Source organism: Pseudomonas monteilii NBRC 103158 = DSM 14164 (assembly GCF_000730605.1).
In the GTDB taxonomy this organism is placed as follows: domain Bacteria; phylum Pseudomonadota; class Gammaproteobacteria; order Pseudomonadales; family Pseudomonadaceae; genus Aquipseudomonas; species Aquipseudomonas monteilii.
Map to the genome: position 1 here is coordinate 1 of NZ_BBIS01000037.1, position 55,548 is coordinate 55,548.

The following is a 55,548-nucleotide window of genomic DNA, read 5'->3' on the forward strand; positions in this document are numbered from 1 at the left end:
TGCACCTTGAGGGTTTGGCAAAGGCGCCGCACCGGGTAATCCGTCGAGTGCTTCTTGATGAAGGCGTACTTCAGCCGCACTCCTTGGCAAAGTACGCGGCGGCCTTCTTTAAGATGTCTCGCTCTTCCGTCACGCGTTTGAGTTCAGCGCGTAGCTTACGCAGTTCAGCCTGCTGATCATCGTCTTGCTGGCGCAGCTCTTGGGGCTTGCTGTAGACCTTGATCCACGCGTAAAGGCTGTGCACGGACATGCCCAAGCGCTGGGCGACCTCAGCGACAGGCTTGCCTTTCTCGGTCACTTGCTTGACCGCTTCGATCTTGAATTCTTCAGGGTAACGCTGACGACTCATGGCACCTCCTATTTGGGCCTCATTATGAGGCTTGGAGGTGTCTACGAAACCAGGGGCGATTCAATGCTGACCATCTCCAACAACGTGCATCTGCCGGATGCCGAAATCGAGCTGACCTACATCCGTGCGCAAGGCGCGGGTGGGCAGAATGTCAACAAGGTGTCCAGCGCCGTGCACCTGCGCTTCGACATCCCGGCCTCATCGTTGCCCGAGTTTTACAAAGAGCGGCTGCTGGCGCTGCGGGACAGTCGCATCACCGGTGACGGCGTGTTGATCATCAAGGCCCAGCAATACCGCACGCAGGAGCAGAACCGTGCTGACGCATTGGCGCGTCTTGCCGAGTTGGTAATCGCTGCCGGCAAGACCGAGAAGAAACGCCGCCCCACCAAGCCGACCCTCGGCTCGAAGACCCGCCGCCTTGAAGGCAAAGCCAGGCGGAGCACCGTCAAGGCGGGGCGGGGCAAGGTGGAGTTTTAGTGCGGGTGGTGGAACGTTGCTGACAAGTGTCGGTATCGCCTGAGTGAACAATGACAGTGGCTGTTGGTTGGGGCCATGGGGCTGCTAGGCAGCCCATCGCAGGCAAGCCACCGAGATTGCGTCTTGCCAGAAGGTTTCGCCGATCACTTGATCAGCGGCACACCACTCAACGTCTGCAACTCGTCAAAGTCGATATCCGCACAGATCTCGACCACTTTCAGCCCTTCTGGCGTCACTTCCAGCACAGCCAAATCGGTGTAGATGCGGCTCACGCAACCAATACCCGTCAGCGGATAAGTGCACTCAGGTACCAGCTTGCTTTCGCCGGTCTTGGTCAGGTGGTCCATCATCACGAATACCTGGCGGGCGCCGGTGGCCAGGTCCATTGCGCCGCCTACGGCCGGGATCGAACCTTCGGCACCGGTGTGCCAGTTGGCCAGGTCGCCCTTCACCGACACCTGGAAGGCGCCCAGTACGGCGATGTCCAGGTGGCCGCCGCGCATCATCGAGAACGAGTCGGCATGGTGGAAGAAGGCACCGCCAGTCAGCAGGGTCACGTGCTGCTTGCCGGCGTTGATCAGGTCATCGTCTTCCTCGCCCGGCGCCGGGCTTGGGCCCATGCCCAGCAGGCCGTTTTCACTGTGCAGGAACACTTCCTTGTCGCCCAGGTAGTTGGCCACCAGGGTGGGTGCGCCAATGCCCAAGTTGACGTAGGCACCTTCCTGAATGTCTGCGGCCACGCGTTGGGCCATCTCGGTGCGGGAGAGCTTTTTGGTGATGGTCATGGCAGGCCTCAGACAGCGTTGGCGATCGAAGAAGCGGCAGCACCGGTAACGGCGACCACGCGCTGGACGAAGATACCCGGAGTGATGATGTGTTCCGGGTCCAGTTCACCGAGTTCGACAACCTGGTCGACCTGGGCGATGGCGGTCTTGGCGGCCATGGCCATGATCGGGCCGAAGTTGCGGGCGGCCTTGCGGTAGGTCAGGTTGCCCCAGCGGTCGCCCTTGTGCGCCTTGATCAGCGCAAAGTCGGCGTGCAGCGGCATTTCCAGCACGTACATGCGGCCGTCGATTTCACGGGTTTCCTTGCCTTCGGCCAGCAGGGTGCCGTAGCCGGTCGGCGAGAAGAACGCACCAATGCCCGAGCCTGCGGCGCGGATGCGCTCGGCCAGGTTGCCTTGCGGCACCACTTCCAGCTCGATCTTGCCGGCGCGGTACAGTTCGTCGAACACGTAAGAGTCGGACTGGCGCGGGAACGAGCAGACCACCTTGCGCACGCTGCCTGCCATGAGCAGCGCGGCCAGGCCGATCTCGCCGTTACCGGCGTTGTTGCTGATGATGGTCAGGTCGCGGGCACCGGTGGCGATCAGGCCGTCGATCAGCTCGGACGGCATGCCCGCCGTGCCAAAGCCACCGACCATGATGGTGGAACCGTCGGTAATCCCTTCCACCGCGCTGGCGATGGACTCGTACGTTTTATTGATCAAGGCGAGCTCCTGGTTGTTCCTGGAGTTGTGGTTGTCGGGCTGGCCGGAGCGCGTGACGCGATGGGGCCTGTCAGCGCTTGAAATTACTTGCTGACTTTCGCTATAGCGTGCCGCAAGATTGGGTAACAGTAGAGGGGGTTTGGCTGAATTTGTGCGATTATCGAACTGTTGTGCGATGTGCGAGCAGTTTCGGAAACTATTTGCCCCACTAAAATTGAACGTGTTATCCCTTTGTTGTTGCCCCTCGCTGGTGCGCTCTGCGCTTCTCTGCCACGGTTCTGCACTGATCAAGTGCAAACAGCTCGCGAAATCACCGAATAATCACCCCAGCCGCGTTGGCGTGCGACTTGCTATCAAATTGCCATTCGATGTCGCGTATGGTGAAGATAATGTCGCTTTCCAGTGGTTCGATGCAGTTGTCGTCGCGTGAGAAGGGCTGGCTGCCGTGGTTTGGTAAAACCGGCAAATTCAGCATGGGCTGGTCCTGCCGCCTTAACCGGGCCAGTTACCCGCAGCTCGAGCAAACCTTCGAAGCCATCGCCCACACCCGTGTGCAGTTGCTGCATGAGTGGGCGTGCGAGCAGTGGGAGCATCTGGCCGAGCTGGCCGATCAACTGGCGCCCGGGCTCGCTCAAGTCGATAGCGCGATGTTGCGCAGCACGCTGGCCCAGGCCGAGGACTTTTCCGAACTGTTTGTCGTCGATGCCCACGGCACTGTCATCGCTTCGACCTGGCCCCAGCGTGGCACACCGCGTATCGAGCATATGTCAGCCCTGGCACAAGGGCTGAAAGCCCCCTTCCTGCACGGGCCCTACAGCGACCCGCTGACCTTGCAGATCGGCCCGTCATCCTCGCGCTTTCACGACGAAGTCACGCTGATGTTCTACCAGCCCCTCAGGTACGCGGGCAAAGTGCTCGGTTGCCTGTGCGGCCGGGTGCCCAACGACGTGCTGGGCGATCTGATCCAGCGCGAGGCCGGGCATATTTACCCCGAGTCGGGTGACAACTACCTGTTCATGGCGCAATCGCGCTTCGACCTTGCCATTCAGCCTGGCACCGCGCTGTCCCGCTCGCGGTTCGAAGACGCCACCTTCACCCATGGCGAAAACCTCAAAAGCGGCGTGCGCACGCCCTGGACCACGGTGCAGGTGCAGCGCCATACCGAACTGGAACTGCGCTTCACCGACCCCTCCACGCGGGAACTGCACCCTGGCGTAAGGGAGACGATAAGGCGTGGTGAAAACCTGTTCGTGACCTACCCCGGTTATTCGGATTATCGCCACGTGCCGGTGGTGGGCAAGGGCGTAACGTTCCAGTTGCCGGGCTCACTCGACCGCTGGGGCATGATGTGCGAGGCAGACCTGGAGGAGGTCTACCGCAGGCGCTCGCTGAGCTACGGTTTGATGAAGCCCTATGTGGCGATCATGGCGGGCCTGTTCGGCTGCAACTACCTGGTGCAGCACTGTGCAGGCCTGCCGCAAGGGCTGAACGACGCGATCGAGGCCGCGAGCATGCTCGGCGCCACGTTGCTGTTCGGTGTGCTCGGGCCCAAGCGCCTGGCGGCCAGGCTGAATGGCATGAGCGGCGTGCTGCGCACCATCGCCGAGGGAGAAGGCAACCTGCGCCAGCGCCTGGACACCAGCACTTTGGCCAACGACGAAAGCGGCGACATGGCGCGCTGGATCAACAGCTTCATCGACCGCCTGGACGCGGTGGTGGGGCAGGTGGTCAAGGCCAGCCGTACCGTCGGCAGCACCAACCAGATGATGCTCGGGCGCAGCCAGGAAGCCAGCGTGAGCTCCGCCGATGTGGCCGACGCCGTACACCAGATGATGATCATCATGGAAGAGCAGCTTGGCGAGTTGCAGCAGGCTTCGGTCAGTGCCGAGCAGATGAAGCAGGCCATGGACGAAGTGGTCAGCCGCGCGCGCGAGCAGTACCTGGCGGTGCAGGCGGGCGCGCAGTCGATCCGCGATGTGGTGGCGCGCTCGTCGTCCAGTGTGCAGCGGCTCGACAGCCGCATGGTCGAGATCGACAACATTACCGGGTTGATCAGCGAAATCACCAACCAGACCAACCTGCTGGCGCTCAATGCCGCCATCGAGGCGGCGCGCGCCGGGGAGCATGGCCGTGGCTTTGCAGTGGTGGCCGACGAAGTGCGTAGCCTGGCCGCGCGTACCTCGCGTGCCGCCGACGATATTCGCCATATGGTCGAAAGCCTGCAGGGCGAAACCCGTCAGGCCGTAAGCTTCATGGAGCAGGGCGTGCAGGACGTCGACAACAGTCTGCGCCTCGCCGAGGACGCCTCTTCGGAAAATGTGCAACTGCACCAGGCGGTGGAGGGCATGTTCGCCATCATCCAGCAGCTCAACCGGCGCAGTGTGGAATACGGCAAGACCATCGACCAGGTCAACCAGTCCTCCAGCGAGATGCGCCAGACAGCAGTGGTGCTGCAGAGCAGTGCGCAGAAGGTGAAAGTGGATGCCGGCAAGTTGCAGAAGCTGGTGGGGCAGTTCGAAGTCAGCGATGATGGCGCACGGGGCGCTGTCCCGATCTCTGCTTAGTACACCTGGAAGACTACATGAACAAACTGATCCTCCCTGTCGCCATCTTCGTAAGCGTAATTGCCGCTGGGAAGGCATCCGAGCACTTCGGCCTGGAAGGGGGCTGGAAAATAGGCGTGTTGTGTCTGGTGGCAGGTGCTGTTCAAATCGTGGTGACGCGTTTTCAACGCGCACCCCGCAAAAACGCTCAATCGTAAGCCCTGGACATCACTCGTGCGCACGCACAAAGCGCACCTCGCATCAGGGCAATGCCTAATGCACGCCTGCTTCAGGCATCATGCAGCAAGCCCCATTCCAAAAGCTGAACCCGCCAAATGTCAGAATCCACCAACCCCAATCGCGCCATCTACGACCTGGACATGCTCCGCACCGTGGTCATGGTGGCCGACTGCGGCAGTTTCACCACCGCCGCAGCCCGCCTGCATTCCACCCAGTCCACGGTCAGCCAGAAGGTGCGCCGGCTGGAGGAACTGGTCGGCCAGCAACTGCTAGACCGCAGCAACCGCGAAGTGCACCCGACCGACGCCGGTGAAACCCTGCTGCGTTACGCACGGCATTTGCTGGCGGTGAGTAATCAGCTGACCGAGGCCATGTCGGGTGGGGTGACGGTGACCGTGCGCATCGGCCTGCCGGACGATTTTGTCGCGGGCAAGACGATGCAGGCGTTGGCGGCGTTCAACCGGCGTAATCCGACGGTAAAGCTGGAAATTACCGGTGGCCTTAGCCGTGACCTGATGAGCACCTATGATCGGGGCGAACTGGACCTGGTGTTGATCAAGCAACGGCGGCACAGCCGTGAGGCCAATGCTTGCCAGCCAGAGCGTATCGAGTGGATCGACAGTGCGCAGTACCCGTGCTTTGCCCAGGACCCGATTCCGCTGGTGACCTTCCCGCCGCGTGGGCTGTACCGCGATGACATGATCAGTGCGGTCGAGGCCATGGGGCGCAGTTGGCGCATTGCATTCACCAGTTCGAGCCTGGCAGGGATTCAGGAGGCGGTGGCCAATGGGCTGGGGGTGAGCCTGTTGCCATCGCGGGTGGTTGCGGCGGGGCATCGGGTGCTGGGGGTGGAAGAAGGGTTCAAGCCGATCAAAGTGTTTGAGGCGGCGATTTTTCATCGGCCTACGGCGGATCCGATGGTTATGGCGTTGGCCGAAATTCTGATAGGTATTTTGCGGGCAGAGGGAGAGTAAATCTTGGTCTAGTGGCTGTCAGTCAGGGCCATGGGGCTGCATGGCAGCCCCAGGATTTTTGCCTGTCAGTGGCGGCGTAGTTCGGCAGCAAACTGCGCAGCCTTCAACTGCAACTGCGCAGGCCCGCCCCAGAACGCCCCGTGGCGCACGATCACCCGCTCATGAATGGCAGCCGCCACCGCCGCAGCGGCATTCGGTGCCTTGAACAGGATGAAGCTGGCTTCATTACCCACCTGCAAGCCGTAGTCCTGTTTACCCATCACGCCGGCACCCGCCTCGGTCGCCATGTGCAACGCTACCCGCAGTTCCTCGTCGGTGTTGAAGCCTGAGCGGTAGCTGACCAGCATAGCCCGTTGCAGCATGTCGCCGTTGCCGTAGGGCCACCAGGCATCCTGGATGTTGTCGTTGCCGGTAAACACCCGCACGCCGCCGTTACGCAGGCGCAGGACGGGGGGAAAAGCATGCTCGCCGGGGGCGTTGGTCATGATGGAAATGCCGGCGCCAGCCAGCACTTCGGCGGTGCGGTCGACCACGGCATCGGATACGTCGCCCAGCCCATAGGCGTGGCTGACCGCCACCAGGCCTTGCATGCCCAGTGCCTGGGTGCGGGCGGCGATGCGTTCGAGTTGGGCGATACAGATATCGCCAGGCTCATGCAGGTGGATGTCGACCTTCACGCCATGTCGGTCGGCGATGCCGAACACGATGTCGAGCTGGCCATCGGCATCGCCATCAAGGGTGGTCGGGTCGATGCCGCCGACCACCTGCACGCCTTCGCGGATGGCCGCTTCCATCACTTCAGCAGTGCCGGGGCAGGTCACCACGCCGGCCTGGGGGAAGGCCACCAGTTGGATGTCGAGCAGGTCTTTCCACATGTCCCGGGCTTCGAGCATGGCATGCAGGTTGGTAAGGCCGGTGGTGGCGTCCACGTCCACATGGCAACGCATGGCCAAGGTGCCAAACGAGGCAGCCTGGCGCATCAGCGCATCGGCGCGCTCGACGATGGGCGGGGCGCCGGCCAGTTCGCGTTTTTCCACGGCCAGGCGTTCGCGCAGGCTGGCCACGGGTTGGTGCGGGTGCCAGCGGTCACCGACGAAGCTTTTGTCCAGGTGGATGTGGCCATCGACAAAGCCCGGCAGCGCCAGCAGGCCTTCGAGGTCGATGGTTTCGCGGGCGGGCGTGCTGGCGCGTTGCGGGCCGATGTGGCTGATGCGGCCATTGCTTACGGCAATGTTCAGAGGCAAGCCATCGGCGTCGATGGCGTTGATGAACTCACGGTCGTTCATGGTTGGGCCTTTTTTACTAACGGCTTGGGTGACGTACCACGGTAGGGCGGATGCGGGCATGTCTCCAATTAATTATCAGGATCGACAGCAGTGCGTTTCTGGATACAGGCAGTGGAGGTTGGCCTGCATTAAAAAGCCCACTGAAGTGGATTCCGATAATTAACTTTCAAAGCCTTCGATCTGGGCACAGGATTGATCGCGTGACCCGTCCGACCGCTTGCTGCGGCGTGTTCCGGGCACGTCATCACACACAATAAAAACAAATGCCGTGTCGGAGTCCTTCCATGATCAATGATTCCAAGCTGCTGCGTGCCGCCTTGATTTTCATTGCCTGTACTTCATTCATCGTCTGTGGTGTGCAACCCATTTTCATGGGGTTGGTCACGGAACAACTGAGCCTGTCGCTCGATCAGCAGGGCTGGGTGCTGTCAGTGTCGTACTACATGGCGCTGATCACCACCAACGACCCGACCGGCAAGCTGACGCCGCTGGTCAGTATTACGTTGATGGGGGCGGCTGCCGCGACGCCGGCACTGATTGCCACGCTGGTGGAGGGCTCAAACCAGCAGTTGATATTCCTGTTGGGGACGGGGGCGCTGGTCATTGCCTTTGCTGTGACGTGCCTGGGGGCAGGGAGCAAGGTGGCTTGCTGAGCATCGCCCCTGATACAGCCACTGCCAGGCTTCAGCCCCTGGCAATGGGCTCCGGCAAGCCTTTCACGCCTGGGTTCAATGCGAACACGCCGCCGGCCAGTGGCTGGTCGCTCAGATCGATGCCTTGTGGGCAAATCGACGTCACGAACAGCGTATCCAGCTGCGGGCCGCCGAATGCGCACATGGTCGGTTTCTTCACCGGTAGCGGCAGAGCGCGGTCCAGTTTCCCTTCGGGGGTGAAGCGCAGTACCTGGCCGGCATCGATCGCGCAGATCCAATAGCAACCTTCGGCATCCACCGCGGCCCCGTCCGGTCGGCCGGCGTGCTGGTTCATGTCGACGAAGATTCGGCGGTTGTGCGGTGTGCCGCTGTCGATGTCGTAGTCGAAGGCCCAGATCAGCTGGACGCTTGGGTGTGAGTCGGAGATATACAGTGTTTTGCCGTCCGGGCTGAAGGCCATGCCGTTGGGCACGATCAGCTTGTCCAGTCGTGCTTGCAATGGGTTTACCGTTGCGTCTGCCGTCGCGTCATATCGGTAAAGTGCTCCCACCGGCTCGGCGCCCATGTTTGTTTGCATCGTACCGGCCCAAAAGCGCCCTTGGCGGTCACAGCGCCCGTCATTGAAGCGCATGCCGGGCCTGGCGTGTTCGACACTGGCACGTTTGTCGGCCAGCAGGCGGCCGTCTGCCTGAGGGGTGAGGTGGAAGATCCCGCTCTCCTGGGCTCCCAGCCAATGGCCTTGGTGGCTGCGGACAATGCAGCCCAGCATTTCGTCTGCGGTCCAGTGAGTTGTCTGGCCGTCTATCTGCCAGCGGTGCAGACGACCTGCCGGTATATCCACCCAGTACAAGGCATTTTCCTGCGGGTGCCAGACCGGGCTCTCGCCCGTGGCATTGCGTACGTCGATGATCAGTTCGGCTGTCATGGAAGCAGTCTGCGCTCTGTCAGGGTTCAGTCGCCAAAAGGGCCGGCAGCGGTGAAGGCGCCACCTTGCAGCTGGGCCGTCGGGTCATTTGCTGCGGGTTTTGGCTGCTGCTCCAGGGCCGGGCGGAAGCGTTCGGCGCTGTCCTTGGGGTTGAAACCCAGGTGTGCGGCGTGGCGGTTGTTCCACCACAGGTCGCGGTTGGCCGAGACGCCATACACCACGGTGTGGCCAACGTTCTCGGCCAGCAATGCGCGCTCCACCAGGTGTGCCAGGTCTCCGTAGCTCAGCCAGGTGGACAACATGCGCACATTGCGGGGTTCGGGGAATGAAGAGCCGATGCGCAGGCTGACCGTTTCGATGCCGTAGCGATGGAAGTAGAACGTCGCCAGGTCTTCGCCGTAGGCCTTCGACAGCCCGTAATAGCAGTCTGGCCGGCGCGGCGAATGCGCATCCACTTGTTCGTCCTGGGGGTAAAAGCCGGTGACATGGTTGGAGCTGGCAAACACCACGCGTTTTATGCCGTGCTTACGGGCGGCCTCGTAGATGTGGAAGGTGCCAACGATGTTGGCTTGCAGAATCTCTTCGAAGGCACGCTCGGTGGAGATGCCGCCCAGGTGCACGATGGCGTCTACATCCTTGGCCAGGGCCAGTACGCCGGCCTTGTCCGCCAGGTCGCAATTGATGGTTTCTTCATGCTCGCCCGTAGCTGTTGCCATGGGGCTGATGTCCGATGCGCGCACGAAGGTGGCGTGCGCTTGCAGTGCTTCGCGAAGCACTTGCCCGAGCCCGCCGGCGGCACCGGTGAGCAGCAGGCGGTTGAAGGGTTTGCGTGTAGTCGTGGTCATTGTATAGAGGCCTTTTACTGAAACGGCATCAAGGTGCCGTGCGGGAACGACACCGGCATGGGCGGGCGGTTGCCCTTACAGGAAGTTGTATTGGATACCCAGGCGCCAACGGGCCTGGCGATCGTCCGTGTAGCTGTTGACCTTGATGTCACCCACTTCCATGAACGGTGCCCACTGCTTGTTGAGCTTGTACTTGATGATCAGGTTCTGCTCGTAGTCGCGCTTCTTGTTGTCGTAGCGGATGTAGTCGGTGGTGAAGTGGATGTACTGGTACTCGAATGCCCACGGGCCGCTGGGGGTGTAGCCGAGCCAGCCTTCAAGGCGGGTGGTGTTCTGGTCGTCCTTGGCGCGGTCAGCCTTGCTGTGGTCGACCTGATCCCGGTCGAGGCTACGTGCGTCATGGCGCACGCGGGTGGCGACATACCAGGTGTCGCTGAGTTTGTAGCTGTACTTCAAGCCGAATTTGTAGGTAGTCGCATCCTTGGAACTGTCCATCTGGAAGGCGGGGGTCCAGGTCGACTTGGGGCTGGTCTTGTAGTTGTAGTCCACGGTGAACTCGTGGCCGTTGTTGACCATGTTGTCGTAGGCGACGTCTTCGCGGTCGCCGGCAGTTTTGTATTTGATTTCTGCGGCAAACCCCAGGCCGCTGTCCTTGCGGTAACTCAGCTTTATCCGGTCGGAGTGAATGCTGTCGTCTTCGGTGAAGCCGTGCCGGTAGTTGATGCTGGCGGAGTCCGCGCAGGCGTAGAACGACAAGCCGAGCGTACTGGCGGCGATGAGGCGGCGAAGTGTGATGTTCATGCGATCTCTTTTTTTGTTTTTGTTGAGGACGTGATGAGGCGTGTGAGCAAGGTGGGGTGAGGTGGTGAGCGCTCCGTGATTTTTCAAATAAGTTATCGTACGACTGTGAGGCTGTCTACGGATTATTGAAATGTTGTCTGATCACTTGTCTGGATGGCTCTATCCCGGTGTTTTTGGCAATTGAAAAGCCTTTGGTTGGGGGGCTAATGATTGTCATGAGCACCATGAATCGGGGTTTTTTGCGACTTTAAAGTCGTGCTTTTCAAATGTTGTATGATGACGTAGGATGGCCTCCAGAGCGTGACTCACCCGCCACAAATCCAATAAGAAGGCTCAGACGTCCATGATCATTACTGCTGTAAACGTCCAGGTGTTTTCCTACCCCACGCGCCGCGCCGTAGACAGCGCCGGCCATGCCCACCCAGGTGATGTGACCCAGGCCAGAATGGCCCTGCTGCGCATCAGGACCGAGTGCGGCAGCGAAGGCTATGCGCTGGGTGCGCCCGAACTCATTCGCCCTTATGTGCTGGATAACTTCGTGCGCAAGGTGCTGGTTGGCGCCAATGCCTTCGACCGTGAAAAAATCTGGCACGACCTGGCCCACTGGCAGCGCGGCAGCGCCAGCCAGCTGACTGACCGCGCCCTGGCGCTGGTCGAGCAGGCACTGTGGGACTGGGCCGGGCGCAAGCTGAACCTGCCGGTGCACAAGCTGATTGGTGGCTACCGCGACAAGGTGCCGGCCTATGGCTCGACCATGTGCGGTGATGAGTTGCCGGGCGGCCTGTCGACGCCGGAGGAGTACGGTCGCTTCGCCGAAACCCTGGTCAAGCGCGGCTACAAGGCCATCAAGCTGCACACCTGGATGCCACCGGTGTCGTTCGCGCCCAGCGTGAGCATGGACATCAAGGCATGCGCCGCCGTACGCGAGGCCGTGGGGCCGGACATCGCGCTGATGATCGATGGCTATCACTGGTACAGCCGTACCGAAGCCCTCACCATCGGCCGCGCCCTGGAAAAGCTCGACTTCGCCTGGTTCGAAGAGCCGATGATGGAAGATTCCGCCGAGTCCTACGCCTGGCTGGCCGGGCAGCTGGACATCCCGGTGCTTGGCCCGGAAAGCCTCGGTGGCAAGCATCTGAGCCGGGCCAGCTGGGTGAAGAACGATGTGTGCGACATCCTGCGAGCGGGGGTTGCCGGTGTGGGGGGCATTGCACCGTGCCTGAAGGTTGCGCACATGGCCGAATCATTCGGCATGGATTGCGAGATCCATGGCAACGGTGCCGCCAACCTGGCGGTCGTGGGGGCGATCAAGAACTGCACCTGGTACGAGCGCGGCCTGCTGCACCCGTACCTTGACTATGACGAGGTACCTGCCTACCTCAAACGCCTGGTCGACCCGATGGACGAAGACGGTTTCGTGCACCTGTCGAACTTGCCGGGCCTGGGTGAGGACATCGACTTCGACTACGTCGAAACCAATACGCTGCAGAGCTTCTGATTCGTCATGGCGGCACGCGTCGCTGCGTGCCGCCCGAGCGTCCAATAACTATAAAAAGGCGATCTCACATGAGCGTTATCCCCACACTCTGGGCGGGGGTCTTTGCTGCGTCTCTGGCGCTGACCTCGGTACCTGCTGCTTTCGCGAAAACCCCGGCAGATCAGTTGATCGTCGGCATGAGCATGATCAATCTACTGTCCCTCGACCCGGCGGCGGCCACCGGGCTGGATGTGTCCGAGGTCAATGCCAACCTCTACGACATGCTGCTGGTGCAGGACGTGCGTCAGCCGGACCGACTGCTGCCGGCGCTGGCTGAAAGCTGGCAGGTCAGCGATGACCGCAAGACCCTCACGTTCAACCTGCGCAAGGGTGTGACGTTCCAGTCCGGTAACCCGCTAAGTGCCGAGGATGTCGCCTGGTCGCTGCAGCGTGTACTCAAACTCAACCTGGCCTTGGCGTCGACCTGGAAGGCCTACGGGTTTTCGGCGGGCAATGTCGACCAGCACATGCGCGCTGTCGATGACGCTACTTTCGTCATCGAGCTGCCACGGCCGACTGACCCGTTGCTGGTGCTCAATACCCTGGCTACCTCGCCCAGCGCTTTCATCCTCGACCGCAAGGTGGTGCAGCAGCACCAGAAGGGCGATGACATGGGCGGTGCCTGGCTGACCACCCACGCGGCGGGCAGCGGGCCGTTCGCGCTCAAGGAGTGGCGCGCCAACGATGTCATCCTGATGAACCGTTTTGACGGGTACTGGGGCGGCCCGGCCAAGCTCAAGCGCATCGTCATGCGCAACATGACCGAGTCGCAGTCACTGCGCTTGATGGTGGAGCGGGGTGACCTGGACCTGGCCAAGGGCATGTCCGCGCCAGACATCGAGGCGCTGGAGAAGTCTGACAACGTTCGCACCCAGACCGTGCAGCGCGGGACCCTGTACTACGTGGCCCTCAGCGTGAAGAACAAGCCCTACGACGATGTGCGCGTACGCCGGGCAGTGCGTTCGCTGATCGACTATCAAGGCATCAACCAGACGGTGATGCCGCACTATGGCCAGCTCAATCAGCGCCCACTACCGCTTGGCCTGCCAGCACGGCTGGATGATCCGGGCTATGCCCTGAACGTGGCCGAAGCAAAAAAGCTGCTGGCCGAAGCCGGTTACCCCGAGGGTTTCAAGACCACCATCCGCGTGCTCACCGAGCCGCCCTTCATCAACATTGCGTCCAGCCTGCAGTCGACCCTGGCCCAGGCCGGTATCAAGGCCACCATCGTCACTGGTACCGGCAACCAGATCTACGGCGCCATGCGTGAGCGCAGCTTCGACATCCTGGTCGGGCGCGGTGGTGGTGGCGCTGAGCGGCACCCGCATTCAAGCCTGCGCACCCTGGTGTACAACCCGGACAACCGTGACGAAGCCAAGCTGAGCAACTTCCAGGGCTGGCGTACCTCGTTCTACAGCCCCGAGCTGAACCGCCTGATCGAGCAGGCGGAAGTCGAGCCCGACAAGGCGCAGCAGCTGGCTCAGTACCAGCAAATCCAGAAAACCCTGGACGAGCAGGTGGGGGGCATCCTGCCTGTGTCGCAGATGACCGACACCGTAGTGCTCTACCACGATGTGCAGGACTACCAGGGCCATACCGCGGCCACCACCCGTTACAAAGACGTCTACAAGTCGCGTTGAGGCAAAGCCTGCGTGATTGGTGAATGCTTTTTCAGGAGCTTGTTATGTGTGCTTCGACTGCCTCTGTAATGGGTGCCCGTGTCTCGGGCACCGCTCGCCGGGCCAGCACGGTGCTGGTGACTTTGCTTGGCCTGCTGGCGCTGACGTTCTTCATCGGACGGGTCATGCCGCTGGACCCGGTGCTGGCAGTGGTCGGCCCGGATGCCGACAGCTCCACCTACGACCAGGTATACCGGGCGATGGGCCTGGACAAACCGATCTGGGTCCAGTTCGGGCTGTACCTGAACGACTTGCTACACGGTGATTTCGGCAATGCGCTGCTCACCGGCCACCCGGTGCTCGAAGACATCAAACGCGTCTTCCCGGCCACCATTGAACTGGCGACCCTGGCAATCCTGTTCGGCGTGCTGATCGGCCTGCCGTTGGGGGTGGTCGCGGCCAGTAACCAGGGCCGGGTCGGCGACCACGTGGCGCGGGTGATTACCCTGTTCGGCTATTCCACGCCCATCTTCTGGGTCGGCATGATGGGGCTGCTGGTGTTCTACGCCTGGTTGGGCTGGGCAGGTGGGGCAGGGCGAATCGACCTGGCCTATGACGGCATGGTCGATGAGGTTACCGGCCTGCTGCTGATCGACACGGCGCTGGCGCGTGACTGGGAGGCCTTCACCAGCGCGTTGCGCCATATCGTCCTGCCGGCGTTGATCCTGGGGCTGAACTCGGTGGCCTACATCAGCCGCATGACCCGCAGCTTCATGCTCGAGCAGCTGTCGCAGGAATACATCATCACCGCCAGGGTCAAGGGGCTGTCACGCCGCCAGGTGGTCTGGAACCACGCTTTCCGCAACATCCTCGTGCAGTTGCTCACGGTGGTCGCCCTGGCCTATGGCTCGTTGCTGGAGGGGGCGGTGCTGATCGAAACCGTATTTGCCTGGCCCGGTTTCGGTCAGTACCTCACCAGCAGCCTGATGCTCGGTGACATGAACGCGGTGATGGGCTGCGTGTTGATCATCGGCCTGATCTTCGTCGCACTCAACCTGATCAGCGATGCCCTGTACAAGGTGTTCGATCCCAGGACCCGCTAGCCCCCAATCAGCGTGAACACATTGAATAACTATAAAAAGAAGGATGCCCCATGAAGACTGTATTCCCGCCGCTGCGCATGGCTGTGCTGGGCGCGGTGCTGCTGCTCGGCCCGCTCGCTGCGGTGCAGGCGAAAACCCCTGCCGACCAGTTGATCGTCGGCATGAGCATGGTCAACCTGTTCTCCATCGACCCGGCCAACGCGCCCGGCCTGGATGCCTCTGGCATCAATGCCAACCTCTACGACACGCTCATCAAGCGCGACCAGGGCAACCCGGAGAAGCACCTGCCACAACTGGCCGAACGCTGGGACGTCAGTGAAGACGGCAAGCAGATTACCTTCCGCCTGCGCACTGATGTCACGTTCCATTCCGGCAACCCGCTCACTGCCGAGGATGTGGCCTGGTCGCTGTACCGGGTGATGAAGCTCAACTATGGCTTGGCCACCACCTGGAAGGCCTACGGCTACAGTGTCGAAAACATTCAAACGCTGATCCGCGCGACCGACAGCCATACCTTGGTGATCGACCTGCCGCAGCCGGTAGACCCTTTGCTGGTGATCGACTCGCTGGCCGTGTCACCCAGCGCTGTGGTGGTCGACCGCCAGCAAGTGCTCGAGCATGAGAAGAACGGTGACCTGGGCGCGGCCTGGCTGGTCACCAACGAAGCCGGCAGCGGGCCGTTCACCCTGACCAAATGGAGCGCCAACGATGCGCTGGTGATGACCCGCTTCGACGGTTACTGGGCAGGCCCTGCCAAGATGAAACGGGTGCTGGTGCGTCACATGACCGAGTCGCAGTCGCTGCGCCTGATGCTCGAACGCGGCGACCTGGACCTGGCCTACGGCATGGCGGCGCCGGATATCAAGGCCATTGAAAGCTCGGACAAACTCCAAGTGCAGGCTCTGCAGCGCGGCACCCTGTACTACGTGGCAATGAGCATGAAGCAGCCGGAGTTTGCCAACCGCAAAGTCCGCGAAGCGGTGCGCAACCTGATCGACTACCAGGGCCTGGACCAGCAGGTGATGCCGCATTACGGCAAGCTCAACCAGCAACCGATGCAGCTTGGGCTCGAGGCCCGGTTGCCAGACCCTGGCTACAAGCTGGATGTGGCCAAAGCCAAGGCACTGCTGGCCGAGGCGGGCTACCCACAAGGTTTCAGCACAACCATCCGCACGCTGTCCGAACCGCCCTTCATCGATATCGCCGCACGCATGCAGTCGACCCTGGCCGAAGGTGGCATCAAGGCCAGTATCGTCACCGGTACCGGCAACCAAGTGTATGGCGCCATGCGCGCCCGCAACTTTGAAATGATCGTGGCGCGGGGCGCCGAGCGTTACCCGCACCCGTATTTCAGCCTGCGCACCTTCGTCTACAACCCCGACAACAGTGACAGCGCTGGCTTGCCCAACTTCCAGGGCTGGCGCGCGTCGTTCTTCAGCCCCCCGCTGAATGACCTGATCGACCGGGTAGGTGTCGAGCGCGATGCGGCCAAACGCCTGGGCATGTACCAGCAGGCGCAGAAGCTGTACGACGAGGAGGTGGGGCCGATCATGATGATTTCCCAGATGACCGACACCGCCGTGAGCGCAGCCGACGTCAAGGGCTTCAGCGGCGATGACGCCGAAGCCACCCGCTACCTGGGCGTCTACAAGCAACGTTGAGAACCGCCTGGGGCACCTGTGGGTACCCCGAGTGGCCATGATTCCACATCGAGAACATGCCGATGATTGCCAACATCTCTTCTACCGAAACCACCGCCAAGCGGCAGGCCGACGCCCCCGCGTCCAGCCTTGAGGCCCTTGGCAAAAGCAGCCTTCGGGTGCTGCGCCTGCTGGTGCGCAACCCGATGACCCTGGCAGGCCTGCTGGTGGCCTTGCTGCTGGTCGTGGTGGCGGCGTTCGCGCCGTGGATCGCCACCCACGACCCGGTCATCCAGAACCTGGCCAACGCCTTGCAGGCACCCAGCGCCGCGCACTGGTTCGGCACCGACGAATACGGACGGGACATCTTCAGTCGGCTGGTCTACGGTGCCCGCATCACCCTCTACATCATCGCCCTGGTGACGATCATCGTCGGCCCCATCGGGCTGTTCATCGGCACGGTGTCGGGCTATTTCGGCGGCATTGTCGATACCGTGTTCATGCGCGTCACCGACATTTTCATTTCGTTCCCCAGCCTGGTGCTGGCGCTGGCCTTCATCGCTGCACTGGGCCCTGGCCTTGAGCATGCGGTGGTGGCTATCGCGTTAACCTCCTGGCCACCGATCGCACGGCTGGCCCGCGCCGAAACCCTGTCGCTGCGCAAGGCCGACTTCGTGGTGGCCGTCGAGCTGCAGGGCGCGTCGTCGACCCGCATCATCCTGCGCCACATCGTGCCGATGTGCCTGTCGTCGGTGATCATCCGCCTGACCATGAACATGGCCGGCATTATCCTCACGGCGGCGGCGCTGGGCTTCCTCGGCCTGGGTGCGCAGGCGCCGTTGCCGGAGTGGGGGGCGATGATCTCCACGGGGCGGCGCTACATGCTCGAATGCTGGTGGCTGGTAGCGGTACCCGGTGCGGCAATCATGCTGGTGAGCCTGGCGTTCAACCTGCTGGGCGATGGCCTGCGGGACATTCTCGACCCGCGTAGCGAATAACCGGAGGCTTTATGTCAGCGCTCAAACTCAATGTCGAATCGCTCAATGTGCGCTTCGTCAACGGCAAGAAAGTGATGCACGCGGTGCGTGACGTGTCGTTCACCCTGGGCCGGGAAAAGCTCGCCATCGTCGGTGAGTCCGGCTCGGGCAAGTCCACGGTTGGCCGCAGCTTGCTCAAGCTGCACCCTGGCAGCGCGCAGATCACCGCAAAAGCCCTGCAGTTCGGCGATGTCGACCTGCTCAGTGCCAGCGAAAAGGCCATGCAGAAAATCCGCGGCCAGCGTATTTCGATGATCATGCAAGACCCCAAGTACTCGCTCAATCCGGTGGTGCGCGTTGGCGACCAGATTGCCGAGGCCTACCTGGCACACCACAGGGCCAGCCGCAGCGAGGCCCGTGAACGGGTGCTGCAGATGCTCGACAAGGTGCATATCCGTGACCCGAAGCGCGTCTACAACCTTTATCCGCATGAGGTGAGCGGCGGCATGGGCCAGCGCATCATGATCGCGATGATGGTCATCACCAACCCGGAAGTGATCATTGCCGACGAACCGACCTCGGCGCTGGATGTGTCGGTACGCCAGCAGGTGCTCAACGTGCTCGAAGAGCTGGTGGTAGAGCAGCAGATGGGGCTGATTTTCGTCAGCCACGACCTGAACCTGGTGCGCAATTACTGTGACCGGGTGCTGGTGATGTATGCCGGGCGCGTGGTGGAGTCGCTGGCGGCCAGTGACCTGCACCGTGCCGAACACCCCTACACCCGAGGCCTGCTGGCCGCCTTGCCAAGCATGGACAACCGCCGCCCGCGTTTGCCTGTGTTGCAACGCGACCCGCTGTGGCTCTCCTGCTGAGGTAACTGACCATGTCCATGATCCAAGCACACGCGTTGAACCTGAGCTTTGGCGTTGGCGCCGCGCTCAACCAGGTGCTGCACAATGTCGACCTGAGTGTCGAAGATGGCGAGTCATTTGGCCTGGTAGGGGAGTCCGGCTCTGGCAAGACCACGGTGCTGCGCTGCCTGGCCGGCCAGTACCGGCACTGGAGCGGGGCCCTGAGCATCGACGGTGTACCGTTGCAGCACAAGCTTCCCAAGGAGCACTTTCGCAAGGTGCAGATGGTGTTCCAGGACCCCTATGGCTCGCTGCACCCGCGCCATACCATCGACACTGCACTGCGCGAGCCGTTGGTGATCCACGGCATGGATGAGCGCAACGATCGCATCAACGACATCCTCATCAAGGTAGGCCTCAACGACAGCTACCGTTACCGCTACCCGCACCAGTTGTCTGGCGGCCAGCGTCAGCGGGTGGCTATCGCCCGGGCGTTGATCCTTGAGCCCAGGGTGCTGTTGCTCGATGAGCCCACGTCGGCCCTCGATGTGTCGGTGCAGGCAGAGATCCTCAACCTGCTGTCGGACCTGCGTCAGCGCGAGAAGCTCACCTACCTGATGGTGACTCACGACCTGGGCGTGGTCAGCCACCTGTGCGACAAGGTCGCTGTGATGCAGCAGGGGCGTATCGTCGAGCAACTGGACTGTCAGGCACTGAGCCAGGACCAGGCCACCCACGATTACACCCGAATGCTGGTGCAAGCCAGCCGCGACTTCAGCGCCGACGCCGCCCCGGCCATGTCGGCCTGAACCCGGCAATTACAAGGAAGACAAGAACATGCCGAATGCCAACCCTGCGCCCGTTTGGCGGGTGCGTGCTGCCGTGGCTGCCCTGGCCATGGGCAGCAGCTTGCCACTGTGGGCCGTAGAGGCCCCTGCAAAGGTCCAGGTGCCGACGCTGGCCTACGACGACCGGCAGATCATCCTGGTGTGGGAAAAGCCCGCCAGCCATGCCGAAATCGTCGACTACCACGTGTATGCCAATGGCAGATTGCTGGGGGCCAGCAACGCCAACAACGATCAAGTGTCACCGGCCAAACCCTACATTGACCGGTTCTACGAGCAGGACCTGCACAACTTCCACCACCGCATCGCCATTCACAGCTTCACCGCCCAGGGGCTTGCACCCGATACCGAGTACCGCTTCACCGTGCGCTCGGTCGATCGCCATGGCAAAGAGTCTGCTGACAGCCCCGTGGTGGTGCAGCGAACCACCGACGTACCGGCACTGTTCAACGTGCAGCGCTACGGCGCCAAGGGCGATGGCAAGGCGCTCGACACGGCTGCCATTCAGCGCGCCATCGATGCGTGCAGCAAGGGCTGCAAGGTGTTGCTGCCTGCCGGCACGTACAAGAGCGGGGCGCTCTACCTCAAGAGCGACATGACCTTGGAAATCGCCGAGGGCGCTACCCTGTTGGGTTCCGAACGTGCCGAGGACTACCCGCGCCAGGGCTATATCCAGTACCCGTATTCCACCACCGTGCGCCCGGCTTCGCTGATCAATGCCTTGCCGCGCGACCCGCATGCGCACCAGGCCTTCGAGAACATCCGCATCGTCGGCAAGGGCACCATCGACGGCAATGGCTGGAAGCGTAACCCGGACGTGGTCGACGAGCGCGGGCGAGCCTTGCCCTTCTACCTGCCCAGCGACAACACCCGCTATATGCACGACGGCGTGCTGGCCAAGGCGCAGGTGGCGCGGGCGGTGGCCGAGGGCATGAACGTCAAGGATGCCTACGGGCAGATGCGCTCGTCGCTGATCACCCTGCGCAATGTGACAAACGTGTTCTATGGCGGCTTCACGGTGGTGAACCCGGCCTATCACGGCATCATGAACCTGGAAACGCAGAATGTGGTGCTGGCCAACACCACGCACCGTACTTACGACGCCAACAACGGCGACGGTATCGAGTTTGCCAACAGTCGTGGCGCGCTGGTATTCAACAACTTCTTCGACACCGGTGACGACTGCGTCAACTTTGCCGCCGGTACCGGGGCGGATGCGGTCCACCAGAAGGCGCAGGAGGATGCCTGGATCTTCAACAACTATTTCCGCAAAGGCCATGGCATGGTCGTGGCGGGCAGCCATACCGGCGCGTGGATTCAGAACATCCTGGCAGAGGACAACGTCTCGGATGGTACCGATGCCGGGCTGCGCATGAAAAGCACCAACTTCATGGGCGGTGGTGCGCGTCACGTTACCTTCCGTGATTCGGCCATCCGCAACACAGCGAAACAGGCCTTCATCTTCACCCTGGATTACAACGACCCGAATGCCAAGCTCGATTACAAACGTTCGACGGTGGCGGGGCAGTTCCGGGATATCATGGTCAGTGACGTGAGCGTGGAAAACGCCCGCACCGCCGCCATCGAGGTGAAAGGCGATAGCGGTCATGGCGCCTGGCACCAGGGGTTGGTGTTCGAGCGGGTGCGCTTCAGTGGGCCGGCCCCGGTGAAGATCGATGGCCTGAAAGATTCGCGCTTCGACGGGCTGCGCTTCACCGATACCGGTGGCGCCAACCCTTGGCAGGTACAGGGCAGCCAAGGGCTTGCCTACACGGACGTGGAGCCCGCACCGTAGCCTCAGGCCTCGCTGTAGAATGCCTGTAACCGTTGCGCCTCCCGCAGGCGCATACGGCTGTTGCTCAGGTGCAGGTACATGGCGGCGCGCGCCGCGTCGACCTGGCGGCTGGCGATGGCGTCGTAGATCTGCTGATGTTCGGCGTTGATGCCGGCCAGGTAGGTGCTGCGGTTGCTCTGCCCGGTGTAGGCAGAGTTCATGCGCGTGCGGGGGATCATCTTGGTGCCCAGATGCTTCATGATGTCGATCAGGTACTGGTTGCCTGCGGCCTTGGCGATTTTCAGGTGGAACTGGAAATCGGCGTTGGTCGTGCTGCCGGACTTTTCCGGGCCTTGCATCAGCGCCTCCAATGCTTGCTGCAATTCTTCGAGCGCTTGCGGCGTGGCCCGTTCGGCGGCCATGCCGGCGGCTTGCACTTCAAGGCTGAGGCGGTATTCCAGCAGGTCGAGCACATCGGACAGCAGGCTGATGGTTGCCGGCCCCACGTTGAAGCTCTCCGGTGCCGGCATGTCCAGCACGAAGGTGCCTACACCGTGGCGGGTCTCGACCAGGCCCGCTGCCTGCATGCGCGACAACGCTTCGCGTACTACCGAGCGGCTGACACCTTCGGTTTCGATCAGCGTCGCTTCGGTCGGCAGCTTGTCACCACGCTTGAGTGTGCCCTCGCGCATGCGTTGGGCAAAGCGTTCGACCAGCGCTTCGGCCAGGCGGCGGGGCGGTTGGGTGGGGCTGGTGGTAGGGTCCGGCATTGCTGTGCTCTTGTGTGGGCAGCGGCCAGTATAGTGCGTTTTGGCCCCGGGCAGCGGGTATACTCCGGGCTCTTCCGTATTGCAAAGGTTCGCCCAATGGCTTCTGCCCCCCCGGAAAAACGCCTGAATCTCGCACAGCAACTGGTGCATGACCTGTCGCAGCAGATTCTCTCGGGTGAATTGCCGGCGGGTAGCAAATTGCCCACCGAAGAAGCCGTGACCAAAGCGCGGGGCGTAAGCCGTACCGTGGTGCGCGAAGCCATGTCACGGTTGCAGGCCGAAGGCCTGGTAGAAACCCGCCGTGGTATCGGCACCTTCGTGGTAGACGCCATCCCGGCAGGTGACTTCCAGAGTGCCAGCCCCGGAATGGGCGGTGCATACAACGCGGTGGCGATCATCGAGTTGCGGCTTTGCCTTGAGGTCGAGGCGGCCGCCATTGCTGCCCAGCGTGCAACCCCGGAGCAACTGGCTGCCATGCGGGCGGCGCTCGATGGGGCCGTCGATACGCAGTCTGTGCCCTGCATGCGTACCGACTTCGAGTTTCACTTGCAGATAGCCCAATGCACGGGCAACAGCTTTTTCATCGACACCATGACCCACCTTGGGCATACCTTGCTGGCCGCGGCCCAGCCAGCAGTATCAGGGGGTGATGCCGAGCAGCGGGCACTGGAAGCGCGGGAGCGCGAGCAAGTGCATGCCGCGATCACCCGCAAGGATGCCGGTGCTGCCCGTGCTGCCATGCGGCTGCATCTGATGAACTGCCTGACACGCGCTCACCAGAGGGATAAGGATTTTTAAGAGTGATCAAAGATACAACAGGTTCATTCTATGCAGTGATTGCGTAAACAGTTACGCCTATGCTGGCGTGCATATGCGAGTCTACCCATCTCGTTTAGTGCCGCTCACAGCGCATCCCGCGCCTTGCCCCGGTACACCCTCAGCACATCCGCCATCACCGCCAGCGCGATCTCCGCTGGCGACTTGCTGCCCAGGTCCAGCCCGATTGGCATGTGCAGTCGCTCTATCTGTTTGGCGGTCAACCCGCCTATCCGCTGTAATCGCTCGGCGCGCTTGGCCGAAGTGGCCGACGAGCCCATTGCGCCGATGTAGAACGCCGGGGTATGCACCGCTTCCATCAACGCCAGATCATCGATTTTCGGATCATGGGTCAATGCGACCACTGCTGTAGCCGCATGGCAACCACCCGCCGCGATAAACAGTGAGGGCAGCACCCGGTGCATCTGTGCGCCCTCTATCTCGACATGCGCCATCTCCTCACGCGGGTCGCAGGCGATGACTTCGCAGCCCAGCGTGCGGGCAATGTCGGCGCAGGCTTCGGCGACGGGCGACAGCCCGGCCAGCACCAGCCGCAGCGCGGGGCCGATGCCGATATGCACGGCGCTTTCGTCCATGCGCACGGCCACGCTGTTGTCGCCATGCAAGCTGAAATCACCTGCCGGCAAACTGACCTTGCGCGTCACCCGCTGCTGGCCCAACAGCGCCCCTTGCAGCGATTGCAGGTGTTCCAGCCATGCGCCGTCCGCCTGTCGCCGCTCCACCAGCACCACCAATACGCCACCGCAAGGCAGGCGCAAGCGCCGGCTCTGCTCCTGGCCATCGCCATAGCGCACCACCTGTGCCTGCTGGGTAAATGCACCTTGCGCCAGGTTGCCGAGAAATTCCTCTTCGACACAGCCGCCAGACAATGAACCGACCCAATCCTGCGCGCTGCGGCAAGCCAGCATCGCCCCAGGCGAGCGAGGGGCCGAGCCATAAGTGGACAACACCGTGCACAGCCACACCGTGTCCCCGGCCCTGGCCCATTGCAGGGCTTTGTCGATCACCTGCAGGTCGAGATGCTGCATGCTCCGCTACCTCGCTCATATCGTCTCAGCACAGCCGAAAAAGCCGCGCAATGGCCCAACGTCTGTGGCAGTGTTGGGTATCTGGCCAGCCCCACAGGGACCGACATGCAAACTCGCAAAACCGGTGTACGCGCCCAACAGGCCGACCGCACCCGGGACAACATCCTCAAGGCCGCGGTGAAGGTCTTCAGCAAGGAAGGCTTCACCGGTGGGCGTATCGAGCAGATCTCCACGCTGGCCAAGTCCAACGACCGGATGATCTATTACTACTTCGGCAACAAGGAGAAGCTGTTCATCAGTGTACTGGAGCACATCTACGCCAGCTTCAACCAGGCCGAAGCCAAGCTGCGCATCGACCTCGACGACCCGGAAAAAGCCCTGCGTGAGCTGGTGGCGTTCATCTGGGACTACTACGTGCGCCACCCCGAATTCGTCACCATTCTTGCCACCGAGAACCTTCACCAGGGCCAGCACGCGCGCAAGTCGCAAAACCTCAAGGCATTGTCTGGCGAGGCGGTCGGCGTGCTGCGGCCGATCATCGAGGCGGGCCAGGCCAAGGGCCTGTTCCGCAACGACATCGACATCACCCACGCCTACCTGATGATTGCCTCGCTCTGCTATTTCTATAATTCCAACCGCCATACCCTCAGCTCGTTCCTGGCCGTGGACCTGGCCGACCAGCAGGCCAAGGCCGATTGGCTGGCCTTCATCAGCGACCTGGCCCTGCGCGGGTTGCGCCGCTGACCCTCAGTGGCTGCCAGGGTTGGCGCGTATGTGCGCGGCCTTGGCTGCCAGCCCTTGCCAGGCCGGTTTGTCGGCGGCGAAGCGCTGGCGCAGGTAGGCCGCCAGGTCGGCGACCTGGCGGTCCGACAGGCTGTCCTTGAAGCCGGGCATGTAGCCAAGGTCTCGGGTTGCCGGGGTGGGTATGCCGTGCAGTACCACGCGCAGCAGGTTGTCCGGCAGGTCGCTGTGGACGTTGCTGTTCACCGCCATCGACGGGCTGACACCCAACAGCTTCGGCCCCAGGCCATCGCTGTGGCAGGCCAGGCACGCGCCCTTGAATACCCGCTCACCGTTGCTCAGCGACACCTGGATATCCGCTTGCGGCGCAGCGTTGGCTGCAAGCGTCGCAGGCTCGCCGTCGAGCGAGCTGAGGTAATGGGCGATGGCGCGTACATCGCTTTTGGGCAATGTGGCCAGCTCGCTGACCACTGGCCCCATCGGGCCTGCCGCCACACCGTGCTTTTCGGAAAAACCGGTGCTCAGGTAGGTGAACAGTTCGTCTTCGCTCCAAGGCGTTGCCGACTTGCCCAGGGCATTCAGTGCCGGGGCTTCCCAGCCGTCGACCCTGCCGCCGGCAAGGTAGCTGCCGCCGCCTTTCTCCGCCCCCATCAAATTGCGTGGCGAGTGGCAGGCCGTGCAATGGCCCAGTCCGTCGACCAGGTAAGCGCCACGGTTCCACTGCGCACTGCGTTGCGGGTCGGGCTGGTACTCGCCGCGTTGCAAAAACAGCGCATTCCAGCCCGCCATCAGCGGCCGCTGGTTGAACGGGAAGCGCATGTCGTTGGCGGGCGCCGCTTGGCGTACCGGGGTTTGCGACATCAGGTAGGCGTACAGCGCCTGCATGTCGGCATCGTTGATGTTGCGAAACGAGGTGTAGGGGAAGGCCGGGTAGAGGTGCCGGCCATCGCGGCTGATGCCTTCGCGCATGGCCCGCTCGAAGGCGGCGAATGACCAGCGGCCAATACCGGTTTCCGGGTCGGGGGTGATGTTGGTGCTGTACAGCGTCCCGAACGGCGTTTCCATCGCCAGCCCCCCCGCATTGACCTTGCCGCCGCTGACCGTGTGGCACACGGCGCAGTCACCGGCTGCCGCCACCTGGCGCCCGCGTTCGAGCATCGCCGCGCTCCAGCTGCCGGCACCAGGCGGGGTTACCGGGGCGATTTCAGCGCGCCAGGGCAGGGCAGTGGCGAGCATGCCCAGGGCTGCGCCAAATACCCCGGCCAGCGAGCCGAACCACCACTTCGAGCGCTTCTTTGTGGGGTGTTCCTGTGTGGGGGCATCAGGCTCCTGGCCCTCGCCACCGAGCGCTGCGCGCACCCGTTCCGCCGTAATCGGCAGTTCGCGAAAGCGGATGCCGGTGGCGTCGAAAATAGCGTTGGCGATGGCGGCCGCGCTGGGTACCGAGGCCGACTCGCCACTGCCCATCGGCGGTTCGTGCTGGCGCGGCAGCATCATCACGTCAATGGCTGGCAACTCGGGGAAGGTCAGGATCGGGTAGCCGCCCCATTCCTTGCTGGCTACCGTCGACTCCTCAAAGCTGACTTGTTCCTTGAGCACGCGGCTGGTGGACTGGATGACGTTGCCGTGTATCTGGTGTCGCACGCCCTCCGGGTTGACCATCATCCCGGCATCGTGGCCAATCACCACACGGGTGACGGCGACCTCGCCGGTGCGCCGGTCTACCGCGACATCAGCCACCCACGCCGCCCAGGCCGCGCCGAAGCCGGGAAACTTGCTGTGGATGTAGCGTGCATAAGCAAAGCCCCTGCCACGCAGTACGTCACCTTCGGCTTGCGTTTGCATGGGCTGGGTATGCGGCTGCCATGCGGCGCGTTCGGCGGTGGCCTTGATCAGGTCGATGGCGCGCGGGTCGGACAGGTGCTTGAGGCGGTATTCGACCGGGTCTACACCCGCCGCGAAGGCCAGCTCATCGATGTACGACTCGTGGGCGAAGCTGTTGGGCATGGCCGATACACCGCGCATCCACGAGGCGCGCACCAGCGGCGTCATGTCGTTGATGGTGACGCGCATGTGCTCGTAGTCATACGGCGGGATTGAGGTACGGTCGCCCATCTCGAACAGTGCCGGCACCGGTTCCACGGCGCCGGTCAGTAGCAGCGCCAGGGTTGGGGCGCCGTTGGACGGGTAGCTGGTCTGGAAGTCGTAGGCGGCCACGCTGCCATCGGCGTTCAGGCCACCGTCGATCTCCATCAGTTGCGCGGTGCCTTTGGGCTCCCACACATGTTCCTGCTCGCGCGTCAGCTGCACCCGCACCGGGCGCTGCACGGCACGCGACAGCAGCACCGCATCGGCGCACACATCGTCGGCGCAGTTGCGGCCATAGCAGCCAGCAGCCTCCATGCGGATGATTTCGATGCGGTCTTCGGCGCATTCCAGCAGCCAGGCCAGGTCGGCGCGCAGCAGGTGCGGGTTTTGCGTGCCGGACCACACGCGGATCTGGTTATCGGTGAAGTCGGCCAGCGCGCACGACGGGCCAATAGAAGCATGCAACTGGTACGGCCACAGGTAGCTGCGGCTCAGGCGTTGGCTGGCATTGGCGATGCCGCCGTCGACATCACCCTTGTCCAGCACGGTGCGCTGCACCCGCGGGTTGTCGCGGATGGCCTGGGCAACATCGCTGAGGTCAGGCAGCTTGGCGGTAAAGGGCTTCCAGCTGACCTTCAGGTCATGGGCGGCGCGAATGGCCTGCTCCTCGCGCTCGGCCACCACACCGACAAAGTCACGGATGACCACCACCGCGACCACGCCGGGCACGTGGGCGATGGAAGTTTCGTCGACCGCCAGCAGGCTGTTGCCGACGAAGTCACCGCTGTCGTGGCCGGCGTAGGGTGGGCGGATGACCCGGCCGTGCAGCATGTCGGGCAGGCGCATGTCATGCACGTAGGTCAGCTCGCCAGTGGCCTTGCCGGGGATGTCCACCCGTGCGGCACTGCGCCCGACCAGGCGGTAGTCCTCAATGGCCTTGAGCGGCGCATCGTCGGCGATGTACCGCTGGTGGTTTTCGCCTTGCACCAGTTCGGCAAAGCTCAGCGTGCTGCCATTGCTGGCGATCACCGCGCCTTCTTCAATGCGCAGGGCTTCGGGGGCGCAAGCAAGCCGTTGCGCGGCCTGTTGCAGCAAGAAGCGCCGCGCCGTGGCCGCGGCCTTGCGCAAAGGCACGGCGGAAATCTGCAAGGTGGCGCTGGCAATGGTTGCGCCCTGGTTCGGCGCCCGTTCGGTGTCCCCCAAAACCATGTGAACCTGGTCCATGCGCAGGTCCAGCTCTTCAGCAACGATCTGTGCCAGTGAGGTGCGGATGCCGGTGCCCAGGTCGACGTGGCCGTTGAAGGCGTAGACCAGACCGTCGTCGCTGACGGCGATGAACAATGCCAGTTCGCGTTCCTTGACCACGGGCGTCGCGCCCTTGGCCACGGGGCCGGAAGGCGGGGTGATCTGGTCGACGATCAGCAACACGCCGGTCTTGGCCAGCAACTGGTCGCGGCTGGGCACCTGTTGAGAGTGGTTCATGCTTTGCTCCGGGTCTGGGCAGCGCGGCGCACGGCGCGCAGGATTTCGACGTGGGTGCCGCAGCGGCACAGGTTGCCGCGCAGTTCATTGCGGATCTGTTCGTCGCTGGGGTTTGGGATGCGGTCGAGCAAGGCCTTGACGGTCATGATCATGCCGTTCATGCAGTAACCGCACTGGGCGGCCTGTTCGTCGATGAACGCCTGTTGCACTGCGTGCGGCGCGGCCTTGCTGCCCAGCCCTTCGAGGGTGGTGATGTCACGGCCCTCGGCGCCAGCTAAGGGAATGACACACGAGCGTGCAGCCACGCCGTCGATGATCACCGTGCACGCCCCGCATTCGCCCAGGCCGCAGCCGTACTTGGGGCCGTTCAGGCACAGGTCGTTGCGCAGGACCAGCAGCAGCGGTGTGTCGGGCGCGGCGCTGGTTTCGACGGCTTGGCCGTTGACCCGCAGGGAGAGGGTTGTTTGCATTATTGGCTCATCTCTGGAGGTTGCTTGCGCTACCGAAGGACTCAAACGGGGAGAGAAATTCGGTAAGTACTCACTACATGAAATGAGTGAGCAAGAAGCAGGCCAGGGATGATTTTTTGGGAGGGCAGTTGTGACTGGGGCTGCGTAGCAGCCCCAAAGCTTGAGGTCAGCCGGCGTTCTCGTCGCTGTCGATCATCTTGCGCAGCAGGTACAGGATAGCCACACGCTCACCTGCATTCAGGCTGCCCATGCTCAGCTCGCTGATCTGCCGGGCGCAGGGGATCATTTCGTCCAGCAAGGCAGCGCCATTGTCGGTGAGCTCGACGATAACCTTGCGCCGGTCGCTCGGGTCTGGCGACAACTGCACCAATTCGCGTGCCTTCAAACGGTCGACGATGCCGCGGATGGTTGCCTGGTCCACCGCAGTCGCCTTGATCAGCTCGGCCTGGGAGCTGGGACCGTGGTCGCGCAGGGCGCACAGGGTGACGAACTGGATCGAGGTCAGCTGCGGGTCGCAAGCCTGCTGCTGGAAGATCGCCGTGTGCCGCTGGTAAGCCTTGCGCAGCAAGTGGCCGACCTGTTCGGTAACGTCGTAGGGGGTGTTGTCAAGCGGGGCGCTGCTGGGGGTGGTTTTTTTTGACATAGGATGGCTTGGGCTGGGTGAAAAGAGGCTGGCCGGCCGCCAATAGCGGAGCGCCCGGCCAGTATAACCCCTATCTCGCCCGCGACTCCTCTGGTGCTACCACGTCGCCGGCCAGGACCACGGCCTTGTCATCCAGGTAGATGTCGCAATTGCGCAGCGGAATGTCAAGGTGGCACGGGGTCTTGCGCTTGCCGCCGACCTCGGTGTTGGGGCCGGTGGAGAACAGGAAGTTGCCGTAGAAGGCGCGGGCGTCCATGCACATGCCATCGTTGCGGTCGTGCAGGCCCATGGCCGTCCACTGCGCGCGTGGCTGCAGGCCCCAGCCGATGTGCGAAATGCCGTACACCTCGGGGTCGTTGAAGTACTTCATGTAGTCACGCAGGTACTCGGCCTCGAAGCCGCCATGAATGCCGGTGATGAAGCCTTTCTCGATCTCCAGGGTGATGCGCTCGCGGCAGTAGTTCTTGAACGGCAGGATGATGTCGCCCACGTCCAGCACCAGTGTGCCCTCGGCGCTGTCCTCGTTCGGCCAGGTGAACAGGAAGCCGCTGGGCCAGTGGTCCCAGCGCCCTGGCTCGTCGGCATAGCCGTATTCGGTCACGGCCGGGTACTGGCCAAGCGGGGCGTGGAAGTCGCTGCCGGCCTTGGACCGCACATGCAGGCTGCGCGCCTGTTTCAGCAGGGTTTCGGCAGCCAGCACGCGGCGTTTGTCGTCTTCGGTCGGCAGCATGCGCGCCAGCACTTCCGGTGGCTCTACGGCCAGCAGGATGCGCGTGCCAGTCTTGAGAATCTGCTCCTGCTCGGGCGAGTGCAGCAGCATCATGGTATCGACGATCAGGTCGGCCGCTTCCAGTGCCCGTTGTGCCGCCAGGTTACCGGTAAGCGCGGTGTCGCCGCAGTAGGCGGTCATGTCGTTGCCCATCGCCGTGGGGTGGTTGAACGCGGGCAGCTCCACCGCATACACCTTGGCCTTCAGACGCTGCGCAGCTTCCATCGCCGCGTTGACCGTGCGCGGGTCGGAGTAGTGGCTCTTGAGCACGGCGACGCTCTGCGTCTCGTCCACGCGGGACAGCTTCAGTACGTGCTCGAACATCTGGGTCAGTTGCGCATTGCTCACCGGCATCGGGGTTCTCCTGGGCGGCGTTGATGAGTAAGAGGTGCTGCACCAAGGCAGTGCCTGGCGCTTCATCTCGGTGCAAATTAATAGTGTGTACACCCTACTTTTGCAGATGAAAGCGCATCCCGCCGGTGAGCGCAAGTTATCTGTAAAACGTTACCTATTCACACATAAGTCCAGTGATTGCGGTAACAGAGCTTTGGCTGAACTTTTCGATCAGCTGTTTGAAAAATATTTGCCTGCCCCTCTTTTCAAAATTCAATTGCAGCGTATACGCTCTAAATCGTCAGGCGGTCGAGCCGCCGGCCACACATCAGAACAAGAGGAGAGATACCCATGCGGGGTAGGCAGAAAATCGCAATCGTCGGTGCGGGTCTGGGTGGGGCAGCTGCCGCCACGTTGCTGCAACAGGCTGGGTTCGATGTCGAGGTGTTCGAGCAGGCGCCGGAATTCACCCGCCTTGGCGCGGGCATTCATATCGGCCCTAATGTGATGAAAATCTTCCGCCGCATGGGGCTGGAGCAGAAGCTGGAGCTGATGGGCTCGCACCCGGACTTCTGGTTCAGCCGCGACGGCAATACCGGTGATTACCTGTCGCGCATTCCGCTGGGCGAATTTGCCCGTCGCGAGTACGGCGCCGCCTACATCACCATTCACCGTGGCGACCTGCACGCGCTGCAGATCGACGCGATCAAGCCGGGCACCGTGCACTTCGGCAAGCGCCTGCAAAAGATTGTCGACGAAGGCGACCTGGTCCGCCTGGACTTCGCCGACGGCACGCACACCGTGGCTGACATCGTCATCGGTGCCGATGGCATCCATTCGAAGATCCGCGAAGAACTGCTGGGCGCTGAAGCGCCGAACTACAGCGGCTGGGTCGCGCACCGGGCACTGATCCGCGGGGTGAACCTGGCGCAGCATGCAGATGTGTTCGAGCCCTGCGTGAAGTGGTGGTCCGAAGACCGCCACATGATGGTCTACTACACCACCGGCAAGCGTGACGAGTACTACTTCGTCACCGGTGTGCCGCATGAAGCCTGGGACTTCCAGGGGGCTTATGTGGACAGCAGCCAGGAGGAAATGCGCGCCGCCTTCGAGGGTTACCACCCCACCGTGCAGAAGCTGATCGACGCGACCGAATCGATCACCAAGTGGCCGCTGCGCAACCGCAACCCGTTGCCGCTGTGGAGCCGTGGCCGCCTGGTCATGCTGGGTGACGCCTGCCACCCGATGAAGCCGCACATGGCCCAGGGTGCCTGCATGGCCATCGAGGATGCGGCCATGCTGACCCGCTGCCTGCAAGAGACCGGGCTGTCCGACCACCGCACCGCGTTCGCCCTGTACGAGGCCAACCGCAAGGAGCGGGCATCGCAGGTGCAGTCGGTATCCAATGCCAACACCTGGCTCTACACCCAGGAAGACCCGGCCTGGGTCTATGGCTACGACCTCTACGGGCAGCCGCTCAAAAGCGGGGAGGCGGCATGAGTACCTTCGTCGCCGGCGGCAACGTCAGCGCCAATGGCATCCGTCAGCATTTTCTGCGCTACGGCGGCAAGGGGCATGCGCTGATCCTGGTGCCGGGCATCACCAGCCCGGCGGTTACCTGGGGCTTCGTGGCCGAGCGCCTTGGCCAGTACTTCGATACCTATGTGCTGGATGTGCGTGGGCGTGGGTTGTCGGAGAGCGGGCCTGGGCTGGATTACGGCACGGACGCCTGTGCCGCAGACATCCCCGCGTTTGCTGCTGCGCTGGGCCTGGGCAGCTATCACCTGGTCGGGCACTCGATGGGGGCGCGCTTTGCCATTCGTGCTGCTGCCCAAGGGGAGCCGGGGTTGCAGCGGCTGGTGCTGGTCGACCCGCCGGTATCCGGGCCGGGGCGCCGCGCCTACCCGAGCAAGTTGCCGTGGTATGTCGACTCGATCCGCCAGGCCACGGTTGGCATGAGCGGCGACGACATGCGCGCCTTCTGTGCCACCTGGAGCGACGAGCAACTGGCCCTGCGCGCCGAGTGGCTGCACACCTGTTACGAGCCGGCAATCGTGCGCGCCTTCGATGACTTCCACGAGGTGGATATCCACCAGGACCTGCCTGCCGTGCGTCAGCCGACGCTGCTGATGGTGGCGGGGCGCGGCGGGGTGATCGAGCCCCGCGACATAGCCGAAATCCGCGAGCTGAAGCCGGATATCCAGGTGGTACGGGTAGACAACGCCGGCCACATGATCCCTTGGGATGACCTTGAAGGCTTCTTCGCCGCCTTTGGCGACTTCCTCGACCAACCCCTTGTCTGACGGAGCACGAGACATGACCCAGCTATACCGCATCGGCCAGATCGTGCCGAGTTCCAACACCACCATGGAAACCGAGATCCCGGCGATGCTCAATGCACGCCAGGCCATCCGCCCCGAGCGCTTCACCTTCCATTCCAGCCGCATGCGCATGAAGCAGGTGAAGAAGGAAGAGCTGGCCGCCATGGATGCCGAGTCCGACCGCTGCGCCGTGGAACTGTCCGACGCCAAGGTCGATGTGCTGGGCTACGCCTGCCTGGTGGCGATCATGGCCATGGGCCTGGGCTACCACCGCCAATCGGAAAAACGCCTGCAGCAGGCCACCGCCGACAATGATGCGTTGGCGCCGGTCATCACCAGTGCCGGTGCGCTGGTAGAAGCGTTACATGTGATGAAGGCCAAGCGTATTGCCATCGTTGCCCCGTACATGAAGCCGCTGACCGAACTGGTGGTGAACTACATCCGCGAGGAAGGCTTTGAAGTGCTGGACTGGCGCGCGCTGGAAATCCCCGACAACCTCGCCGTGGCCCGCCACGACCCGGCCAACCTGCCAGGCATCGTCGCCGGCATGAACCTGGAAGGCGTGGATGTGGTGGTGCTCTCGGCCTGCGTGCAGATGCAATCGCTGCCAGCCGTGGCCAAGGTCGAAGCGCAAACCGGCAAACCTGTGGTCACCGCCGCCATCGCCACCACCTACGCCATGCTCAAGGCGCTGGACCTGGAGCCGATTGTGCCGGGTGCTGGCGCCTTGCTGTCGGGCGCTTACTGAAACCGGGAGGCGGACATGAGCGATACACAAAGCGCCCGTGACAACTATCAGGGGGTCTGGGGCCAGCGCATTGGCTTCGGCCGTAAGCCAGCCCTGTTGATGATCGACTTCATGCAGGGTTACACCACACCTGGCGCTCCGCTGTATGCCCCGGGTGTTGTCGCGGCGGTCGAGCAGGCTGCCGGCCTGCTGGCGCTGGCCCGCGACTGCGGTACCCTGGTGGTGCACACCAACATTCGCTACCAGCCGCCGCATTTTGCCGACGGAGGTGTGTGGGTGCGCAAGGCGCCAGTGATGAAGGACATGGTCGAAGGCAACCCGCTAGCTGCCTTCTGCGAGGCCGTTGCACCGCAGGCGGGGGAGGTGGTTTTGAGCAAGCAGTACGCCAGTGCCTTCTTCGGCACTAGCCTGGCCCCGCTGCTGCATGCACAAGGGATCGATACCGTGGTGCTGGCCGGCTGTTCCACCAGCGGCTGCATCCGCGCCAGTGCAGTGGATGCCATGCAGCACGGCTTTCGAACCATCGTGGTGCGCGAGTGCGTAGGTGACCGCCACAACGACCCGCATGAAGCCAACCTGTTCGACATCGACAGCAAGTATGGGGATGTCGTCACCCGGCAAGACGCCATGCAACACCTGCGGCACCTGGCCGGCTGAACGCCGGGCAGCCCTTACCCAATAACAATCAAGGAGCGGTGCCGGAAGCCCGTCCATGACCGCCTGCTGTCCGGGCGGTCGCCCCGCAGGAGCACTCGGGGTCTTCAGGCGTTGCCAGGGCGCGCCGCGTATAGTGCGCGGGGTGCCCGGCGCGTCGAAAACTGCTGGCCTTAAAACAACCACAAAGTCGCCCGCCAGGAGACAGGAAATGCCAATTGCGAATGCAACCACGGTCCACAGTGACATCGACCATGGCACCAAAGCGCTGTACAGCAAGATCACCTGGAGGCTAATACCCTTCCTGTGCTTCTGCTACCTCGCTGCGTACCTCGACCGCATCAACGTCGGTTTCGCCAAGCTGCAAATGCTCGAAGACCTGCAGTTCAGCACTGCAGCCTACGGCTTGGGTGCCGGTCTGTTCTTCGTCGGTTACATCATTTTCGAAGTGCCGAGCAACCTGATCCTGCAGCGCGTTGGCGCCAAGCTGTGGATCGCCCGCATTATGATCACCTGGGGCTTGCTGTCGGCCTGCACCATGTTCGTCAGCACCACCACCCAGTTCTACATCCTGCGGTTTCTGCTCGGGGCTGCCGAGGCTGGCTTCCTGCCGGGCGTGTTGTACTACCTGACCATGTGGTACCCCACCTACCGGCGAGGGCGCATCATTGCCCTGTTCATGATCGGCTTGCCGTTGTCCAGCGTGATTGGCGGGCCGATTTCTGGCTGGATCATGGGCCATTTCGACCAGGTGCATGGACTGCATGGCTGGCAGTGGCTGTTCCTGCTGGAGGCGATCCCCAGCGTGCTGCTTGGCATCCTCACGTTCTGGGCACTGCCCAACCACTTCCAGCAGGCCAAGTGGCTGTCGGATGACGACAAGGCCCAGCTGGCGGCAGACCTGGCCGCTGACGATGCCGAGGGCAAAGACAGCAAGCACAGCTTCCGCGACGGCTTCTTCAACCTGAAGGTGTGGATGCTGGGAGGTATCGATTTCTCGATCCTGCTCAGCGCCTATGCCATGGGCTTCTGGATGCCAACCTTCATTCGTGATGCGGGCGTCAGTGATACCTTCCACATTGGCCTGCTCACGGCCGTCCCGAGCCTGGCCGCGCTGGCTGGCATGCTGATGATCGGGGCCAGCTCCGACCGCCACCGCGAGCGCCGCTGGCACATCATCGTGCCGTTCATCATCGGTGCGATTGCCATGGCCAGCAGTACCTTGTTCAGCCAGAACCTGGTGATGACCGTGGTGCTGTTCGCCATCGCTTCGGCGGCCATCATTGGCGCAGTGCCGGTGTTCTTCAGCCTGCCGGCCACCTTCCTCAAGGGCACGGCTGCGGCTACCGGCTTCGCCCTGGCTTGCTCGGTGGCCAATATCGCCGGCCTGGTCAGCAACTCGCTGATGGGCCTGGTCACTGACCTGACCGGTACTTCTCACGCAGCGCTGTGGGTGTTTGCCGGCTGTCTGATTCTCAGCTGCTTCCTGGTTATTGCCTTGCCGGCGAAGCTGGTCAACCGCTAGCGGCCCAGCGCTTCACGCAATGGCAGAGCAGGCGGGCCGGGTGCCCGCCTGCACACCCTCTCTCAAAGCAACCCGCACGTCGGTGGCCGTTCAAGGCCACCGCGCCGGGTGGCTGTTGCCCGAATCCAGGAGTAGCCCCATGCAAGGTTCCACTGCACCGCGTTTTTCTTCGTCTGCGCGCCTGGCCGGCGGTTGTATTGCCGCCGCGCTGTGTGCCGAGGCTTCGGCTGAAGAGGCCGGTTTCATCGAAGGCGCCCGTGCCACGCTGCAGGCGCGCAATTACTTTTTCAGCCGTGACTACGCTGACATCAAGGGGGCGAGCACCCAATCGCGTACCCAGGAGTGGGCGCAGGGTTTCATCCTCAATGCCAGCTCCGGCTATACCCAGGGCACGCTGGGCGTCGGTGTCGATGTTACCGGCCTGCTTGGCTTCAAGCTCGACAGCAGCCCGGCGCATGCCAAGTCCGGCTTGTTGCCCAGCCTGGACAGCGGTAAGTCGGCGGACGAGTACAGCCGCCTGGGTGCGGCGATCAAGTTCAAGGTGTCGCAGACCGAGTTGAAGGTGGGCGAGTTGATGCCCAACCTGCCTGTGCTGCTGTTCAGCGACCTGCGCCTGCTGCCGCCAACCTACCAAGGGGCGATGCTGGAGTCCCGCGAGTTTGCCGGGCTGACCCTGAATGCCGGGCAGTTCCGCTCCACCAGCTTGCGTGACTCGTCCAACAGCCAGAAGATGTACGCGCTGGTCAACGATCCGATCAACCCGGCGCGGCTGGCACGCTTTACCAGCGACCGTTTCAACTACGTGGGTGCCGACTATGCCTTCAACGACAACCGTACCAGTGTTGGCGTATGGCAGGCGCAGCTGGAAGACATCTACCAGCAGCGCTTCTACAGCTTCAAGCATGCCGAGCCGTTGGGTGACTGGACGCTGGGGGTGAATGCCGGCTACTTCGATGCCCGCGAGGACGGGCGCAAGATTGCCGGCGATTACGACAATCACGCACTGTTCAGCCTGTTCTCGGCCAAGACCGGCGGGCATACCTTCTATGTGGGGTACCAGCAGATTGGCGGTGATGACGGCTTTATCCAGGTGGGCGCCAACACCAACCCGATGGGCAACACGCTGCCGACCTACGAGTTTTCGGCGCCGGGGGAGCGGTCGTGGCAGGTGCGGCACGACTATAACTTTGTCGCCTTGGGCATTCCGGGCCTGACGTCAACCTTGCGCTATGTGAAGGGGCGGGATGTGGACACCGGGCTGGGCTTTGAAGGACGAGATCGGGAGCGTGATCTGGACCTGGCCTATGTGGTGCAAAGCGGGCCGTTGGCAGGATTGGGGATACGGGTGCGCAATGTGATGGCGCGTTCCAATTACCGCACGGACATTGATGAGAACCGGCTGATCCTGAGTTACACGGTCAAGCTGTTCTGAGGGTGCAGATGCTCTAAAAACCTGCGCGGTCTCTGTGGGAGCGGGCTTGCCCGCTCCCACAGGTTTTGCGCTGGTTTCAGCTTCAGCGTAATCCTGTGGGGCCAGGAAAGGGTACAGCTCACTGCAAGGTCACGGGCTTGAAGCTATCCGGTAACTGCTGGATAGCCGCCTCTATCTTGGCGATCGGTTCAGCCAACTTGTCCGCCTCGTTGTACTTACCCTCCCTTTTCAGGCGATCGCGCTCAAGGCGCAGGTTCAGCAAATTCTTCTGCAGCTTCAGGGCCGAGGCATTGTACGGGTCCATGCTTTTCTCACGCTGTGGGCTTCCGAGCCGTTGTAGGAAAATCGGACCGTAGCAGCTCGATTTTGCTGCAGAAACTGATGTTTCATACAGGGAAATCCCTTCGAGGCGAATACTCCTACGTTGCGCGGTAAAAGATCCTACAAGCTGCATTTCAAATCGTTTCATTCAATCTTGGCTGAACCCCGCGTGATACCTAGCCACAACGGGGTTTCGTCCCTACAGGCTCTCGACAATTTCCTGTAAATGGTTTGCCATGCCCTTCGAAACGTCGTGTAGCAATTGCTTGCGCGTTACAAGTGGTCCGCATCCACGACCGCCTGGCCGCATGTCGAGTGGCGGGCAGGCATCGGGCATCTCCTTTGCATGAGCCAGTGAGGCGGTTTGATGTGTGCCAGTAAAGTTGACGGCTGTATCGCCGATATGTCCGATTGACCCGTTGGAAACGTGCTTGTGTATCAGGTCTCAATGGGTACACATAACGATAAGAACGCGGTGCAGCGGTGGTTTTTCCGCTGCTGCACCGATCGAAGGTTTACCCGGCCAAGGAGAGGCCCATGCATTACGTTGTCATTGAACCCCATCGCAGTGAATATCCGCGGCCCATCCGCTTCGCCAAGGGCACGCTGCTGAACATCGGGCCACGCTACGAAGGCAAGCCAGGCTGGCAGGACTGGTACCTGTGCACCTGCAGTGGTCAGGAGCCTGGCTGGGTTCCGGCCCAGTTGATCGAGCGAATCAGCGTGTGTCAGGGCAGGGCACTGGACAATTACTCAGCGCATGAGCTCGATGCCGACCCCGGGCAGCGGGTGCAAATGCTGCGCCCGCTCAACGGCTGGGTCTGGTGCCGTCGCCATGGCAATGGCGAACTGGGCTGGCTGCCTGCAGAAAAGCTTCAGCAGGTTTCCATCTGATCCGCTTTTTTTCCACAAAGCTGAATCTGTAACCGTATCAGCCCAAGGCCGAGAATATGCCCATTCCCGCATCACAACTGTAGAGGTTCCAATGGGCAAGCTGGCGCTATTCCTGGGTGGTTTTCTGCTACTGACCATTCTGATTGGTCTTCTTGGCACGATTCCGCCAAGCTGAGGTTCAACGTTCACCCGCGCATGGGATAAGTCATTCTTTGCGCTGGGAAATCTGTCCACAAAAAACGTGGGTAGGTCTGTGGATAAAGTGCTGTAAGCCAAGCCCACGGCGGGCTCTGTTAAATTGAGCAGAAATTGAACAGCCGTTTCAGTGGCTGTTTCATTGGGCCATGCCGACTCGGCGCAGGGCCGCCAGCAAGTCACGTACCCGCGCCGGCAGCTCGCCGGCAGGGTATAGCGCATGCATCTGCGGGTCCTGGCCGCTGCTGGAGGTCAGGCGGTACTGTGGGCACACCCGCACCAGGCGCCCGGTTTTGACCTGCGCTTCGCCAACCCAGGCGGCCAGGCGGGCGATACCCGCACCGGCCAGGGTGCTGTGGTACACCGCCTCGCCCGAACCCAGGCGCAGCCTGGGCCTGGGGCGCAGGCTGGTGATCTGGCCATCGCGGCAGAAATGCCAGGCCTTGAGGATGCGTGGCGCGGTATGCAGGATCAGCGTATGGCCCTCCAGGTCTTCCGGGTGTTGCGGTGTGCCGGCCAGGCCCAGGTAGGCGGGGCTGGCATACAGGTGGCGCTGATAGGGCCAAAGCGGGTAGCCGATCAGCTCGCTTGATTGGGGGAAGGCGCCGCGCACCACGAAATCGAATTTGCCTTGCAGTGGGTCGAGGGCTTCGTCGCTGTACTGCACGTCGAGGGTCACTTGCGGGTGGCAGCGAGAAAACTCGGAAAGCACCTGCGGTAACACATGCTCCCCCAGCAACTGCGGCACGGCAAAGCGGATCCAGCCTTGGGCACTGCCGCTGAGCGCGGCCAGTTCGTCGGCCGCATCGCGTTGCACATCCAGCAAGCGTTCGGCGTGCGGCAACAGTCGCTCGCCCGCTTCGGTCAAGGTCACGGCGTTGGCGTTGCGGTTGAGCAGCTTGCTTCCGGCGTTGTCTTCCAGGGTTTGCACAGCACGGGTAACTGCGCTCGGTGAACGCCCCAGTGCGCGGGCAGCGGCGACGAAGCTGCGCTTGTGTGCCACGCTGACGAACGCCTGGATTTCCCGCAGCATGTCCAGTGCCATCGTCTGCTCCTTGTTGCAGTTTTCGCAATATGGCATTTCAACACAAGCGCGGTACTTTGATTAGCCTTGCAGGCGTCTTCTCTGCCTCTGGGCCTGCATCATGATGGATATCGCTGTACTTTCCGTGTTCGCTTTTGCCGCTGGGCTGATCGATGCCGCCGTGGGGGGCGGTGGGCTGATCCAGATCCCGGCCTTGTTCAATGTGCTGCCCACCGCACAGCCAGCGGCATTGCTCGGCAGCAACAAGCTGGCGTCGGTGTGCGGCACGGCCTTCGCGGCGCGGTCGTTTATCCGCAAGGTGACGCTGGACTGGGGGCTGATCGTACCCGCTGCACTCAGCGCCTTTGTCATGTCGTTCGCCGGTGCCGCCACGGTGTCGCTGGTGCCGCCCAGCGTGATGCGTCCGGCGGTGCTGGTGCTGATCGTGCTGATGGCCATCTACACCTTCTGCAAGAAAGACTTCGGCACCTTGCACAAGCCTGCGCAAATTGGCCGCAAGGAGCAGTGCCTGGCGGTGCTGATCGGCGGTGCGATCGGTTTTTACGACGGCCTGTTCGGCCCGGGTACCGGTAGCTTCCTGATCTTCCTGTTCATCCGCTTCTTTGCCTTGGACTTCCTGCACGCCTCGGCGTCGGCCAAGGTGGTGAACATCGCCACCAACCTGGCGGCACTGGTGTTCTTCGTGCCGACGGGCAACGTGTTGTATGCCATCGCCCTGCCCATGGCCGTGTGCAACATCCTGGGCGCGCTGACCGGTACCTGGCTGGCAGTGCGCAAGGGTGCCGGCTTTGTCCGCGGGCTGTTCCTGGTGCTGTTGTGCGTGCTGATCGCCAAGCTGTCGTGGGACTTGCTGGCCGGTTGACTCAGATCACCTGGCGCTGCGCCTCGGCCTGCTCGACGCGATTGCGGCCATGGGCCTTGGCCCGGTACAGCGCCTGGTCGGCGCTTGCCAGCAGCGCGTCCAGGCTGGGGGCCGGGCGGTCGGCGTCACAGCCGGCCAGGCCGATACTGACGGTAATCTGCAGGCGCTGGTCGGCCTGCACCACATGCAGGTCCTGTACGGCGCGGCGCAGGCGTTCGGCGGTGAACTTGGCCCGTTCTGGCGCAAGGCCCGGGAGAATGACGACGAACTCCTCGCCACCCAGGCGCGCGAGCAGTTCATCGTTGTGCAACTGGTCTTGCAAGGTGCTGGCGAACTGGCGCAGCACCTGGTCACCGACCGCGTGGCCGTGGGCATCGTTGATCGACTTGAAATGGTCGATGTCCAGCATCATCAGGGTCAGCGGCAGCGCCTGGGCATACTGCTGGCGGCTGTCCAGCAACGCGTTGGCGCGGCGGGTAAAGGCACTGCGGGTGAGCACGCCGGTAAGGTGGTCGATGGTAGCCTGGTGCGCCAGGCGGGCCATCAGGCTGCGGTTGGCCTGGCTGACGCAGGCCACCACCAGCGGGCCAAGCACCAGCATGGCGATGCCCAGGCGCGCCGACATCAGCGTGGTCACCCCTGGCTCGCTTTGCGGCACGCTAAAGTGCATGAGGTTTTGCGCCACGGCCACAATCAAGGTACTGCCGGCGGTGAGTGCCAGCAGCGAAACCATGAAGGGCGAATAGGTCCAGGCACACCACAGCAAGGCGGCAATCGGGAAGGCAATGGCCCCGGGGCCGCCAAAGGCAATGCTGAACGCCAGCGAGGCCAGCAGCACCAGCAGCGGTGCCAGGCGGATGGCCTGGGCACCACCGCGCATCAAGGCCCGCACCGAGGGCGCAGTAAGCAGCACCGGTAGCACCAGCACGCTGGTCGAGAACTGTTCGCTGAACCAGGCCAGCCAAGTGGTGCGCAACGATTGTTGGAACCAGGGCGCGGCCATCGCCGCCGCCATGCTGGCCGCCACCATGGCGCCAACGGCGCAGGCGGCAAATACGCTGAGTACGCCGTGCGGGGTGCGCATGCGTCGGTGCAGGCGCGGCAAGCGCGACAGCAATTGCCAGAGGGTCACCACCACGCCCAGGTTGCACAGGTTGAACCACAGGGCCGGGGCCCAGGCGCTGCCGCACAGCAGGTCGGCACCGACCATGGCCAGCCAGACGAGGCCAAAGCCGGTAAGCGTGGCCTGACGAGGGTAGCGCAGCAGTACACCGGCCAATACGGCATTCACCGGCCAGAACAGCGACAGCGATTCGATCGGGCGTGCCAGGATGCCGCCCAGGGTGAGGGCAAAGGTCAGGCAGAGCAGAACGACGTAAGGCAACAAGCGCGATTGGGCAGCAAAAACCATGGGCTCGACCGGCAAGCGGAAACGAAATCCAGGACAACGCCTTGAAGCACCTGGGGCAATGACCCGCAGTGTGTTTCGTCAGGGTAGTTGATGTCAATCTGCCGCGATCGGTCGAGATAATGCCAAATTGCCTTCATTCCTCGGTTGTGTCGTCACAGCCCGAAGAACCACGGCACCATCAACACGGTCACCAGCATCACCAGCAGGGTGAACGGTACGCCGATTTTGACGAAGTCGGCGAAACGGTACTGCCCTGGGCCCAGCACCAGCGTATTGACCGGCGATGACACCGGCGTCATGAACGCCGCCGATGCGGCCAACGCCACCGTCATGGCGAACGGGTAGGGCGACATCCCCAGCTGTGTAGCGGTACTGACAGCCACCGGCGCCATCAGCACCGCAGTGGCCGTATTGGAAATGAACAGGCCAATCACCGCCGTGACGGCAAACAGGCAGGCGAGAATGGCACTGGGGCCGGCCCCGCCCAGCACACTGACCAGCCCGCTCACCGCCAGGTCGATGCCGCCGGTTTTCTGCAGCGCCTGGGCAAAGGGCAGCATGCCGACGATCAGCACCAGGCTTTGCCAATGAATGGCCCGATAAGCGCTGTTCATGTCGATGCAACGGCCGGCGCCCATCAGCAGGCAACCGATCAGCGCCGCCATGACATTGGGCACGGCACCGCTGACCATCAGCCCGACCATCACCGCCAGGCTCAGCAGCGCTTGCGGCGCGCGGGTGCGGGCGGGGGCCACCTGGTCGATTTCGGCAGGCAGGCTCAGCACCAGGAAGTCCCTGGGCTTGCTTTGCAGCTGGCGTACGGCCTTCCACGGGCCGACCACCAGCAGCGTGTCGCCAAGGCGCAGCTTTTCTTCCACCAGTTGGTCTTCGATCGCTGCCTGTTCGCGGCGCAGGCCGACCACGTTGAGGTCGAAGCGGGTGCGGAAGGCCAGTTCGAGAATGCTCTTGCCAATCAGCTGCGACCCCGGTGGTAGGGAGACCTCGGCCATGCCCAGTTCCTGGGACTGGTCGATGAAATAGGCGGCCTTGAAGTGAAGCGGCTCCAGTTGCATGGTCTGGCACAGGCTGCGCAGGTCGTCGCGGTTGGCGAACAGGTCGAGCAGCAGCACGTCGCCCTGGTGCAGCACGGTGCTGGAGTCGGCAGCCATCACCCGCGTGGTGAACTTGTGCTGGCGTTCGATGCCGATCACGTTGGCGCCGTGCCGGGTACGCAGTTCCAGTTCGCCGAGGGTGTGGCCGATCAGCGGCGAGCGGGGGCGGATGCGCAGGCGCCGTTCGCGGCCGTTGAGCTTGTAGTCCAGCACCAGGTCCAGCAGTGTCCGGCGGGTTTCCACGCGGCCGTCCTTGCGCACTTCGCCGTTGAGCCAGTGGCGGGTCAGCAGCATGTAGCCGATGCCCAGCACCAGCACCACCAGGCCAAACGGGGTAAAGCTGAAGAAGCTGAAACCGGCTTCGCCATTGCGCACCAGCTCGCTGTGCACCACCACGTTGGGTGGTGTGGCTACCAGGCTGAGCATGCCGCTGATCAGGCCGGCGAACGCCAGTGGCATCATCAGGCGGCTGGGCGAGAGTTTCAGGCGTGCGGCAATACTGAGCACCACCGGGATGAAGATAGCCACCACGCCGGTGGAGCTCATGATCGAGCCCAGCCCGGCCACCGCCACCATCAGCAGCACCAGCAGGCGCGCCTCGCTGTTGCCGGCCCGCTCGCTCATCCATTCGCCGATGCGGTAGGCAATGCCGGTACGCACCAGACCTTCGCCAATCACGAACAGGGCGGCGATCAGCACCACGTTGGGGTCGCTGAAGCCGGCCAGGGCCTGCTCGACGGTGAGGATGCCGAGTAGCGGCAGGGCGAGAATCACCAGCAGTGCGACCACGTCCATGCGCGGGCGGTTGATGACGAACAGGAGGATGACGATGGCCAGCAGGCCGAGGACCCAGAGCAGCTCTTGGTTCATGGGGAGGGGGTGTTCCTTCACACAGGGGCACGATAGACAGTAGCAGCCAGTGTGCCAGCTTGTAATGAAGGGGGTGTTGATGTGCTGCAGGGTTTGCCAAACAAAAGGGGCCGCATTGCGGCCCCTTGGGTCACCGGATCAGTGACGGTGACGGTGGTGCTTCTTGCTGCCGTTATTGTCGCCCAGGTGGTTGCCGATGGCACCACCGGCCGCGCCGCCCAGGCCGGCACCCACCGTGGAGCCGGTCTTGCCGCCCACCGCGCCGCCCAGCAGCGAGCCGCCAGCCGAGCCCAGGCCGCCGCCGATGGCGGCTTCGGTACGGTTGCCCTTGCGTGCACCTACCGCACTGCCGGCTGCGCCGCCGAGGCCTGCGCCGATGGCCGCCCCGGTCTTGCCACCGATCGATTGACCGACAACGTTACCCAGGGCACCACCCAGGCCACCGCCAATGGCGGCAGTACCGTCACCGGCGAAAGCGCCCTGGCACAGCAGCAGGCCGAGGGCAAGGGAAGGCAGAGTCAGACGCATGATACGAACCTCAAAGGAATCATCAGGTTAAGGTGCCGCGCAACGGGCGGCGGGTCAGGGGTGCAAAGACGCTTCAACGGTAGTAGCGGTCACCGCGGTACTGGCGATTGTCATCGTCATCATCGTCGCGGTCATGGCGATGGTGGTGGCGATGGTCACGGTCGCGGTCACGCCAGCCATCGTCGTCGTCATGGTAGCGATGGCTGTGGCAGCCTGCGGTCAGCAGGACAACAGCAACCAGCGAAAGGCTTGCAAGGCGGGTCATCACGATATAGGTCCTTGATCCGCAATGGTTTACAGGGCACTTGCTGAGACTGGGAATGATCCATTTGGTTTCCCTGGCAGGCAAAAATTTGTCGCGCCAGTGATGAGCGGCGTGCTTGTGGGCTGCTGTTCTGTCCCATTCGGTCATGGTCGAGCCGGTAATACCCCTCTAGACTGTGGGGTAAGCCGCAGGCAAGACGGCAATTTGCCACACAGTGAATCATGATGATCGCCCATACCCCCACGTTGTTCGCCGCCGTTGCCTTGGTTGCAACCATTCTGGCCTTCTGCCTGTTGCTGGTCGGGCGCAGTAACCGCCGTGACAACCTTTCACTCACGGGGTGTGGGTTGCTGGTGCATGCCCTTGCCTATGTCTGCTACACCGTTTACGCCCAGGCCCCGCTGTGGCTCAGCTATGGCCTGGGCAACAGCCTGTTGTCGCTGGCCTTGGCGTTCTATACGGCCAGCCTGTTTCGGGTGCGTCAGCAGGTGGTGCCTTGGCGCAGTATCTTCATTATCCCGGCGTGCATGCTGGTGGGGTTGATGCTGCTGCTCGATACGGTGGAGCCACGTATGCTGCTGGCAACGCTGGTGCTGATGTTGCAGTGTTCGATGATTCTGTACTGGGCGCGACGCTATGCCGAGCGGCCGGGCAAGGCCCACTTGCTGCTGCAGATCGGTGCGTTGATCAGTTTGGTCGGCCTGGGCATGCGTGGGGTGGCGGTGGCCAATGGCACGGCGGTGGAGTTGCGCTATGACACCAGCAACCTCAAGCAGAGCATTTCGGTGGCGATTGGCACCGCCACGGTAATGATGTATTCGATCGGGCTGGTGTTGATGGCCAAGGAGCGCAGCGAATCCCGCTTGCAGCACCTGGCCCTGCACGATGTGCTGACCGGCACGCTGAACCGCAGGGCGATCCTTGAGCGCTTCGCCGTGGAGCTGGACCAGGCTCGCCAGCAGCAGGGCATCCTGGCTGTGGCGATGATCGACATCGACCATTTCAAGCGCATCAACGACCTGTATGGGCACCTGGCAGGTGACGAGGTGCTGTGCCATTGCGTGCGTCAGTTGCAACAGCGGCTGCGCCAAGGTGACTGCCTGGGCCGTTATGGTGGTGAGGAGTTCCTGTTGCTGCTGCCGGGCACTGACCGCAACGGGGCGATGGCTGCGCTGCAAGGGCTGCGGGAGGCCATTGCGCGCAACCCGGCGAGTTTTGCCGGTGACCAGATCGAATTGCGCTTCAGCGTTGGCTTGTGGTGCGGCGTGCCTGGATTCCAGGACAGTACCGCCAGCCTGTTGGCCCAGGCTGACGCAGCGCTTTACCAGGCCAAGGCCGCCGGGCGCAATACGGTGCATATGGCGGCAATGGCCGAAGCGGGTTGACTCACGACGCCGGCTGGATTGCCAGCACTACGCCGTTGGTGATCTGTACCAGTACAAAGTGCCCGCCCATGCGTACCCAGTGGCTTTCTTTTTCGGGCTTGGGCAGGCCCTTGGCTTGCCAGTCCTGTATGGCCTGATCGTCTCGTTTGTACTGGTCCGGCGCCTTGTCACCCACCTTGAGTTCGCGATTGTGTGTTTCCGGCGCGGTGACGCTTTCTTCGCTGGAAGGGGCGGCGTTTGCCGCCAGGGGTAGGCAGGGTAGGGCCGCGAGCAGCAAATAGTGCAGTTTCATGGGGTTTTCCTCTTGGTTACGTGTCTTATCTGCGACAGCGGCAGGTGTGTGGCAATTCACTCGCGATGCATGCCAGTGCTAGAGTCGCTTTCTTTTTACCCTGAGGATGGAACATGCGTGCGATTCTGCCGATGGCCGCAGCACTGATGCTGGTCGGTTGTGCTTCTGCGACCATGGAGACGGCCCGCGGCGGCAAGCCGACGGCGCAGCTCGATTCGCACAAGGCGCCAGAGCTGGTGGCCCAGTGCATCCAGTTCAGCTGGCAGGAAGAGAAGGTGTTCGGCGACGATGCCAGTGGCTATCTGGAGCCGCGCAAGCAGGGCGGGTTTACCGTGTATACCCGCGAAGCCGAAGCGTTCGTGGATGTTTACCCGCAGGCGGGTGGGGCGCGGGTTGACTATTACGCGCAGAAGCATGACGGCGTGGCATTGCAGCGCCGGGCGGCAGCGGCTACTTGCCTGTAACGCAGGCGCTCACCCTGTAGGGGTGGGCTTTACAATTTTTAGCAATGCAGTTGTGTTGCAAGACGCGTGGTGACGGCTAGCATGGGCCGTTACCACTCAAGGGCGACACCATGGATCGCTCACTTCAACTCAACCGTGCCAGCTGGGACGAACGCGCTCCGCTACATGCTGCCTCCAAGGACTACGAAGGCGAGCTTCTGTGGGCGCGTACAGTGGCAGCACTGTTGAAACCACGCGGGCGGCTGTTCCTGCGCGATGGGCACCCGATGCTGATGGCCGTCAACGAGGACCACCAGGACCGCCTGCAGCTCGAATACCCGTATTTCGAGCACGAAGCGCCGACGGTGTGGCACAACGACCAGACCTACGTAGAAACCGAACAGCGCCTTGCCCACACCGAAACCCATGAATGGAACCATGGCCTGGGCGAAGTGGTGACTGCCTTGTTGGCGCATGGGCTGCAACTGACGGCACTGGTCGAGCACCAGAGCATCCCCTGGGAGGCGCTGCCGGGGCAGATGGTCAAGGGCAGTGACGGGGAGTATCGCTTGCGTGAGCAGCCCGCACGGCTGCCCTTGAGCTACACCTTGGTGGCAATCAAAGCGTGATCAGGACAGGTAGCCGCCGTCTACATTGAGTGCCGTGCCGGTGGTGTAGCTGGACGCATCGCTGGCCAGGTACAACACTGCGCCGGCCATTTCTTTTGGGTCGGCCACCCGCTTGAGCGGGATCTGCTGCAGTGCGGCGTTCAGGATGGCGTCGTTCTTCACCAGTGCCGAGGCGAACTTGGTGTCGGTCAGGCCCGGCAACAGCGCGTTGCAGCGAATGCCAAACTGGGCGCACTCCTTGGCGAAGACCTTGGTCATGTTGATGACCGCTGCCTTGGTTACCGAGTAGATCCCCTGGAAGTGGCCGGGCGACACACCGTTGATGGACGCCACGTTGATGATGCTGCCACCGCCGTGCTCACGCATCAGCTTGCCAGCTTCCACTGACATGAAGAAGTAGCCGCGTATGTTCACGTCCACGGTCTTCTGGAAGGCGTTCGGGTCAGTATCCAGCACGTTGCAGAACTGCGGGTTGGTAGCCGCGTTGTTGACCAGCACGTCCAGGCGCCCGAACTGCTCGCGAATGCCGGCGAACACCTGCTGGATCTGCTCCAGCTCACCGATGTGGCAGGCCACCGCCGTTGCCTTGCCACCGGCGGCGATGATGGCGTCGGCCACCTGCTGGCAACCGTCGAGCTTGCGGCTGGAAACGATCACATGGGCGCCTTGCTGTGCCAGCAAGTGGGCGATGGCCTCGCCAATGCCACGGCTGGCACCGGAAACGAAGGCAATCTTGCCGTCGAGGTCGAACAGGTGGGTCTTGGACATGCTGTTTTCCTTGTTATCCGTCGTCGTGGTCATGACTTACAGGCTGGACTTGGCAATGACCTGTAGGGTCATCTGCTCCAGCAAGCGGTTCATGTGGATGAACTGGGCGAAGCGCTTGTCCTGGGTCTGGCCGTGGTAGTAGCGGTAGTAGATTTGCTGGACGATGCCAGCCAGGCGGAACAGGCCATAGCAATAGTAGTAATCGAAGTTGTCGAGCTGGATGCCCGCTCGCTCGGCGTAGTAATCGACGAACTGGCGACGGGTAAGCATGCCTGGTGCATTGCTCGGCTGGCGGCGCATCAGTTGCACGGGTGCTGGGTCGTCGGCCTCGATCCAGTAGGCCAGGCTGTTCCCCAGGTCCATCAGCGGGTCACCCAGGGTGGCCATTTCCCAGTCCAGTACCCCGATGATGCGCATGGGGTTGTCGGCGTCGAGGATCACGTTGTCGAAGCGGTAATCGTTGTGCACGATGCCGGGCTTCGGGTGGTCAGCGGGCATCTTGTCGTGCAACCAGGCGATCACCTGTTCCCAGCGCGGGGCATCCGGGGTCAGGGCTTTTTCGTAGCGGCTGGTCCAGCCCTCGACCTGGCGTTGCACATAGCCTTCCGGCTTGCCCAGGTCGGCCAGGCCGCAGGCGTTGTAGTCCACCTGGTGCAGCTCGACCAGGCGGTCGATGAAGCTTTTGCACAGGGCCTCGGTGCGGCTGGCGTCCAGGTTCAGTTCGGCAGGGATATCCGAGCGCAGAATGATGCCCTTGACCCGCTCCATCACGTAGAACTCACCGCCGATCAGACTGCTGTCGGTGCAGTGCACATAGGCCTTGGGGCAGTAGGGGAAGCCGTTGTTCAGCTGGTTCAGGATACGGAACTCGCGGCCCATGTCGTGGGCCGACTTGGCTTTCTGCCCGAACGGTGGGCGGCGCAGTACGAAGTCACGGCCCGGGTAGCTGACCAGGTAGGTGAGGTTGGAGGCGCCACCCGGGAACTGGCTGATGCTGGGTAGGCCATCCAGGCCGGGGATATTGGCCTTGAGGTAAGGGGCGATGACGGCCGCGTCGAGTTCTTCGCCGGGGCGTACCTGGGTGGACTGGTCGGTGAGCGTCATGCGTTTTCCTTATTCTCGATCGCAAGGACTATTGGCTAATCTAATGGCCTGCCCAGGCTGGAACAAGCGTGCCAGGTGCCATATAGGTGCGGGTGTTGCCGGTGGATCACTGCACCGAATGCCGGGCAAAAAAAAACCGAAGCCGCGAGGGCTTCGGTTTTCGATCATTCGGTATCCCCAGCCCTCAGGACGGGAACAGCTCGCTGAGTTTCATCGACAGCATCATGTCGCCTTCAACGCGCAGCTTGCCGCCCATGAAGGCCTGCATGCCGTCGGTTTCGCCGCTGACGATCCCCTTCAGGGTTTCGCTGTCCATTACCAGGGTGCAGTTGGCATCCGGGTTTTCGCCTTCCTGCAGGTCGCAGGTGCCGTCTTTGACGATCAGCGCGTACTGCTTGCCTTCGTCGGTGATGTTGAAGCCGAACACCAGGTCCAGGCCGGCGGCAGCGGATGGGTTGAACTTCTCTTGCATCTTTTTGACGGCATCAGCTACGGAGGTCATGGCGCATTCCTTATAGAGTGATTTACACGTCCCCGCAGGGACACAACAAAGCCGGGCTTATCGGTAGGTGACAAACTCCGGTGCCCTCAACAGCTGCACATGGGCTTGGCTGTTGAAGGAAGCCAGTGCCACGTCGCGGCCGCGGAACTTCAGCTGGCTGAGCGACGTGTTGATGATCTGCCAGTTCAGCGCGAACGCCTGGCTGGGGGTGATACGGGTAACCAGGTGGAGCAGGGCGGCAATGGTACCGCCCGAGGTGAAAATGGCGATATTGTCGCCGCTGCCGGCATTATCCAGTACGCGTTGCAGCCCACCCTGTACGCGGGCAGTAAAAGCTTGCCAGGTTTCCAGGCCGTCGTCGGCATGCTCCCCGTCGTGCCAGCGCTGCACCATCAAGGCGAACAGGCGCTGGAACTCACTGCGGTGCTGCGCAGCATTGCGCAGGATGTGCAGGGCGTTTGGCTCTTGCGGCAGCAGCCCGGGCAACAGGGCACGGATGACGCCGTCGGCATCGAACTCATTGAACGCCGCGTCGGTCTCAACCGTCGGCACCGGGCAGCCGTTGGCCTGCAAGGCCTCCAGGGCAAGGCGAGCGGTATCCTGCTGACGGCGCAGGTCGCCTGCCACGCAACGGTCCAGCCGTACACCCAGCTGGGCAAGGTGCTCACCCAGGGCCTGGCTCTGACGCACGCCCACGGGGGAGAGAACGTCGTAGTCATCGGCACCGAAGGAGGCTTGGCCATGTCGGATCAGGTAGAGGTTGCCCACGAAAGGTTCCGGCCTGTTGGAGGTTGCTGCGAGGTTAGGATGCGGCTCACGGGCTGTCAACGAAAAAACATACAAGCGTTTGAAAAGGTTGTTTGAAAGATGTTGCCAGCGTTTGCACCAGCTGGCAGCACCTCGGGTGCAACGGTATGCTTGCAACAGTTACGCGCCGCCGTGGCGCAGGTATTTAAGGAGTCAACGTGGAGTTTCTTGCCGAATACGCAAGCTTTCTCGCCAAAACCGCCACCCTGGTCATCGCCATCCTGGTGGTGCTATCAGCCATCGCCGGGCTGCGCGGCAAGGGGCGGCGCAAACCGGGTGGGCAGTTACAGGTCACCCGCCTGAACGAGTTCTACAAGGACCTGCGCGAGCGCCTGGAGTCTGGCCTGCTGGACAAGGCCCAGCTCAAGGCCTTGCGCAAGCAGCAGGCCAAGGCGGAAAAACAGCAGAAGAAGGGCAAGGCCGAGGAAAAGGGCCGGGTCTTCGTGCTGGATTTCGATGGCGACATCAAGGCCTCGGCCACTGAAAGCCTGCGTAACGAAATCACCGCGCTACTGACCCTCGCCACCCCGCGTGACGAAGTAGTGCTGCGCCTGGAGAGTGGCGGTGGCCTGGTGCACAGCTACGGCCTGGCAGCGTCGCAGCTGGCGCGCATTCGTCAGGCAGGCATCCCGCTGACCGTGTGCATCGACAAGGTGGCCGCCAGCGGTGGTTACATGATGGCCTGCATCGGCGAGAAGATTGTCAGTGCGCCGTTCGCCGTGCTGGGTTCGATCGGCGTGGTGGCGCAGTTGCCTAACGTCAACCGCCTGTTGAAGAAGCATGACATCGACTTCGAAGTGCTGACTGCTGGCGAGTACAAACGTACCCTCACCGTGTTTGGCGAAAACACCGAGAAGGGCCGGGAGAAGTTCCAGGAAGACCTGGACATCACCCACCAGCTGTTCAAGGACTTCGTTGCACGCTACCGCCCACAGTTGCATATTGACGAAGTGGCCACCGGCGAAGTCTGGCTCGGGGTTGCGGCACTCAACCGAAAGCTGGTGGACGAACTGCAGACCAGCGACGAATACCTCAGCGAGCGTGCGCGCAATGCCAACCTGTTCCACCTGCACTATGCCGAACGCAAGAGCCTGCAGGAACGCATCGGCATGGCGGCGAGCGGCACGGTGGAGAACACGGTGGTAGGTTTGTGGAGTAAACTCGGGCGTCTGCGCTAACACCTTGAACCCGTTGAAATTTTTTTTCGTTCAGGGGGTTGCAAGGTTAAAGGAATGAAGACATAATGGCGCCCATCGAAACGCAGCAAACTTTGAAAAAGGTTCAGCGTTTCAAGGAGATAGCAAAGCGCAAGCAGCTAGATCCGACCTTTGAGGCCGAGTAGCAAAGTGGTTATGCTCCGGATTGCAAATCCGTCTACGCCGGTTCGATTCCGACCTCGGCCTCCACCATTCGAAAGCCCCGCAGATTAACGTCTGCGGGGTTTTTCTTTATGGGTCAAAAAAAGCCAAGAGTTCCGAAACTTCAGCCTTTGGAGGGCTTGGCGATGGCGCCGACGCGACGATAAACGCGCTCGGTGATCCCCTCTTTTGAGTGACCTAGCAGCACGCTTGCATCGCTCAGGTCGTTGATCTCGGATGCGGCCTTCGGTCTGATGTCGCGGAACTGGAACTGGGCGATACGGTTGGCCAGATCCGGCTTATTCTCGACCTCGGCCTTCACCCTGGCGTCCTCTCGGGCTGCGTGAGTACCACCAAGCCCAGGACTGTGGCGCACCGCTAAGGAGGTCGAGCGCCTGCGCCGACTGGCCGAGTCGTTGTTTCAGGTGTTATCCGACTACCAGTATCGGGTGATAGCTAAAGCCCGCGGCAAGGATTTGCCGCCTCTTCATTGAAGCGGGCTTATAAGCTCGGCACCTTGGTTGCGTACATTCCCTACGGCGGGGCTCACCCGGTACCATTCAAAGGCGTCGGCCGGTTCGCCCAAGTTGAGCACCAGTTGCTCTGCATGCTCGCTCGGCATTCCTGCCGCGATCCACTCGTATGCCAGCTCAGGTGACAGCACAACAGGCCTACGATCGTGCACGTCGACCATGCCGCCCTGGGCATCGGCGGTGATGATGACAAACCCGTCGTGCTCGCTGCCGACAAACTGGCCGATGCTGGCACATAGGGCGGGGCGCCCGTCCCGACGGCGAATGTAGTACGGCTGCTTCTTCGGTCCACCCTCATCAACCCATTCGTACTAGCCGTCGATGGGTGTGATTGCCCGGTTCGGCCAGATCGCTCGGAAGAATGGGCCGTGCGCCACCTTTTCGACCCTGGCATTGATCGGCGCAGCACGGTCGGTCGCCCAATGCGACCGCCATCCCCACTTCACCAGGTCAGCGCGCGGGCCTGCGTCATCTACCCTCAGCACTGCCACCGGCGTGGTCGGCGCGACGTTGTACCGGCCAAGAGGCTCGTCGCCGACGTTGTTCTTCCAGGCCTCTGGCAGGCTCAGGGTTTCAACGAAGTCGTGTATGCCTCGGTACTGACTCAACCTTCCACACATACGCCGCCCTCCTGCATGAGCAAACAAGCATAGTCCGCCGAGCGGTACTGGCGAGGTTGCTTTTCCTGATGCTGAAATACTGTATTTAAATACAGTATATGGTGCAGTATGTACTTCCTCCTCGTTCGCCGCCGCGTGAATGGCGTGGCCATCCCGTACGATCAGCTCAGGATGATCCAGCCCCTGAAGGCCGACATCCACATTGGTGACCATCACAGCGAACCACTGGGCCGGGTATCGACCCAGGCCTGGGTGTTTAACCCTGCGCCGGGGCCCGACATCATTCCTCGATTGCATGACGCAAAGGTCAATGGCATGGCCCAGCTCGGAATCAACATCAACGGTGTCGAGGAAGTCGAAGGCGTGCTGTATGCGCAGTCGTGGTGGTGCAGAGCAGAGTGATGGCCGGGATACGCAAGCATGGATGAACTGAACGACCGATTCGCCTTGGTTACAGATCCCGATGGGCGCGCTGCCGTGCTCGAGGAGGCTTGGCACTGAGCTCAAGCATGTCGGTTTTGCTGGGCGAAAGTCGGTGAAACTGGCCGAACCGTATTAAACAGTTGCGATTCGCAGGCCGCTAGCGGCGCGGCCTGAGGGTCGATTCTCACGCTACTGCTGCAGTACTGGAAGTGACGCTAGCCACAGACCAGGCTCATGCAGCTTGTCAGCGGCGGCGGATGGTTAGGCATGCGGGGTTTTCGAAAGAACCTGCCGAGTTTTGCGTTGAATATGCTGGCAATTTTCAGTATCTGGCTCTTATTTGCACGGAGTCTGTCAATAGCCTGTATAGTGACTGCGTAGCCGTGTTTTGCGGCTGCTCACTATGAGGTTGCTTTTATGCTCCAGGCCATATCCCCCGAGACGCAGCGTGCCCATGAGCGCTTGAATGAACAGACTCAATTGTTCGTCAAGCTGGGAGGCCAAATTGAAAGCGTTCCTGCAGGAGTCAGCGGCGTGCTAGCTAGCAAGCCGAAGTCGGTTTGGACCAACCCTCAAACGGCCAAGTCCATCCACAAGCGATAGCGCGTCAAAGCGCACTGCTTGGTTGCTTCATTGCGAACGCGAGGGCACAAGTATGTTTGATGCGCCAAGTGATTTAGATATTTCTGAGTGGATTGGCGTCAGCGAGACGGAAATAGCTATTTACCGGGGTAATATGTTTCGATTGAAGGATGATTCGTGGCTCATCCGTTTTTCGTTCGCAATGCTCCGAGCGCTACGCCAGAGGCTTACTGACGGTTTACCCTCCTTGTCACAGTTGAAAACCAGGCGACAGACGTATGAGTGAGTTTGATTGAGCGTACGATCCTGACGCGAGCTCAACACAAGCCTTGTCCCGGTGGTCCGTTTTATATCTTCTGGAGGAGTTGGAGGCGCATACTCAAGTGGCTCAGGGCTTCTGAGCATTGAGAGGTGTGTATGTCCAGAGATAGGTATGGCGTAGAGAGTGACAGACAGGTCAGTCAGCCAGCCGGTAATGAGGGGCAGCTACAGGGATCAGTCAATCAGAACGAAAGCGTTTGCCAAGAGGGCCGTGACGACAATTTCGACAGCCCTCCCTTTCGAAGAGGGCAGAAACAGGTGCCGCCGGACCCATCGAGGGCATCCCATGCGGAGCGTTATAGTTATCACAAGCGCCCATTGGAATAACGTTCAGCTGTAGATGGATATAGATCTAAAAGCCTGGTCGTGCGCCAGGCTTTTTGCATGTGGATTCCGCGCCAGATGGCCAAGCGGCGGGCCTGCTGGACCTCACGCTCTGACCTCGTAGCCTACAGTCCGTTTGCCACAGATGCACGCCCGGCATTTTTCAGCGCGGCGCCGTAAAGGAGGAAGGGAAATTAGCCAGAAAAATGGTTCCAAAACCGAAAGTTAGACACCTCTACAATGCTGGTTACAAGCTGGCAAATCCCGATTTTTATTGGAACTGATTTTAGCGTCCAGGGCGCATAAGGCGGAGATTCTTGGGTCGTATTGCAAATCCGTCTAGGCCGGTTCGATTTCGACCTCGGCCTCGACGATAAATGACCCAAGAAACCCGATAAGCGTAAAGTGAACCAAGTACATGGAGTATGAGATTCTTCCAAGGAAGGCGCAGGTCTTGGTCGTGAGTGCGCGCTGGGCTGAAGGCAGTCCAGGAGGTGCAATAATGCACAGAAAGGTCAAATACTGAGAAGTATTCCTCTTATGGGTATCCGGGTAATTCGGTAGTGGCTGCGAAGTTTGAGCTAAATGAAGTGTAGGTGAGGCAGGGTATTAATATGGAGGCCAACGCTGGTATTGCTAGCCTGGGGTGCCTCTTGATTGCGGCTTTTAAGTACCGTGCTGAACTTTTGTTGTGAACGAAGTGGCAGAAAACTACAGGTAGCGCCGCTAATCCGCGCAGCCCATCAGAACCCAGCCCGCTCTGGAAGGATCTGGCGGTAGATGCTTGGCCAAGCTTCGAATCGACATGCCCATCTCCTCGTGTGTACAAGCTCGATGCTGCACCTTGAGCACTTATTTTGAACCGCACCACCCATACGTGGGTCATCAGAAGGGAGGGCGGTAATAACGCCCCGGTTCCCTCACCACGTATTGAAATGTTCGCAAGCTAAGGTTGAGCTCAAGCCCATTCCACCAGCGAGGTCGTCAGGAAATGGATTATTCCAGCATGGTTGAAGCGTTGGACAAGATGTTGGAGAAAGCGGCTGCAACGCAGGTATCCGCCAATGAAAGTCAGCGATGCATCCGTAACCATTCATCCGCGACGTCGCCCATAGTGGACGGCGTGCCGCTCTTGATCCACGCCATGAAGGCTCCGTCGAACTTGGATGCCTGGCCACACTCGCC

Annotated in this window: 52 protein-coding genes, 1 tRNA gene and 4 pseudogenes (1 of these 57 only partly in view); 30 read left to right on the plus strand and 27 right to left on the minus strand. The window is 62.0% G+C overall.

Annotation, left to right across the window (positions count from 1 at the left end; all coding sequences use genetic code 11):
* Positions 1-349, minus strand: a pseudogene (locus tag PM2_RS18705) (transposase); the annotation flags it as partial.
* A 63-nt stretch (positions 350-412) separates the two neighbouring features.
* Here PM2_RS18705 and arfB point away from each other — a divergent pair.
* Positions 413-826, plus strand: coding sequence for an alternative ribosome rescue aminoacyl-tRNA hydrolase ArfB (arfB, locus tag PM2_RS18710; RefSeq protein ID WP_016711483.1), 414 nt, complete (start codon positions 413-415; stop codon positions 824-826).
* Positions 827-969: 143 nt separating this feature from the next.
* On the opposite strand, the gene PM2_RS18715 is transcribed toward arfB, so the two are convergent.
* Together PM2_RS18715 and PM2_RS18720 are read right to left on the minus strand one after the other, a co-directional pair.
* Positions 970-1,611, minus strand: coding sequence for a 3-oxoacid CoA-transferase subunit B (locus PM2_RS18715; RefSeq protein ID WP_016711482.1), 642 nt, complete (start codon positions 1,609-1,611; stop codon positions 970-972).
* Positions 1,612-1,619: 8 nt separating this feature from the next.
* The gene (locus tag PM2_RS18720; protein WP_026020319.1) at positions 1,620-2,315 is read right to left on the minus strand and encodes a 3-oxoacid CoA-transferase subunit A; all 696 of its coding nucleotides are present in this window, start codon (positions 2,313-2,315) and stop codon (positions 1,620-1,622) included.
* A gap of 1,904 nt (positions 2,316-4,219) precedes the next feature.
* On the opposite strand from PM2_RS18720, the gene PM2_RS32110 reads away from it, so the two are divergent.
* The 3 genes from PM2_RS32110 to PM2_RS18735 all read left to right on the plus strand — a co-directional run bounded on the left by PM2_RS32110 (position 4,220) and on the right by PM2_RS18735 (position 6,072).
* A complete protein-coding gene (locus tag PM2_RS32110; RefSeq protein ID WP_416146862.1) occupies positions 4,220-4,879 on the plus strand; it encodes a methyl-accepting chemotaxis protein in 660 nt (219 codons plus the stop codon).
* Positions 4,880-4,896: 17 nt separating this feature from the next.
* The gene (locus tag PM2_RS18730; protein WP_016711479.1) at positions 4,897-5,076 is read left to right on the plus strand and encodes a hypothetical protein; all 180 of its coding nucleotides are present in this window, start codon (positions 4,897-4,899) and stop codon (positions 5,074-5,076) included.
* A 117-nt stretch (positions 5,077-5,193) separates the two neighbouring features.
* Positions 5,194-6,072, plus strand: coding sequence for a LysR substrate-binding domain-containing protein (locus PM2_RS18735; RefSeq protein WP_028699483.1), 879 nt, complete (start codon positions 5,194-5,196; stop codon positions 6,070-6,072).
* Positions 6,073-6,137: 65 nt separating this feature from the next.
* Here the strand turns inward: PM2_RS18735 and PM2_RS18740 are convergent, their stop codons facing one another.
* Entirely contained in the window at positions 6,138-7,358 is a 1,221-nt protein-coding gene (locus tag PM2_RS18740; protein ID WP_016711477.1) for an amidohydrolase family protein, read from the minus strand.
* Positions 7,359-7,762: 404 nt separating this feature from the next.
* Here PM2_RS18740 and PM2_RS31920 point away from each other — a divergent pair.
* A pseudogene (locus PM2_RS31920) lies at positions 7,763-8,011 on the plus strand (MFS transporter); the annotation flags it as partial.
* Positions 8,012-8,042: 31 nt separating this feature from the next.
* Here the strand turns inward: PM2_RS31920 and PM2_RS18750 are convergent.
* The 3 genes from PM2_RS18750 to PM2_RS18760 all read right to left on the minus strand — a co-directional run bounded on the left by PM2_RS18750 (position 8,043) and on the right by PM2_RS18760 (position 10,582).
* Positions 8,043-8,936, minus strand: a complete 894-nt coding sequence (locus PM2_RS18750) for an SMP-30/gluconolactonase/LRE family protein (RefSeq protein ID WP_016711475.1) — start codon at positions 8,934-8,936, stop codon at positions 8,043-8,045.
* Between the two features lie 26 nt (positions 8,937-8,962).
* The gene (locus PM2_RS18755; protein WP_016711474.1) at positions 8,963-9,781 is read right to left on the minus strand and encodes an NAD-dependent epimerase/dehydratase family protein; all 819 of its coding nucleotides are present in this window, start codon (positions 9,779-9,781) and stop codon (positions 8,963-8,965) included.
* A 75-nt stretch (positions 9,782-9,856) separates the two neighbouring features.
* A complete protein-coding gene (locus PM2_RS18760) occupies positions 9,857-10,582 on the minus strand; it encodes an oligogalacturonate-specific porin KdgM family protein (protein ID WP_016711473.1) in 726 nt (241 codons plus the stop codon).
* Positions 10,583-10,925: 343 nt separating this feature from the next.
* On the opposite strand from PM2_RS18760, the gene PM2_RS18765 reads away from it, so the two are divergent.
* From PM2_RS18765 to PM2_RS18800, 8 genes are all read left to right on the plus strand, one after another.
* Complete coding sequence (locus tag PM2_RS18765; RefSeq protein WP_019096746.1) at positions 10,926-12,080, plus strand: mandelate racemase family protein; 1,155 nt, start codon at positions 10,926-10,928, stop codon at positions 12,078-12,080.
* A gap of 68 nt (positions 12,081-12,148) precedes the next feature.
* Positions 12,149-13,759 carry an ABC transporter substrate-binding protein gene (locus PM2_RS18770; protein WP_028699481.1) on the plus strand — a complete coding sequence of 537 codons (1,611 nt, stop codon included), beginning with the start codon at positions 12,149-12,151 and terminating at the stop codon, positions 13,757-13,759.
* 68 nt (positions 13,760-13,827) lie between these two features.
* Positions 13,828-14,841: an ABC transporter permease gene (locus PM2_RS18775; RefSeq protein WP_016711470.1), complete on the plus strand. Its 1,014-nt coding sequence runs from the start codon at positions 13,828-13,830 to the stop codon at positions 14,839-14,841.
* Positions 14,842-14,891: 50 nt separating this feature from the next.
* Positions 14,892-16,502, plus strand: coding sequence for an ABC transporter substrate-binding protein (locus PM2_RS18780; protein ID WP_028699479.1), 1,611 nt, complete (start codon positions 14,892-14,894; stop codon positions 16,500-16,502).
* A 62-nt stretch (positions 16,503-16,564) separates the two neighbouring features.
* A complete protein-coding gene (locus PM2_RS18785) occupies positions 16,565-17,479 on the plus strand; it encodes an ABC transporter permease (protein ID WP_016711468.1) in 915 nt (304 codons plus the stop codon).
* Positions 17,480-17,490: 11 nt separating this feature from the next.
* On the plus strand, positions 17,491-18,330 hold the full coding sequence (locus PM2_RS18790) for an ABC transporter ATP-binding protein (protein WP_028699478.1): 840 nt from the start codon (positions 17,491-17,493) through the stop codon (positions 18,328-18,330).
* Between the two features lie 11 nt (positions 18,331-18,341).
* Positions 18,342-19,118: an ABC transporter ATP-binding protein gene (locus PM2_RS18795; protein ID WP_028699477.1), complete on the plus strand. Its 777-nt coding sequence runs from the start codon at positions 18,342-18,344 to the stop codon at positions 19,116-19,118.
* A 28-nt stretch (positions 19,119-19,146) separates the two neighbouring features.
* A complete protein-coding gene (locus PM2_RS18800; RefSeq protein ID WP_028699476.1) occupies positions 19,147-20,949 on the plus strand; it encodes a glycosyl hydrolase family 28 protein in 1,803 nt (600 codons plus the stop codon).
* A 2-nt stretch (positions 20,950-20,951) separates the two neighbouring features.
* Here the strand turns inward: PM2_RS18800 and PM2_RS18805 are convergent, their stop codons facing one another.
* Positions 20,952-21,698, minus strand: coding sequence for a FadR/GntR family transcriptional regulator (locus tag PM2_RS18805; protein WP_016711466.1), 747 nt, complete (start codon positions 21,696-21,698; stop codon positions 20,952-20,954).
* Between the two features lie 96 nt (positions 21,699-21,794).
* Here PM2_RS18805 and PM2_RS18810 point away from each other — a divergent pair, with 96 nt between their 5' ends.
* The gene (locus PM2_RS18810) at positions 21,795-22,496 is read left to right on the plus strand and encodes a FadR/GntR family transcriptional regulator (protein ID WP_016711465.1); all 702 of its coding nucleotides are present in this window, start codon (positions 21,795-21,797) and stop codon (positions 22,494-22,496) included.
* 104 nt (positions 22,497-22,600) lie between these two features.
* On the opposite strand, the gene PM2_RS18815 is transcribed toward PM2_RS18810, so the two are convergent.
* Entirely contained in the window at positions 22,601-23,563 is a 963-nt protein-coding gene (locus tag PM2_RS18815) for an XdhC family protein (protein WP_028699475.1), read from the minus strand.
* Between the two features lie 105 nt (positions 23,564-23,668).
* Between PM2_RS18815 and PM2_RS18820 the strand changes: the two genes are divergently transcribed.
* Positions 23,669-24,307 carry a TetR/AcrR family transcriptional regulator gene (locus tag PM2_RS18820; RefSeq protein ID WP_019096753.1) on the plus strand — a complete coding sequence of 213 codons (639 nt, stop codon included), beginning with the start codon at positions 23,669-23,671 and terminating at the stop codon, positions 24,305-24,307.
* A 3-nt stretch (positions 24,308-24,310) separates the two neighbouring features.
* Here PM2_RS18820 and PM2_RS18825 read toward each other — a convergent pair whose 3' ends face one another.
* From PM2_RS18825 to PM2_RS18840, 4 genes are all read right to left on the minus strand, one after another.
* Complete coding sequence (locus tag PM2_RS18825) at positions 24,311-27,874, minus strand: molybdopterin cofactor-binding domain-containing protein (protein WP_028699474.1); 3,564 nt, start codon at positions 27,872-27,874, stop codon at positions 24,311-24,313.
* Positions 27,871-28,344 (minus strand): (2Fe-2S)-binding protein, encoded by a 474-nt coding sequence (locus PM2_RS18830; RefSeq protein ID WP_016711461.1) that lies wholly within the window; start codon positions 28,342-28,344, stop codon positions 27,871-27,873. The genes PM2_RS18825 and PM2_RS18830 overlap by 4 nt, the downstream gene beginning before the upstream one ends.
* Before the next feature lie 166 nt (positions 28,345-28,510).
* Positions 28,511-28,987: a MarR family winged helix-turn-helix transcriptional regulator gene (locus PM2_RS18835; protein WP_028699473.1), complete on the minus strand. Its 477-nt coding sequence runs from the start codon at positions 28,985-28,987 to the stop codon at positions 28,511-28,513.
* Positions 28,988-29,057: 70 nt separating this feature from the next.
* Complete coding sequence (locus PM2_RS18840; protein WP_028699472.1) at positions 29,058-30,110, minus strand: 2,5-dihydroxypyridine 5,6-dioxygenase; 1,053 nt, start codon at positions 30,108-30,110, stop codon at positions 29,058-29,060.
* A 330-nt stretch (positions 30,111-30,440) separates the two neighbouring features.
* Between PM2_RS18840 and nicC the strand changes: the two genes are divergently transcribed.
* The 6 genes from nicC to PM2_RS18870 all read left to right on the plus strand — a co-directional run bounded on the left by nicC (position 30,441) and on the right by PM2_RS18870 (position 36,769).
* Positions 30,441-31,589, plus strand: coding sequence for a 6-hydroxynicotinate 3-monooxygenase (nicC, locus tag PM2_RS18845; RefSeq protein WP_028699471.1), 1,149 nt, complete (start codon positions 30,441-30,443; stop codon positions 31,587-31,589).
* A complete protein-coding gene (nicD, locus tag PM2_RS18850; protein WP_028699470.1) occupies positions 31,586-32,392 on the plus strand; it encodes an N-formylmaleamate deformylase in 807 nt (268 codons plus the stop codon). Before nicC ends, nicD begins: the two co-directional genes overlap by 4 nt.
* A 13-nt stretch (positions 32,393-32,405) precedes the next feature.
* Complete coding sequence (locus PM2_RS18855; RefSeq protein ID WP_016711456.1) at positions 32,406-33,158, plus strand: maleate cis-trans isomerase family protein; 753 nt, start codon at positions 32,406-32,408, stop codon at positions 33,156-33,158.
* 15 nt (positions 33,159-33,173) lie between these two features.
* On the plus strand, positions 33,174-33,815 hold the full coding sequence (locus tag PM2_RS18860; protein WP_016711455.1) for an N-carbamoylsarcosine amidohydrolase: 642 nt from the start codon (positions 33,174-33,176) through the stop codon (positions 33,813-33,815).
* A 208-nt stretch (positions 33,816-34,023) separates the two neighbouring features.
* Complete coding sequence (locus PM2_RS18865; RefSeq protein WP_016711454.1) at positions 34,024-35,337, plus strand: MFS transporter; 1,314 nt, start codon at positions 34,024-34,026, stop codon at positions 35,335-35,337.
* Between the two features lie 139 nt (positions 35,338-35,476).
* Positions 35,477-36,769 carry an OprD family porin gene (locus PM2_RS18870; protein WP_019096761.1) on the plus strand — a complete coding sequence of 431 codons (1,293 nt, stop codon included), beginning with the start codon at positions 35,477-35,479 and terminating at the stop codon, positions 36,767-36,769.
* A gap of 118 nt (positions 36,770-36,887) precedes the next feature.
* Here the strand turns inward: PM2_RS18870 and PM2_RS18875 are convergent, their stop codons facing one another.
* The gene (locus PM2_RS18875; RefSeq protein WP_016711452.1) at positions 36,888-37,073 is read right to left on the minus strand and encodes a hypothetical protein; all 186 of its coding nucleotides are present in this window, start codon (positions 37,071-37,073) and stop codon (positions 36,888-36,890) included.
* Positions 37,074-37,627: 554 nt separating this feature from the next.
* On the opposite strand from PM2_RS18875, the gene PM2_RS18880 reads away from it, so the two are divergent.
* Complete coding sequence (locus PM2_RS18880) at positions 37,628-37,984, plus strand: SH3 domain-containing protein (RefSeq protein ID WP_016711451.1); 357 nt, start codon at positions 37,628-37,630, stop codon at positions 37,982-37,984.
* A gap of 334 nt (positions 37,985-38,318) precedes the next feature.
* Here the strand turns inward: PM2_RS18880 and PM2_RS18885 are convergent, their stop codons facing one another.
* The gene (locus PM2_RS18885) at positions 38,319-39,224 is read right to left on the minus strand and encodes a LysR family transcriptional regulator (protein WP_028699469.1); all 906 of its coding nucleotides are present in this window, start codon (positions 39,222-39,224) and stop codon (positions 38,319-38,321) included.
* Between the two features lie 100 nt (positions 39,225-39,324).
* Between PM2_RS18885 and PM2_RS18890 the strand changes: the two genes are divergently transcribed.
* Positions 39,325-40,086 (plus strand): sulfite exporter TauE/SafE family protein, encoded by a 762-nt coding sequence (locus PM2_RS18890; RefSeq protein WP_016711449.1) that lies wholly within the window; start codon positions 39,325-39,327, stop codon positions 40,084-40,086.
* Between the two features lies 1 nt (position 40,087).
* Here the strand turns inward: PM2_RS18890 and PM2_RS18895 are convergent, their stop codons facing one another.
* From PM2_RS18895 to PM2_RS18910, 4 genes are all read right to left on the minus strand, one after another.
* On the minus strand, positions 40,088-41,512 hold the full coding sequence (locus PM2_RS18895) for a GGDEF domain-containing protein (RefSeq protein ID WP_028699468.1): 1,425 nt from the start codon (positions 41,510-41,512) through the stop codon (positions 40,088-40,090).
* A gap of 137 nt (positions 41,513-41,649) precedes the next feature.
* Entirely contained in the window at positions 41,650-43,479 is a 1,830-nt protein-coding gene (locus PM2_RS18900) for an SLC13 family permease (protein WP_028699467.1), read from the minus strand.
* A 138-nt stretch (positions 43,480-43,617) separates the two neighbouring features.
* A complete protein-coding gene (locus PM2_RS18905; RefSeq protein WP_016711446.1) occupies positions 43,618-44,007 on the minus strand; it encodes a glycine zipper domain-containing protein in 390 nt (129 codons plus the stop codon).
* A gap of 73 nt (positions 44,008-44,080) precedes the next feature.
* Positions 44,081-44,272, minus strand: coding sequence for a hypothetical protein (locus PM2_RS18910; protein WP_016711445.1), 192 nt, complete (start codon positions 44,270-44,272; stop codon positions 44,081-44,083).
* A gap of 224 nt (positions 44,273-44,496) precedes the next feature.
* Here PM2_RS18910 and PM2_RS18915 point away from each other — a divergent pair, with 224 nt between their 5' ends.
* The gene (locus tag PM2_RS18915) at positions 44,497-45,657 is read left to right on the plus strand and encodes a GGDEF domain-containing protein (protein WP_028699466.1); all 1,161 of its coding nucleotides are present in this window, start codon (positions 44,497-44,499) and stop codon (positions 45,655-45,657) included.
* 1 nt (position 45,658) lies between these two features.
* Here PM2_RS18915 and PM2_RS18920 read toward each other — a convergent pair whose 3' ends face one another.
* Positions 45,659-45,949: an RcnB family protein gene (locus PM2_RS18920; RefSeq protein WP_019098348.1), complete on the minus strand. Its 291-nt coding sequence runs from the start codon at positions 45,947-45,949 to the stop codon at positions 45,659-45,661.
* Between the two features lie 113 nt (positions 45,950-46,062).
* On the opposite strand from PM2_RS18920, the gene PM2_RS18925 reads away from it, so the two are divergent.
* Positions 46,063-46,413: a hypothetical protein gene (locus PM2_RS18925; protein ID WP_016711442.1), complete on the plus strand. Its 351-nt coding sequence runs from the start codon at positions 46,063-46,065 to the stop codon at positions 46,411-46,413.
* A 110-nt stretch (positions 46,414-46,523) separates the two neighbouring features.
* Complete coding sequence (locus PM2_RS18930) at positions 46,524-47,021, plus strand: hypothetical protein (RefSeq protein ID WP_016711441.1); 498 nt, start codon at positions 46,524-46,526, stop codon at positions 47,019-47,021.
* Here the strand turns inward: PM2_RS18930 and PM2_RS18935 are convergent, their stop codons facing one another.
* The 4 genes from PM2_RS18935 to PM2_RS18950 all read right to left on the minus strand — a co-directional run bounded on the left by PM2_RS18935 (position 47,022) and on the right by PM2_RS18950 (position 50,163).
* Positions 47,022-47,789: an SDR family oxidoreductase gene (locus PM2_RS18935; protein ID WP_016711440.1), complete on the minus strand. Its 768-nt coding sequence runs from the start codon at positions 47,787-47,789 to the stop codon at positions 47,022-47,024. It abuts the gene before it with no gap.
* Positions 47,790-47,825: 36 nt separating this feature from the next.
* A complete protein-coding gene (locus tag PM2_RS18940; RefSeq protein WP_028699465.1) occupies positions 47,826-48,893 on the minus strand; it encodes a phosphotransferase family protein in 1,068 nt (355 codons plus the stop codon).
* 184 nt (positions 48,894-49,077) lie between these two features.
* Positions 49,078-49,395 carry an SCP2 sterol-binding domain-containing protein gene (locus tag PM2_RS18945; protein WP_016487959.1) on the minus strand — a complete coding sequence of 106 codons (318 nt, stop codon included), beginning with the start codon at positions 49,393-49,395 and terminating at the stop codon, positions 49,078-49,080.
* Between the two features lie 57 nt (positions 49,396-49,452).
* A complete protein-coding gene (locus tag PM2_RS18950) occupies positions 49,453-50,163 on the minus strand; it encodes a histidine phosphatase family protein (protein WP_016711438.1) in 711 nt (236 codons plus the stop codon).
* Between the two features lie 197 nt (positions 50,164-50,360).
* Here PM2_RS18950 and sohB point away from each other — a divergent pair, with 197 nt between their 5' ends.
* Positions 50,361-51,380 (plus strand): protease SohB, encoded by a 1,020-nt coding sequence (gene sohB / locus PM2_RS18955; protein WP_016711437.1) that lies wholly within the window; start codon positions 50,361-50,363, stop codon positions 51,378-51,380.
* Positions 51,381-51,534: 154 nt separating this feature from the next.
* A tRNA-Cys gene (locus PM2_RS18960) sits at positions 51,535-51,608 on the plus strand.
* A gap of 76 nt (positions 51,609-51,684) precedes the next feature.
* Here PM2_RS18960 and PM2_RS18965 read toward each other — a convergent pair.
* Positions 51,685-51,900: pseudogene (locus tag PM2_RS18965) on the minus strand (site-specific integrase); the annotation flags it as partial.
* Positions 51,901-52,047: 147 nt separating this feature from the next.
* Positions 52,048-52,713: pseudogene (locus tag PM2_RS18970) on the minus strand (SOS response-associated peptidase).
* A 108-nt stretch (positions 52,714-52,821) separates the two neighbouring features.
* Between PM2_RS18970 and PM2_RS18975 the strand changes: the two are divergent.
* Entirely contained in the window at positions 52,822-53,115 is a 294-nt protein-coding gene (locus PM2_RS18975) for a hypothetical protein (protein ID WP_016711434.1), read from the plus strand.
* Between the two features lie 438 nt (positions 53,116-53,553).
* Complete coding sequence (locus tag PM2_RS31925) at positions 53,554-53,739, plus strand: hypothetical protein (protein WP_016711433.1); 186 nt, start codon at positions 53,554-53,556, stop codon at positions 53,737-53,739.
* Positions 53,740-55,434: 1,695 nt separating this feature from the next.
* On the opposite strand, the gene PM2_RS18985 is transcribed toward PM2_RS31925, so the two are convergent.
* A protein-coding gene (locus PM2_RS18985) for a DUF6434 domain-containing protein (protein ID WP_016711432.1) crosses the window boundary here: on the minus strand, positions 55,435-55,548 show its 3' portion. Its footprint extends 93 nt past the window's final position; only the last 114 of its 207 coding nucleotides appear in the window; its start codon lies off the right edge, out of view; its stop codon occupies positions 55,435-55,437.

Excerpts from the sequence above, each read along its gene's own strand:
- PM2_RS18775 (WP_016711470.1), top strand. The coding sequence starts at position 13,828 with ATGGGTGCCCGTGTCTCGGGCACCGCTCGCCGGGCCAGCACGGTGCTG.
- PM2_RS18815 (WP_028699475.1), bottom strand. The coding sequence starts at position 23,563 with ATGCAGCATCTCGACCTGCAGGTGATCGACAAAGCCCTGCAATGGGCC.
- PM2_RS18755 (WP_016711474.1), bottom strand. The coding sequence starts at position 9,781 with ATGACCACGACTACACGCAAACCCTTCAACCGCCTGCTGCTCACCGGT.
- nicC (WP_028699471.1), top strand. The coding sequence starts at position 30,441 with ATGCGGGGTAGGCAGAAAATCGCAATCGTCGGTGCGGGTCTGGGTGGG.
- PM2_RS18780 (WP_028699479.1), top strand. The coding sequence starts at position 14,892 with ATGAAGACTGTATTCCCGCCGCTGCGCATGGCTGTGCTGGGCGCGGTG.
- PM2_RS18830 (WP_016711461.1), bottom strand. The coding sequence starts at position 28,344 with ATGCAAACAACCCTCTCCCTGCGGGTCAACGGCCAAGCCGTCGAAACC.
- PM2_RS18860 (WP_016711455.1), top strand. The coding sequence starts at position 33,174 with ATGAGCGATACACAAAGCGCCCGTGACAACTATCAGGGGGTCTGGGGC.
- PM2_RS18940 (WP_028699465.1), bottom strand. The coding sequence starts at position 48,893 with ATGACGCTCACCGACCAGTCCACCCAGGTACGCCCCGGCGAAGAACTC.
- PM2_RS18890 (WP_016711449.1), top strand. The coding sequence starts at position 39,325 with ATGATGGATATCGCTGTACTTTCCGTGTTCGCTTTTGCCGCTGGGCTG.
- PM2_RS18855 (WP_016711456.1), top strand. The coding sequence starts at position 32,406 with ATGACCCAGCTATACCGCATCGGCCAGATCGTGCCGAGTTCCAACACC.
- PM2_RS18875 (WP_016711452.1), bottom strand. The coding sequence starts at position 37,073 with ATGGACCCGTACAATGCCTCGGCCCTGAAGCTGCAGAAGAATTTGCTG.
- PM2_RS18735 (WP_028699483.1), top strand. The coding sequence starts at position 5,194 with ATGTCAGAATCCACCAACCCCAATCGCGCCATCTACGACCTGGACATG.
- PM2_RS18930 (WP_016711441.1), top strand. The coding sequence starts at position 46,524 with ATGGATCGCTCACTTCAACTCAACCGTGCCAGCTGGGACGAACGCGCT.
- PM2_RS18730 (WP_016711479.1), top strand. The coding sequence starts at position 4,897 with ATGAACAAACTGATCCTCCCTGTCGCCATCTTCGTAAGCGTAATTGCC.
- PM2_RS18910 (WP_016711445.1), bottom strand. The coding sequence starts at position 44,272 with ATGACCCGCCTTGCAAGCCTTTCGCTGGTTGCTGTTGTCCTGCTGACC.
- PM2_RS18900 (WP_028699467.1), bottom strand. The coding sequence starts at position 43,479 with ATGAACCAAGAGCTGCTCTGGGTCCTCGGCCTGCTGGCCATCGTCATC.
- PM2_RS18925 (WP_016711442.1), top strand. The coding sequence starts at position 46,063 with ATGCGTGCGATTCTGCCGATGGCCGCAGCACTGATGCTGGTCGGTTGT.
- PM2_RS18800 (WP_028699476.1), top strand. The coding sequence starts at position 19,147 with ATGCCGAATGCCAACCCTGCGCCCGTTTGGCGGGTGCGTGCTGCCGTG.
- PM2_RS32110 (WP_416146862.1), top strand. The coding sequence starts at position 4,220 with ATGGACGAAGTGGTCAGCCGCGCGCGCGAGCAGTACCTGGCGGTGCAG.
- PM2_RS18840 (WP_028699472.1), bottom strand. The coding sequence starts at position 30,110 with ATGCCGGTGAGCAATGCGCAACTGACCCAGATGTTCGAGCACGTACTG.
- nicD (WP_028699470.1), top strand. The coding sequence starts at position 31,586 with ATGAGTACCTTCGTCGCCGGCGGCAACGTCAGCGCCAATGGCATCCGT.
- PM2_RS18810 (WP_016711465.1), top strand. The coding sequence starts at position 21,795 with ATGGCTTCTGCCCCCCCGGAAAAACGCCTGAATCTCGCACAGCAACTG.
- PM2_RS18770 (WP_028699481.1), top strand. The coding sequence starts at position 12,149 with ATGAGCGTTATCCCCACACTCTGGGCGGGGGTCTTTGCTGCGTCTCTG.
- PM2_RS18865 (WP_016711454.1), top strand. The coding sequence starts at position 34,024 with ATGCCAATTGCGAATGCAACCACGGTCCACAGTGACATCGACCATGGC.
- PM2_RS18750 (WP_016711475.1), bottom strand. The coding sequence starts at position 8,936 with ATGACAGCCGAACTGATCATCGACGTACGCAATGCCACGGGCGAGAGC.
- PM2_RS18790 (WP_028699478.1), top strand. The coding sequence starts at position 17,491 with ATGTCAGCGCTCAAACTCAATGTCGAATCGCTCAATGTGCGCTTCGTC.
- PM2_RS18975 (WP_016711434.1), top strand. The coding sequence starts at position 52,822 with ATGTACTTCCTCCTCGTTCGCCGCCGCGTGAATGGCGTGGCCATCCCG.
- PM2_RS18920 (WP_019098348.1), bottom strand. The coding sequence starts at position 45,949 with ATGAAACTGCACTATTTGCTGCTCGCGGCCCTACCCTGCCTACCCCTG.
- PM2_RS18795 (WP_028699477.1), top strand. The coding sequence starts at position 18,342 with ATGTCCATGATCCAAGCACACGCGTTGAACCTGAGCTTTGGCGTTGGC.
- PM2_RS18880 (WP_016711451.1), top strand. The coding sequence starts at position 37,628 with ATGCATTACGTTGTCATTGAACCCCATCGCAGTGAATATCCGCGGCCC.
- PM2_RS18870 (WP_019096761.1), top strand. The coding sequence starts at position 35,477 with ATGCAAGGTTCCACTGCACCGCGTTTTTCTTCGTCTGCGCGCCTGGCC.
- PM2_RS18805 (WP_016711466.1), bottom strand. The coding sequence starts at position 21,698 with ATGCCGGACCCTACCACCAGCCCCACCCAACCGCCCCGCCGCCTGGCC.
- PM2_RS18885 (WP_028699469.1), bottom strand. The coding sequence starts at position 39,224 with ATGGCACTGGACATGCTGCGGGAAATCCAGGCGTTCGTCAGCGTGGCA.
- PM2_RS18760 (WP_016711473.1), bottom strand. The coding sequence starts at position 10,582 with ATGAACATCACACTTCGCCGCCTCATCGCCGCCAGTACGCTCGGCTTG.
- PM2_RS18715 (WP_016711482.1), bottom strand. The coding sequence starts at position 1,611 with ATGACCATCACCAAAAAGCTCTCCCGCACCGAGATGGCCCAACGCGTG.
- PM2_RS18820 (WP_019096753.1), top strand. The coding sequence starts at position 23,669 with ATGCAAACTCGCAAAACCGGTGTACGCGCCCAACAGGCCGACCGCACC.
- PM2_RS18835 (WP_028699473.1), bottom strand. The coding sequence starts at position 28,987 with ATGTCAAAAAAAACCACCCCCAGCAGCGCCCCGCTTGACAACACCCCC.
- PM2_RS31925 (WP_016711433.1), top strand. The coding sequence starts at position 53,554 with ATGCTCCAGGCCATATCCCCCGAGACGCAGCGTGCCCATGAGCGCTTG.
- PM2_RS18905 (WP_016711446.1), bottom strand. The coding sequence starts at position 44,007 with ATGCGTCTGACTCTGCCTTCCCTTGCCCTCGGCCTGCTGCTGTGCCAG.
- arfB (WP_016711483.1), top strand. The coding sequence starts at position 413 with ATGCTGACCATCTCCAACAACGTGCATCTGCCGGATGCCGAAATCGAG.
- PM2_RS18825 (WP_028699474.1), bottom strand. The coding sequence starts at position 27,874 with ATGAACCACTCTCAACAGGTGCCCAGCCGCGACCAGTTGCTGGCCAAG.
- PM2_RS18915 (WP_028699466.1), top strand. The coding sequence starts at position 44,497 with ATGATCGCCCATACCCCCACGTTGTTCGCCGCCGTTGCCTTGGTTGCA.
- PM2_RS18765 (WP_019096746.1), top strand. The coding sequence starts at position 10,926 with ATGATCATTACTGCTGTAAACGTCCAGGTGTTTTCCTACCCCACGCGC.
- PM2_RS18740 (WP_016711477.1), bottom strand. The coding sequence starts at position 7,358 with ATGAACGACCGTGAGTTCATCAACGCCATCGACGCCGATGGCTTGCCT.
- PM2_RS18935 (WP_016711440.1), bottom strand. The coding sequence starts at position 47,789 with ATGTCCAAGACCCACCTGTTCGACCTCGACGGCAAGATTGCCTTCGTT.
- PM2_RS18945 (WP_016487959.1), bottom strand. The coding sequence starts at position 49,395 with ATGACCTCCGTAGCTGATGCCGTCAAAAAGATGCAAGAGAAGTTCAAC.
- PM2_RS18785 (WP_016711468.1), top strand. The coding sequence starts at position 16,565 with ATGATTGCCAACATCTCTTCTACCGAAACCACCGCCAAGCGGCAGGCC.